We start from the raw sequence: 56,759 nt of genomic DNA on the forward strand, positions 1-56,759 counted from the left end.
TGGTGGTGGTCAGCGGGGACGCCTCCGATGACGGCACCCCCGAGTCCTACCGTCAGCTCCGGGAGCTGGTGGGTGATTTTGCCGCTCACCGGGGGGCCCAGGTGATCTTCGGCATGGGCAACCACGATGAGCGGCCCGGCTTCTGGCAGGTGCTGGGCAACGGTCACCCGGGATCAGCACCGGAGCCCGATGCCGGCCAACTGCCGATCCACGGGGTGAGCACGGTGGGCGGTTTCCGGGTGGTGACGCTGGATAGCTCGGTTCCGGGGCGCACTCACGGATTCCTGGACCGTAGCCAGCTGGACTGGCTGACCGAGGAACTCTCCCAGTCATCCGCCGCCGCCAGCGATGGTGCCGCACCACACGGCACCCTGCTGGTGGTCCACCATCCTCCGGTGGAGCCGGTCACCGTACTGCATGACGGGATCGAACTGCAGAATCCGGAGGACCTCGCCGAGGCCCTCCGGGGCAGCGATGTCCGGCTGATCCTCTCCGGTCACTATCACCATGCCCTTGTCGACTCGCTGCGGGTGGGCGAGACTCTGGTGCCGGTTCTGGTGGCTCCGGGCGTGGTCAACGTCAACGATGTGCTGGCCCCGGATGGTCACGAACGTGCTCTTCAGGCCAGCGGAGCGGCACTGGTGACTCTCTTTGCCTCGGACCGTGGCCCGGCACGGGTGCGCGCCCTGCCGCTCTTCCTCCGGCCGACCCAGCTGCTTTTCGACCTGGACCCGGCCGAGGTATCCCGCATCTCCGCCAGGATCTCGGCACGTCCGGAGGACGGCGAGCAATGAGAGGCGAGGAATGAACTCCGATGCGCTGAAACCCGAAGCACTGGCGCCAGGGATGGTCCTGGCCACCATCCGCTCGCTGTTGCCCTCACTGCTGCCTGCAGAACAGGCCGTCGCGACGGCCCTGCTGGACCGGGCAGACCAGGTGGTGGAGCTGTCCTCGCAGCACATTGCTGAGCTCGCCGGGGCCAGCCGGGCCACCGTGGTGCGTACCTGCCAGAGCCTGGGCTTCAGCGGCTACCAGCAGCTACGGGTATTGTTGGCGCGCGATGCCGCCTACGCCCCGGCGGCACGTCCGGAACCGGTCGGTGCCGGATCGGCTGCGCTGATTGCGGCGTCTTTCAGCCAGGTGGGCCAGGCCATCGCTGCTATGACCGCTCTGCTCACCCCGGAGGATATCGACCGGGCGGTCTCGATTCTCGCTACAGCCCGGCGGCTTCTCGTGGTGGGCAACGGTCTCTCCGCCGCCCTGGCGATGGACGCTGCCGCCCGGCTGAACGCCATCGGCCGCTGGGCTGAATTCGCACCCGACGCCATCAGCCAGCAGATCACTGCCCGGCTCTTCCGCCCGGAGGACGCGGTGCTGGTGGTCAGCGGCAGCGGTGCCCATTCGGCGAGTTTCGCCGTGGCCCGGGCTGCGCTGGAGGCGGGGGCGCAACTGGTGGTGATCACAGCCTTCGCCCGTTCCCCGCTCGCCGCCATGGCTACGGTCTCGTTGGTGGTCGGCATGCCGGAGCTCAGCTTCCGCGATGAGGTGACGGTGACCACCCGAATCCCCCAGACCATTCTGGTGGAGGGGTTGATCTCCGCGGTGACTGCGGAGCTCGGTCCGGCAGCTCAGCAGGCGAAGGCGCTCGCCCTGGAAGTCATCGGCGAGAACCTGGCCGAGTGACGTTGCCCACTGCTGGACGGCGTCTCCGTGAAGAACCAGCTGTGGGAGGGCGTAGCTGGGCACAGGGATATCCTTGGGAACCGAAAATCCATTTGTCCCGCTCCGTGGAAACTGCCAGAGTGGAATCATCATGACCGTCAGCCCCAGCACCCAGGGAACTCCGCACAGCCAGGCAACTCTGGATGCCGAGTACCTCCCAGGGACTTCTCCGAGTGCCACAGGCTCCCCTGCTGCGACCCCTCGGAAGCCCATCGTCCTTCGCCCCGGGCTGCTCCGGCAGATTCTGGGTTTCCTGCTGGTCGGTGGAATCTGCACGGCCGTGTCCCTGGCCATCTTCGCTCTTCTGCGGCCGTCCATGGGAACCCAGTGGGCCAACCTGGTGGCACTGATCCTGACCTCCGTGCTCAACACCGAACTCAACCGCCGGCACAGCTGGGCCATCAGCGGCAAGGAGGGCTGGTGGCGGGATCACCGCCGGGGCCTGTGGGTCATGCTGCTCGCTCTGGCGCTGACCAGTTCAAGCCTGTGGTTCCTGCATCTCTTTGACCCGGATCCGAGTGTTTTCGAGGACATCGCCACCATCACCGTGGCCAATGTTCTGGCTGCCGTGACCAGGTTCCTGCTGCTGCGCTACTGGATCTTCCGCCGTGTCCGGACGGATACGGCCGAGGACTGAACCGCCTCAGCATGCCGCCGGGAGGTCAGCGCTCCAGCCGCCCCAGCGACTCCACGGCATCGGCCACGGCGCCCGCTGCGATGTCCAGTTGCTGGGCGGTCACCGTACTGGGCAGGCTGAAGCGCACCGCGGTCTGAGCGACCTCCGGGCTGACCCCCAGGGCCAGTAGCACCGCTGACGGTTCGGACGATCCCGCCGCACAGGCCGAGCCAGAGGAACAGAGCACCGAACGCTGTTCCAGCTCCAGCAGCACCGATTCCCCGTGCATGCCGGGAAAGCAGAAGGACGCGATGGACGGCAGCCTCCGCTCCGAGTGATCCGTCGCAGGACCGGTCAGGATGGCCCCCGGCAGCCGCTGCAACACCGTGTCGATGAACTGATCCCGCAGCGCCGCGACCCTGCTGTGGGCGGCTGGCCGCTCCCGCTCAGCCAGCCTGGCTGCCGTGGCCAGAGCCACTGCGAAGGCCACGTTCTCGGTGCCGGATCGCCTTCCGCCCTGCTGTCCACCGCCGTGGATCAGGGGCTCTGCGCGCAGTCTGGATCGTAAGGCCAGGGCGCCGATGCCCTTGGGCGCACCGAATTTGTGGCCGGAGAGACTCAGCGCATCCACACCCAGTTCCTCCAGACCCAGCGGAAGCCAGCCAGCCGCCTGGACCGCATCACTGTGTAGCGGCACCCCGTGGCGTGCGAGGAGCTCGCTCAGCTGGTCGAGTTGCTGGACCGTGCCCACCTCGTTATTGGCGTACATCACGCTGACCAGGGCGACGTCGGGCCCAAGCCGCTGGGACAACACGTCCTGACGGAGGAATCCTTCCGCGTCGACGGGGATGATCTCCACCTCAAAGCCGTGCCAGCGGTGCAGGTACTGGGCGGACTCCACCACCGCGGGGTGTTCCAGCGCGCTCACCAACAGGCGGTTGCGTTCCGGTCTGGCCTCCCTGCGGGCCAGCGCCACCCCTTTGATCGCCAGATTGTCTGCCTCGGTGCCACCGGAGGTGAAGATGACTTCGCCCGGCCGGCAGCGCAGAATCTCCGCCATCGCCTCGCGAGCCTCGGTCAGGGCGCGGGCAGCCGCAGTACCCAATGCGTGCTGACTGGAGGGATTCCCATAGGCACCGGTCAGGAAGGGGAACATCGCCTCAATCACTTCCCGGCGTACTGGCGAGGTGGCCGCCGCATCCAGGTTAATCACCGCAGGACGTCCACGTCCAAGCCCAGATCCAGTGCCCGGACGCTATGGGTCAGCGCCCCGGAGGAAATGAGATCCACCCCGGTGCGCGCGATGGCGGCCACGGTGTCCAGGCGCACGTTACCACTGGCCTCCACCAGGGCCCTGCCGTTGACCTGCCGCACACCCCGGGCCAGATCCTCCAGGCTGAAATTGTCCAGCATGATGGTGTCCACTCCGGCGGCGAGCACCGGCTCAATCTGTTCCAGCCGGTCCACTTCCACCTCGCAGTGGGTCGTGTGGGACAGCCGATCGCGTAGACCTGCGAGCGCTGAGGTGATCTTCGCCGGGTCCCCGCCGGTGAGCACCGCCAGGTGGTTGTCCTTGATCATCACGGCATCGGAGAGGCTGAACCGGTGGTTGTGCCCACCCCCGCAGCGCACCGCGTAGCGTTCCAGAGCCCGCAGGCCCGGCGTGGTCTTGCGGGTGTCCACGATCCTGACCCCGGTTCCTGCCACCGCCTCGACAAAGCGACGGGTCAGCGTGGCGATGCCGGAGAGCCGCTGCACCAGGTTCAGCCCCACGCGTTCGCCGGTCAACATAGCTGCCGCCGGGCCGTGCAGCCGGGCGAGCGCTGCCCCGGCGGCGAAGGTTTCGCCATCGTGTACCAGCCATTCGACCATGATCTCCGGCGAACTGAGCCGCATGGCACTGTCAAAGACCACCGCTCCGGCGAGCACTCCCGGCTCCCGTGCGTTCAGCAGTGCGCTCGCCTGCGCGGATTCGCCGATGGCGACCTGGCAGGTGAGATCGCCGTAAGGCGCGTCCTCAAGCAATGCCGCGGAAACCACCGAGTCGATCTGCCACCGGGTCAGGCCCTGGATGGGAGCAGCGGTAGGGGGGACCGCGGTCGTCTCGATGCTCATGCTGCCTCCTGGCGTGCTGCGCGCCAACGACGCGGCACTGTCGGTTGAGGAATGGTGGGTTGAGGAAGGGCGGGTCCCATGGCGTCCGCGCGCCAGTGGGCTCCGAGGGACTCGGTTCGCGCCTGTGCCGCTGTCACCAGTAGCTGACCGGCTCGTAGCAGCGCGTCATCCGGAGTCTGCTGGGGGTCGTTTCCAGTGCTGGCTCGCCACTGAGTCAGCTGTTTGGCGGCGAGGGCCAGGCCTTCCCCGGTCCGGATCACCCCCGCATTCTCGCTCATCAGGGTCTGCAGGTCAGCACGTTGCCAGCTCTGCTCGCCCTGTTCCAGGCGAAGCTCCTGCACGGTGCCGAAAACTTGCGGCTCCGCCATCTCCGGCATCCGCAGGGCTGCCGCCGCCCGGCCGGCGAACACCGCCGCTTCCAGCAACGAGTTGGAAGCCAGCCGGTTCGCACCGTGCACACCTGTACAGGCTACCTCGCCCACGGCGAAGAGCCCCGGGAGCGAGGTCTGCCCGGCCAGATCGGTGGACACGCCCCCCATCCAGTAATGGGCACCGGGCTGAACCGGAATCAGATCCTGGGCCAGCCGGTAGCCGCGTTCGGCGAGCGCCACGGTGATCCCGGGGAATCTGCTGGTCAGCGCCGCCTCACCGCGTTCCGCGGCGATCCCCCGGGCATCCAGGTAGACCCGACGGTCGTGCGCCAGTTCAGCGGCGATGCCGCGCGACACCACGTCGCGCGGGGCCAGTTCGGCGTCCGGGTGTACCGCGAGCATGAACCGCTCGCCACGCTCATTGCGCAGGACGGCTCCCTCTCCGCGGACGGCCTCAGAGACCATGAAGGGCTGGGGGTGATCCACCAGGGTGGGGTGAAACTGGAAGAACTCCAGATCCTGCACGACTGCTCCGGCGTTCCAGGCCGCGGCCAGGCCGTCAGCGGTCGCCCCGGCCGGGTTGGTGGTGCGGGAGTAGAGTTGCCCGCCTCCCCCGGTGGCGAGCACGACGGCATCGAACGTCTCGGTGTGTACCTGAGAATCGGTGTGCGGCTGGGACACAGAATCAGCCCAGCGCAGTCCGCGCACCGCGCCGGAGTCCGTCAGCAGGCCCAGTAGCGTCGCGTTTTCCCGCACTTCCAGCCTGCCGTCGCTCCGCCGGGATTCGAGCACCGTGGTCTCGGTCAGTGCCCGGATCAGCCCCTGACCGGTCAGATCGCCACCGGCGTGAAGGATCCGCCGGTAGCTGTGTGCCGCTTCCAGGCCCAGTGACCAGTGCTCTGAGGACCCGTGCCCTGAGCTGGCGTCCCGGTCAAACCGGACCCCCTGCTCCACCAGCCAGTCCACCATCTCCGCTGCACTGGCACAGACCACGGCGACCGCGGCGCGATCGCTATGCCAGGCTCCCGCGACCAGGGTGTCATGGGCATGGGATTCGACGCTGTCCCCGGGGGCGCGACGCTCCGGGCTCAGCACCGCAGCCAGCCCGCCCTGGGCGTAGCGGGAATTCGATTCACCCAGGGCATCCTTGGTGAACAGCACCACCTGGGACTCCGGGCTGCTGTGGCGCAAGGTAAGTGCCGTGGTCAGCCCGGCCAGCCCGCTGCCCACCACAGCGATGCGGCGGGCGGCCCGCCGCGGCCGCTGGAGCCCTCTGGGGAGTCCGGCGGCCGTCATGGTTTGGCAGCCAGCATGCGCTCCAGCGCCACCCGGGCGGGAGCGGCGACGTCCGCCGGTACGGTGATCTGGTTGACCACGGTGCCGGCCACCAGGGACTCCAGCACCCAGGCCAGGTATCCGGGGTGAATCCGGTACATCGTGGAGCAGGGGCAGATCACCGGATCCAGGCAGAAGATGGTGTGCTGCGGGTACTCCTGGGCCAGCCGGTTGACCAGGTTGATCTCGGTACCGATCGCGAAGGTGGTCCCGGCCGGGGCGGCCTGAATGGCTTTGACGATGTAGTCGGTGGAGCCGGCCTCGTCCGCCGCGTCCACGACCGGCATCGGGCATTCAGGGTGCACGATGACGCGCACTCCGGGATGCTCGGCCCGGGCCTGGTCGATCTGGGCGACGGTGAACCGCTTGTGTACCGAGCAGAAGCCGTGCCACAGCAGCACGCGGGCATCCTGGAGCGTCTGCGGATCGTTACCGCCCCAGGGCTTTCGCGGGGACCACATGGGCATCTGCTCCAGCGGAACGCCCATCGCCTTGGCGGTATTACGCCCCAGGTGCTGGTCGGGGAAGAACAATACGCGGTGGGCCCGCTGGAAGGCCCACTCCAGTACGGTGCGGGCATTGGAGGAGGTGCAGACGATGCCGCCATGCTCGCCACAGAAGCCCTTGAGCGCCGCGGAGGAATTCATGTAGGTGACCGGGATGACCGGAACTTTCCCCTCGGCGTCGGGCGCGTCCAGCGAGCCGTAGACCTCCTCGAGCTGCGCCCAGCAGGCCTCCACCGACTCGATGTCCGCCATATCCGCCATGGAGCAGCCTGCCGCCAAATTGGGCAGCATCACGGACTGCCCGGGTCGGGAGAGGATGTCTGCGGTTTCCGCCATGAAGTGCACGCCACAGAAGATGATCGCCTCCGCTTCGGGCCGGGTCAGCGCGGCGTTGGCCAGCTGGAAGGAATCCCCCACGAAGTCGGCGTACTTGATGACCTCGTCGCGCTGGTAGAAATGCCCCAGGATGACCAGACGCTCACCGAGTTGCGCCTTGGCCGCGAGAATCCGGGCGTCCAGCTCCTCAGTGCTGGCGTCCTTGTACTCCTGCGGAATCTGCCCCTGGCGCGGCGTCTGGACGGGTGCGACGTCGTCCACCGAGGCACCCGGGCCGTACCCTGGGGTGCCACGAAGCGCCTCCGCAAGGTCGAACTCCCAGGGCCCCTCCGCCAGATCGGTGCCACAGGTGGAGTCGGTGCTCAGACCGCGAACCGAAAGTTGAATGGCGGTGTTGACTGAACTCATGAGTGCCTCGCTGGATTCGATGATGTGCCGAGTGTGGAACGTTGTGCTGACGTGTGGGTGGAAGGTGTGGCGGCCGGGTGTGGGCCGGTCAGCGGGCCAGGCCCCCGGACGGCATCGGTGCTGCCCGTGTAGTGGTAGAGCCGGGGCGGGCGATGCTTGCCACCCTGAAGGTATTCTTCGGTCTCCTCGATGTCCGGTGTGGCCTTGAGCTGCCTGCGGAAGTTTGCCGGGTCAAGCTCCTTGCCCAGCACCGCTTCGTAGACCGCGCGGACCTGGGCGAGCGTGAACTTCTCACCCAGCAGGTGGTAGGCGATCGAGGCGTACTCCATCTTGTTGCGCAGCCGCCAGAGTGCGTAGTCGATGATCTCCTGATGATCGAAGGCCAGATCCAGCCCGGAGCAGTCGGCGGGGAACCACCGGACGTTGTCCGATTCCCGGGTGAGCGCGGCTTCGGTGGGCTGGACCAGTGCCCAGTAGACGATCGAGACCACCCGGGTGGAGGGAACCGCAGGGGCACCAGACCTTCCGGCGGCCCGCTGCAGGCCACCGAAGGCATAGAGCTGTTCGAGGTAGCGCGGATTGAGTCCGGTGGTCTCCTCCAGGTTCCGTGCGGCGGCTCCCTGAAGGGATTCGTCGTGGCTCAGTGGGCCACCGGGCAGCGCCCATCGGCCCTTGAAAGGCTCACGGATGCGCCGTACCAGAGGAATCCAGAGACTCGGGCGCCCGGCGTCCTCGGCGGTGCGGAGCGCGAATATGACCGTGGAGATCGCCAGGGACGGCGGGGCGCTCTGGCGCTCGGAGACGTTCGCCATCGAGGGATATTCCACGCTCACCTCCACGAGTTGATGGACAGCAGATCCAGATCAGTTATAGTCAAATTGACTTTAACTGATCTTAGTGCCCACCTCTTCCCCCACCAAATCCACGCCGCCGGGATCACCAAATTCTCCCTATGCGTCCTGCTGGGAATGCGTCATAGTGGGGAGTGGAGGTCTTATGTCGCACATACATTCCGTGGAGGGCCGCCAATCCCGGCTGGGCATCCAGCACTTCGGTCCGATCTCAGGGCGCCCGGTCCTGCTGATCCATGGTTTTGCCTCCTCCACCGAGCTGAACTGGGTGCAGACCGGCTGGACTGCTGCGCTGGCTGAGGGGAGGCGGCGAGTGGTCGCCGTCGACCTTCCCGGACATGGCGCCACCCCAGCCCCGGAAGAGCTGGACGAGTACACACCCAGCCGAATCCGTGCCGAGATCCTGCAGGTGCTGGCCGACGAGCGGGTTGTCCCGCTGACCGGGGCACCGGATAGCGGCGTCGACCTGATCGGCTACTCGCTGGGCGCCCGACTGGCCTGGGAGTTCGGTGCAGCTCAGCCGGAACTGGTCCATCGGATGGTTCTGGGCGGCCCATCCGCGGCCGATCCGCTGGCCGATTTCGACCTGCCGGCCGTCGAGCGGCAGCTCTCCGAAGGGGGCGAGATTGACGATCCGAGCACGGCAGAACTTCTGCGGATGGCCAGACTGGTTCCCGGGAATGACATGTTCGCTCTGCTCTCTCTGGTGCGCGCCATCAAAACCGAGCCGTTCGATGCCGCCGAGGCAGTGCCCAGGATGCCGGTGCTGATGGTGGCCGGTGAGCGGGATGAGCTGGCCACCACCATGCCACGGCTGGCTGAACTGCTGCTGCACCGTTCAGGCCACAGTGCCGATCACCTCGTGCTGCCCGGTAGGACGCACGCCAGCGCCATTACCTCCCGGGCTTTCAAGCAGGCCGCAGTGGAGTTTCTCAGCGGCACCCTTGCCCCGGGAGCCGACTGAACCGCGACGCACCGAGAGTGTCGATTGCCGCTGTGTGCGGGCTGAGTGGGAATACACTTCACTCCATCACCAGATGTGTTCACTTCCCACTCAGCCATGAGGAACGCAATGGACTTTCCTGCGAGCGCTCAGCCTCTTCACCATCGCTATCGACTCGGTGACCGACTCGGCGCGGGTGCCTGCGCTTCGGTCTACCGCGCCGAGGACCTCACCCTGGGCCGCAGCGTCGCGGTCAAGATCTTCGGCACCGGGCAGAACTCCTATCTATCGGAGCTGTCGATTCTTGCCCGCCTCCAGCATCCGTTCCTAGTCACCCTGCTGGACGGCGGACACTGGGATTTTGGGCTCGATGGCGTCCGGGCGTTTCTGGTGATGGAGTACCTTCCTCGGGGAGATCTGCGTGGCCTGATTCACCAGGCACCCACTGGGATGAGCGCCACCCGGGTGGCGCGGCTGGGCTGGGCCCTGAGCCAGGGGCTGGCGGCCGTGCACGCAGCCGAGGTGGTCCACCGCGACGTCAAACCCGCCAATATCCTGATCGGGGCCGACGGCCTCCCTCAACTCTGCGATTTCGGCATCTCCCGGGCACACGATGCCGCCGAGGCCACGGTGCCCGGCCAGACCATCGGGACGGCGAGCTACCTGAGCCCGGAACAGGCTCTGGGTGAAGCGGTGCACGCAAGCGCCGATATCTACTCCCTGGGCCTGGTACTGCTGGAGTGCCTGACCGGTGCCCGGTCCTTTCCGGGCTCCGCTTTGGAGGCCTCACTGGCCCGGCTGTTCCACGATCCTGCCATTCCGGAGAGTGTGGAACCCGCCTGGAAACAGCTGGTGCGGGCGATGACGGCGCGCAACCCTGCGGACCGGCCCGGCGCTACGGAGTGCATCGGGTTACTCAGCGAACTCCAGCTCCGTCAGCCAGCCCACGTCGCCTGAGCCACCACCTGCCCACCGGAAACCTCTCAGAGCTGCGGGAACCAGGTCCTGGCCGGATTGCTCACCTCCGGCACAGCCCGTGCCGCCCGCAGTGACTCTGCCGGAGCAGCCCAGCGCACGGCATTGGCCAGGACCTTCCGGATCTGCGGCTGGTAGTACACGGGGTATTCCTGGTCGCCGGGGCTGAAGTAGAAAATCTTGCCGCGCCCCCGCGTGTAGGTCAGCCCGGAGCGGAAAATCTCGCCACCGGCAAAGGAGGAAATGAAGACCAGATCCTCCGGCACCGGAACGTCAAAGAACTCCCCGTACATCTCCTGGTGTGGCACCACCAGCGGCTGCTCGATCCCTTCAGCAATGGGATGACTGGGTGCCACGGTCCAGACATTCTCCTGTTCGGCAGAATTGCGCCAGGCCAGCGAACAGGTGGTGCCCATGAGTTTTTTGAAAATCTTGGAGAAGTGGCCGGAGTGAAGCACCACCAGGCCCATCCCGCCGAGCACATGCCGGTGCACCCGCTCCACCACCTCGTCAGAGACGGCATCATGCGCCATATGACCCCACCACAGCAGCACATCCGTCTGGGCCAGAACCTCTTCGCTGAGTCCATGGTCGGGATCGGCCAGCGTGGCCGTGTCGATACTGGCCCCCGCCAGCTGATCACCCAGGCCCTGCGCGATGGCGCCATGGATGCCGTCCGGGTAGATCGCCGCGATCTGCGGCTGGGTGGTCTCATGAACGTTTTCATTCCAGACGACGACGCGCACGCTCATCGGGTGACCTCAACTTCCGTCCCTGCCGCAGCACTGGCGTAGCAGGCATCGATAATGACTGCTCGTTTGAGCCCTTCTGATCCGTCGTGCTGTGCCCAGGAGCTTTCGTCCCGGACGTGGGCGACGAAGTCCCGCACCACTTCAGGGTGGTTACCGTTGGCCCGCGGGGTGAGTTCCCGGTCCTGGAAATTCCCGGGTTCCCCCCGGAAGAGCTTCACCGGGACGTCCGCCAGGTAGTCCTTCACCTTCAGTTCCGCACCGCCGTCGGTGCCGTAGATCGTGATGCCGAATTCATCCCCGATGTCACGGTACGCGGCCCAGGAGGTCTCCAGTGCCAGCGAGGAGCCGTTGCTGAAGCGGATCAGCGCGCTGGCCAGGTCTTCCACCTCGTACGTCGAGCCGACGGCCGCGCGTGCACTGTCCGCAGAACCGCCGCGGCCCTGCACACCGATCTCGGAGTAGGTCACTGCGGAGACTGAGGTGACCTCGGGGTCACCGAGCAGATACAGGGCGTAGTCCAGCACGTGGACGCCGATGTCGATCAGCGGCCCGCCACCGGACATCACCTCGTTGGTGAACCAGCTGCCCATATTCGGGATCCCGGCCCGGCGCATCCACCAGGCCCGCGCGTGGTAAGGTCTGCCGAGCTCGCCGGCATCGATCGCGTCCTTGAGCACCGCGACGTCCCCGCGTCGGCGGTGATTGAAGGCGACCTCCAGCACCCGCCCGGCCGTGCGGGCAGCCTCGACCATGGCCTGGCTTTCCGTGGCGGTGCGCGCCATCGGTTTCTCGCTGAGCACATGGATGCCGGCCTCGGAGGCCGCGATGCTCAGCGGCGCGTGCAGAAAGGTCGGAACGGCAATGCTTATCAGGTCCAGGCCGCCGGCCGCAATGAGGTCCAGACCGTCCCGGTAGAGCCGCTCGAGCTGATATTCGGCGCCCAGTTCTGCCAGAGCCGCCTCTTCCATTCCGGCGATGGCGACCAACTCCACACCCTCCATGGCCTGGTATGCCGCCATGTGCTGCTGGCCTGCCCAGCCCAGCCCGATCACACCTGCGGTGAGCGTCCGGGCAGACGGCATTGCGTCCTGTGTCATGATTTCCTTCGCATCGTGGGATCGTCATCGGCCACCAATATGCCGGACCCTCTCCATCTTTTGCCAGATATGCGACATAAGTCAATGGGTGCCCACGTGACAGGCCACCGGTCAGGGTCGGGTGACAGGCCGCCTGACCAGAAGCGCCGTCACCAGGCCCAGCAACAACAAGGTTCCGGCGGCCAGCACCGGGACGAAGAAGGCCTCCCGGTAGCCATGGCTCTGCGCCAGAGAACCCGCCAGTGAAGCACCGAGCGCCGTTCCGGCCACAATGCCGCTGGCCAGCGCCGTCATTACTGTGCCCAGCCACCGCCGCGGTGCCACCAGACCACCGATCGTGAAGATGGTGACCATGGTCGGACCCACTGGAATGCCCAACACCAGCAGCACCGCGATCATGGGCGGCAGGCTCTGCGGGATCAGCAGGAACCAGGCCAGGCCGGCCATCAGTGCCGCGCACGCCACCCAACGCCACCGGGGAGCAAACCGGCTGGGCCAGAACGCCACGGACAACGCCACAAAGGCTGAGCTCAGTCCAACCAGCGAATACAGCAGTCCGGCCAGTCCTGCCCCGCCGGAACCCGCCGCAACCTGCCCGGCAAAGGCGCTCAGAGCGGTCTGCGTGCCACCGAAAAAAGTCCCCATGCAGACCATGCCCAGCACAGGCACCGCCACTTTGAGCCAGAGCAGACGCTCGTGGGGCACCCCGGGGAGCGTGGGCGTCGTCGTGCCGCCTCGTTGCATGGTGATGGCATTCACGCTCGGATGCAGGGCGAAGACGATGACCAGGGCGACCGTCAGGGCACCGGCCAGTGCCAGCGGAAGCCAGGGCGCAATCAACGAGGCCAGGAGGCCCACCAGCGCCGGGCCGAGCACGAAAGTCACCTCATCGGCAGTGCTTTCATAGGACAGTGCGGTGTCCAGCACCCGATCCCGCTGATTCGGAGCCACTTTTCTGGCCATCGCCATCCAGCGCACTCTGGCCAGCGGACCCACCTGTGGGGAGCTCACCCCGCCCAGCCAGGCGACGATCAATACCCCGACCGGCGCCTGGGAGATGGCGCTCTGCCCGCCCGGTACTGCCGCAGTGGAGTAGGCCAGGATCAGCAGCAGTGCCACCATGGCCGCGTTGAGCAGGGCCGCCGTAACCAGCACGGGCTTCTGCCCCATACGGTCAGCCAGAAAGCCCAGAACGGGTGCGCCCATTGCGGAACCGATACCGACGGCTCCGGCAGCAAAACCGCCGATGGCGTAGGAACCCGACACTTCCGTCAGCAGAGTGAGCACTCCCACCGTCAGCATGGCGAGCGGAAGCCGGGCAAAGAGCCCAATGGGGAAGAAAGCTTTGCCGGACAATCCGGCGAGTTGAGAAAAACGACCACCGTGCTGCGGGGTCGGGGAGGCATCGATGCCTGTCATGGTTCTCCGGTGTGGCTGAACTGTGCATCGTCCCCCCACCCGATGCACCCAACCCAGATACTTCTCTTAGTTTAGCGGATCGTCACCGCCGACAGCCACGATGTCGGCGGCACCACGTAGGCTCAAGGAGAACGAACCGCTACTCCCCCAGATCGCCCCAGCGAGAGCCGGAAAGGACCTGCCTCAGCCATGAGATTTCTGCACACCGCTGACTGGCAACTCGGGATGACACGCCACTTCCTGGATGCTGATGCTCAGCCGCGCTACACCGGGGCGCGTATCGATGCGATCGTGCGGATCGGCGAGGTCGCTGCGGAGGAGGACTGCGAGTTCGTTCTGGTCTGTGGCGACGTCTTTGAATCCAACGCCATCTCTCCCCGGACCATCACGCGTTCTCTGGAAGCGATGCGGTCCATCCCGATTCCGGTCTATCTGCTTCCCGGAAACCATGACCCCCTGGATGCCTCCTCGGTTTACCGCTCGGCGGCGTTTCTGAACTCCTGCCCGGACCATGTCACGGTACTGGAATCCCCCGGGGCTCATCCGGTCCGTCCCGGCTTCGAGCTGGTCGCGGCTCCCTGGTTCTCCAAACGCCCACTGCAGGACCTGGTCGCTGCCGCAATTGAGGGGCTGGAACCGGATGGCACGGTGCGCATCGTCGCGGGCCACGGGGTGACGGAGAACCTCAACCCGGATCCGGACAATCCTGCCGTCATCGGACTTGTTCCGGTGGAGGCCGGTTTTGCGGACGGAAGCATTCACTTCCTGGCACTGGGTGACCGGCACTCCCCGACCAGCGTGGACCGCACGGGTCGTATCTGGTATTCGGGCACCCAGGAGGTCACCGACTACGACGAAATCGATCCCGGGCAGGTTCTGGTGGTGGATATCGATGCCGGGCAGCAGCCGGTGGTCACCCGTCATCAGGTGGGCCTCTGGCGCTTCTGCGATCTCTCGGAGCACCTGGATGGCTCGACGGACGTGGAGCGCCTGGCCGCACGGCTGGACGCGCTCCCAGCCAAAGATCGCACCGTCGTCCAGCTTCGCCTTCAGGGAACGCTGTCATTGGCAGAAAAAGCACAGCTTGATGCCGTCCTGGAGAGGTTCAGTGAGCTCTTCGCCTCCCTGCGGCTGTGGAAGCGACATACGAACCTGGTGGTGCGAGTGGAGGGCGAAGAACTCAGCGATCTGGGCGTGAGCGGATTTCTGGCCGATGCCGCAACGGAACTGAGCCTGACGGCGGCCGGGCCCGAGGGCGACACCGCTCAGAACGCGCTCTCTCTGCTGTACCGACTGGCGAAAGGACGATCATGAAAATCCATCGCCTGCTGGTGAGGGATTTCCGCGGAGTCTCTGAGCGGGAGATCCGTTTTCCGGACGCCGGGGTCGTCATCCTTGAAGGTGACAATGAGGTGGGCAAGAGCACCATGATCGAGGCTCTGGACCTGCTTCTGGATGAAAAAGACAGCTCCAAAAAGGCCGCGGTCCGGGATGTCCGGCCGGTGAATGCCGATGTGGGCAGCTACGTCGAGGCGGAGATCTCCTCCGGCCCATACCGCATGGTGTACGCCAAACAGTTCAACAAGGGCACCAGCACCACACTGCAGATCGTCAGCCCCACTCCGGAACACCTGGCCGGAACCGAGGCACATGAGCGGGTTGTGCAGATCCTGGATCAGACCATGGACCGCCAGCTCTGGGCTGCACTACGCATGATGCAGGCCGCCCCTCTGGCCCAGGCACGCCCTGGCGACAGTGGAACGCTCACGGCAGCACTGGATCAGGCTGCGGGAAGCACCGGGCATCATGAGGCCAACGATCCCCTGGTGGAGGCGGTGGAACGGGAGTTTCTGCAGTATTTCACCCCCACCGGCAAGCCGACCGGCGCCTACCGCGAGGCCACCCAGCGGCTCGAATCCGCCAGATCAGGCGCGGAGTTGGCAGCCGGGAACCTTGCGGAAATCACCAGCCACGTGGAGGAGCTCAATGGACTCCAGCGCAAGCTGACCGAGCTCGAATCCCAGCGCCAGGATGCGGCCACGGATCTGGCCGGGATCACCCAGGCGTTGCAGGCACTCGAGAGCCTGCAGGAACAGCATCAGGCGGTGGAACAGTCGAGCCTGGCGGCCCAGCAGGCCGCAGAGCAGGCCATGGCAGCGCTGGCCGCCCGCCAGGAGATGGAAAACCGCTGCACCAAGCGCCGTGACGATCTGCAGAAAGCTCAGGAACAGGTCAGCGCGGCTGAAGGTGAACTGCAGCTCGCGGAGACCGGCTACCAGCAGGAACTCGAGACGACGACGCAGCTGCGCATCGTGCTTCGCGCTACGCAGGACGCCGCCGTTCTGGCCCGTGGCGATCTGGACCACTTGCGTGCCACTGCGGACCGCAGCACGCTCGAGTCCAGGCTCACCGAGCTCACCGCAGCCTCACGCGAACTGGAGCACGTGGAAAAGGCGCTGGGCGCCAATCCGCTCACCGATGAGCTGCTCCGACAGATCGACGACGCAGATCACGCCACGTCCCTCGCTGAAGCCCGACTTCAGGCGGCTTCCACCAGGGTGCAACTGCGTGCCCTCGGTCCAGAGGCGACAGCCCTGAGGCAGGACGACGCGGCCCTGCCGCTGGAGGCCGCGGAGTCTCACACCTTCGCTCTGGTCCGTGCAACGACGCTCACGATTCCCGGGGTGGTCGCCATCGAACTCGCTCCGGCGGAAGATTCCCGGTTCCTGCAGGATCAGGTCAGTGAAAGCACCACCCTGCTGGCCGATCTGCTTCGTCAGGCCGGAGCAGCGGACCCAGCGCAGGCACATACCCTGCACGAAGAGCGGCGACTGCTCGAATCCAGGAAGGAAACCGCCCTCCGCGATAAACAACGACTGCGCGGCGCTCAGGAGGTCGAGGAACTGGAGGCCGAACTCCTGCTGATCACGGCCAGGCTCGAGGACTACCGGAGGCAGCGACCGCAGGCCCCCGGACTGCCCCCGGACCTGCCCAGCGCGCGGGCGCTCAGCTTAGCTGCGGACGACTCCCAGGCTGCGGCCGCCAAGGCCTGCGAGCAATCGCAGCGGGGCCTGGACGCGGCCAAAGACTCCCTCCAGCAGGCCCGGATCAACTGGGCAACTCTGAGCTCCACGGCTGGGAGTCTGCAGGGAGAACTTGAAGCGGAGACGAGCCGCCTGGAGCGGGCGCGGGAGATCACCTCAGATGCCCAGCTCCAGACGGATGCCCAGCACACCCAGCAACTCCAGGCCGAGGCGCTGAACGAGGAAAAGCGACTGGCGGACGAGCTTCTCCGGGCAGACCTTCCGACGCTCAGCAACCGGAAAGACAACACGCTCGCCCTCATCGAGCGTCTGACCCATCAGCGGGATGACCTGGAAGAGCGGGCCCGCGATCTCAAGGCCCGGCTGGCCGTCGCGGGAAGCCAGGGACGGCAGGACGCTTATGATGCCGCACTGATCGAGTGCGAGGCCGCCGAGGAACTCCACTCTTCGCTGGACCGGCGCGCCGGGGCCGTACGTCTGCTGCACGAAACGGTCCAGAAGTACCGCACCGAGGCCAGGAAAAACTACGTCCAGCCCTTCCGGGACAGTCTGAACGGCCTGGGGTGGATGGTTTATGGCCAGGACTTCGATGTCGAAGTGGATGGCAATCTGCACATCGTCACCCGCACTCTCGGCGGTCTGACGGTGGGCTACGAGGCACTGTCCACTGGTGCTAAAGAGCAGTTGGGAATCATCACCCGCCTGGCCTGCGCCCTGATCGTGGATCCGGAGAATGGGGTGCCGCTCATCATCGATGACGCTCTGGGGTACTCCGATTCCGGTCGGCTGAACCGTCTGGGCAGCATGTTCGGCTCGGTCGCGCATCGCGCGCAGATCATCCTGCTCACCTGCACCCCCGACCGTTACCGGATCGGCCATGCCACGCCGATCCTGCTGACCGCGCAGACCCGCAGCTGAGGCTGTCCGGAACCAAGGCCGTCCAGCAACAAAAATCTCCTGGGTGGGACACCATCGATGGTGTCCCACCCAGGAGATTTCAGGGTGTTTCAGCGAATCCGCTGGCACGGACCCCTGGCATCAGGTGCCGTAGGCTCATTTACCGTCGAAGAACTCTTTCGCATCCTCATCCACAACGCCCGCGGCGGGCCGTCCGGCAGCCGCGGGCGCAGCCGCAGCCTCGGATTCCGGGGCGGTCACTGTCGGCGCCTTGGTGCTCGGGGTGGCAGTCTCTTCCGATGCCGACTCGGCGTCGTCGTCCTCTGCCACGGCACTCGCGTTGTCGCCGTCCGGGACAATAAATCCGCGGTAAACCAGACCGGCCAGCGCCCCACCGATCAGCGGAGCGACCCAGAACAGCCAGAGCTGCGCGGGAGCATCAGGACCGGCAAAGAAGACGATGGCGGTGGAGCGTGCCGGGTTGAGGCTGCCGTTGGTCAGCGGAACCAGAACGCTGAGCAGGCCGGCCAGGCTCAGACCGACGGCGATCGGAGCAAGCGCCTTGTTCACCGCGGGGCGGCCCACGGCCAGCACCACAGCAGCGAAGATCGCGGTGCCGATGATTTCGACCAGGCCTGCGGAGATGAGCGGCAGGTTGAACTGCGAGGCCTGCTCATAGCCGTTGGCCAGACCCTTGAACGTCGAGGTGATCGACGCGGAGCTGGTGCCGCCTGATTTGAAAACGGGCAAGGAATTCAGCACCACGAAAAGCACCAGGCCGGCAAACATGGCCCCTGCGGTCTGCACAACGATGTAGAAGATGGCCAGAAGCCACTTGATCCGGCCAGCGATGGCGGAGGCCACACTGATCGCCGGGTTGAAGTGTCCACCGGAGACATGCCCGAAGGCGATGGCGCCCACGGTGACCGCGATGCCGAAGCCGATGCCTACCGGGACAGCCGCGCCTCCCTGCGAAGCAGACCAGAGCGCCATGCCCAGGCCGATAAAGACCAGGATGAAGGTTCCAAAGAATTCGGCGCCCAGTTTGGCGTACAGCGACGCTTCGCCGGGGGCGTCGTCCGTGCCCACAGACGTGGCGTCGGGCAGTTCATCGATGAGGGTGTCGGTGGCCTGAGCCATGGAAATCCTTCGTTTGGAGGGAGGGGTGTCGGTCTCCACTGTACCGGCTGGGCCTGAGCGAGTGGGGACCACCGGTCATCATGGGACATTCCTGAGCACTTCCTCAGGACACCACGGACAGCATGGCGCTCAGGGCCATGGCCAGGACCGCCAGGGTCAGCGCCAGCGGGAGCCAGGCGGGGGCAGCCAGCGCCTCGCGGGCGGACTGGCTGGAGGAACCGGCTGCCGCAGGCGCCCGCAGCTGGGTCTTTCGTTTCCAGGCACACCAGATGATGACAGCGGTTGCGAGGCCTGCGATCAGGGCGGCGATCGCCGTCATCGTCAGTTTCAGAGTGGCGGTGTGCGGGGCGAGTGATAAGAGCCAGGAGCGGAGCAACAGGGCATCGGCCACCGAGACAGCCATCATGGAGCGCCACCAGGCAAGGGAGGTGCGTTCGGGTTGCAGACCAGGATCGCGCATCTGGATCTGCCCGGTCAACGCAGGATGATCAGGGCGGCGAAAACCAGCGCGGCGAGCGCCACCAGGGTGGTCAGGCCCAGCAGCATCCAGGAATGCGGAAGCTCCTGGTGGTTGCGCATGGCGCGTTCCTGGGCCGCCCACCGCCGGTAGGCGACGGTGGCCAGCAGCGCGCCGAGTGCAGCCAGCACCACGCAAAGGATCACTCGCACCGCCGGTTGAGCCACCGCTGGTGCCAACTGGTCGAAGGCGATCGATCCGGCCAGCAGGGCCAGCGCCGTGCGGATCCAGGCGAGGAACGTACGTTCGTTGGCGAGGGAGAACCTATAGTCAGGCCGCTCTCCCTCGCGCCGCCAGGCGGGTTCGCGCATCGGATGCTCGCTTCTGTGATTCCGTGACCGGTCAGGGACGATTGTATGACCACTGTGCCCCTGCGCTTCCCCGTCCATCTTAGGAGACTCCAGCAGATAGATTAGGACTCATGCTGAACCCTGCCGCACAGGCCGACTCCGTGGCTGCCGCCAAATCCGTCGTCGACCCCGGTGTCCCCTCTTTTGCCAGCCGGGTGCGCGGATCCCTGCTGGGCGGTGCGTTGGGCGATGCCTTCGGCTATCTGGTCGAGTTCGATGATCTGGCCTCGATCAGACGGCAGTACGGGCCGATCGGGTTGTTCGACCTGAGTCAGGCATCCGGTACCGCGCATTTTTCCGACGACACCCAGATGACCCTCTACACGGTGGATGGCCTGACCGAGGTGCTGGAATGGGCGCGCCAGGGCGTGGCCGCTGATCCGACCGCCTGCCTCTGGCTGGCCTATCTCCGCTGGCTGGCGACCCAAGGCGAGCAACCCGACGCCGGAGCGCCCTCGCCACTCCCCCGGTGGATCGATTCCCAGGAGGTGCTGCGGCATCGTCGGCATCCCGGTAACGCCTGTCTGAGCGGGCTGCGCAGCGCGGAGATGGGCAGCCCGTCGCGCCCGGTCAATCCGAACTCCAAGGGCTGTGGGACCGTCATGAGATCGGCACCCTTTGGCCTGCTGCCCATGCTGGAACCGGTGGAGACCGTCCAGTGGACCACGATGGCGGCGGCGCTGACTCACGGTCATCCGGCGGCCTGGCAGTCCTCAGCGGCGTTCGCCCTGCTAATCCGCGCCCTCTCGGTGGAAACTCTTCCCCTGTCCGGGGCGCTCGTCACTGCCATCGACTATCTGCACGGTCAGACCATCGATGCCGCGGTGCGTGAGCGCTGGGATGCTGCACTGCAGGCTGCTGACGCTGGACGCCCCGATCAGGGCCAGTCGATGGACCCGGAGCAGCTCTGTAATCTCCTGGGTGAGGGCTGGGTGGCTGAGGAAGCACTGGCCATCGCGGTTTATGCCGTTGTGGTGACCCGCGATGCCGTGGACCCGGTGGGCCATTTCCTGGCAGCGATGCGGATCGCGGCCAATCATCGCGGTGACTCTGACTCCACGGCGTCGATTGCCGGAAACATCCTGGGCGCGCTCTACGGCGAGGAAGCTCTGCCCTGGGGCTGGCTCCAGGCTGCCGAGGCACCGGATCTGATTCGGACCCTGGCCGATCGATTCATCGAGCTGGCCGACGTGAACCCAAGCCAAGAATAAGTCAGCTGAGTCAGCGGCCCATGGGTCACAGGCCCAAGACGGACCGGAAAGTCACCTGATTGCAGGCTTCACACACTGAAGCCGGAATGACGCCGCGCCGCTGCAGGAAGCCGAAGATCACACAGCCCAGGCAGAAACCCAGCAAAGATTCCAGCGCAGCGGCGATGATCAGCAGGATCACCAGCCCCCAGGCCAGCAACGGGGCACCCACAAAGTAGGCAACGACGGCGGCCACCGTCATGACGGCCCCCATCCCCTGGGCGAAGCGCTTGGGCGGCCCGGGCACCAGCTTGGGTGCACCCAGCCGAGGGGCCAGGACCTTAGTGGAGAGCAGGGCGAACGGCGAGTAGCGCGGCCCAAACAGAACGCGAAGCAGGAAGCCGATAGCGAGTAGCACCAGCCCGGGAGCCCAGGCCGTCAGCACGGTGATGACGGCCAGCACGACCACCAGGCCGGCCGTAATCCGGGCAGCGTATTCGTTCACCGGGTTCGGGAAGGCGAAGACCCGGCGCGCCAGTGAGGGGCGTACGCTCACCAGCGGGTTCTCCGCCAGCGAGGCGGCCTGTTGGGGTTCGAAAAGTGGGGCCATTCTCACAGGCTAGGCCTGCTCTGGGGGCAGCCGTAATGTTTGTGTCGAACTAAGTCCGGATCCGCCGTCCCGGCAAAATCGCGGGTTGGGCTGTTTCCACGCATATCAGCTATAGCGTCACCTGACCTTTCGTTCGCAAGACCACCCCGTCTCCCGGCCCGCCCCGGACCGATGATCTGAATCAGGTATCCCGCCTCGGAAGCGTCAAGGTATGAGGCACTTACCGTCCGATGCCGCCAGAAGATCCTTGAATTCTTGGGGTCTTTAGGTGCACGATGCCCAGTAAGTGCTTAAAACTTTGACAGGCCGCTCGCCTCTTGCGGCAACATGAAGCCCCGGATATGAATCGAGGTCTGTTGTTCATGGCAACAAGTTCGCCGATGACGACGGCTGTGGTGACATCCTGGGATGGGCCAACGGGTACTGGAACCTTGAGGGCCGAGGGGTATGACGCTCCTGTATGGGTGCTTTGGGTCGTGATCGAAGCACCCGGATTTCGAGCGCTCACAGTAGGTGCTTCGGTCCAAGCCCAGATTGAGGAGGCACGCGAAGCGAAGGAGTACGGCTTCACGCTGCAAGCACGGCGAGTAGTCGCTGATCCAACAGAATAGGGAGAATTTTCATGAAAGGACTCCTGAGATTAGTTTGTTTTCCGGTTGCATTGCTGATGCTCATCATGCCCTCTAGTATCGCTTCAGCCGATACCATCTTCGGTGAGAAAACATTCAATCCGCATGATGTGACATTTGCGATCGGTGACGCAAACACGTCGTTCGATGCTCAGGTGTATTACCAGCCGCTACGACTCAGGCAAAACCTTCGAACTCCTTGAGGAACTCGGCTGCACACCGGAAGTCGCTTCCAAGGGCAAACCCGCGCTGATCCAAGTCGGTAAACGCTGGGTCGTGGAACGCACCAGCTCCTGGCACAACCGAGGATTCACGAAACTCGCGATCTGCACCGAACGACGCACCACCGTGATCAACGCATTCATCGCACTCGCCAACGCAATCATCATCACCCGACGACTCATCCGTGAAGCCTGGACCACACACCACTGGGACACCCACCCCACACACCGACTCTAACCTAACGACGGAACCCCTAAGATCGCTCAACTGATCTATTGTGTTCCCCTGCTTGCGGTAGTAGCGTTGCCGTCATCTTCATCCATATCTGATTCTTAGTTCAGCTTCCGATAAAAATGAAACTTTTTTGCAAACTCCGATTTCGACCCGAGTTGGGTTTTCTGAAGCAATTGGGTTCGATCAAAAGAATTGACAAGGAATGTTTTCATGGCATGAAAAGTAGCACCGAAAATTCCGCTAGTAGTGAGATCACTTGCGATCGGGTTAGTGATGGTTGTCATTTCCGCACTGGGCATAAGTCCTGCCGGAGCTTATAGCCTGGAGGGGCTCCGCTGGGACAACACGCCAACCAGTGGGTGTTGTGCCGGCATCAATGTGCAGTGCCAGTCGGCTATGGCCTTCATTGATATTGCTGGCTGGGACAACGCACGGTGGACCTGGAATGCCAGCCCGGCAAATGTGACTTTATACAACGGAAGCGGCGCCCTGACAGTGGATGATGTTTCGCACGACACTGTCGGCTGGGATGGAATTACCTACTATGCTGGCGTGTGGTGTTCGACGGGAACATACTTCCAGTATGCAAGTCTGTATCTGAACTATTACTATACCCGCAACTACTCCGCTGCCACCATTCAAGGCGTCGCTGCACATGAATTGGGACACGCGATTGGTCTTGCCCACACCGATGGTTGCGTCTTAATGACCCCCTATACCAACACCCGGGACAGCTGCGGTATATATGGGCCGTATCAGGACGACGTAAACGGCGTCAACGCACTTTACTGACAGATTCGATCAGAGAGGTTGATGGAGCCCCGTGAGAAATCCTACCCTTCCGATGCGGATAGCTTACTTCTTCATTTCGGCAGTAGTTTCACTCACCGTGATTGTTGCAGTCACGGGATGCTCCATCTCCCCAAGCGCATCCCAACCCACGGTGAACATGGATGCCAGCTGGGCAGAGGGCTACAACACGCTGGCAGGCCTCAAGGCACACAGCGCCGTCGCAGTCCAGGGAACCTTCACGAAGGTAGTCGGGCAATCGAACCTGAAGTCATTCCCCATCACAGATTTCGAATTTACTGTGGGCATCGTGATCAATGATCCGGGTCATCTGGCATCCGTGGGGTCCAAGCTGACCATCCGACAGACTGGTGGGACGGTGGGAGGGGCCATCCATCAGATTTCTGATGACCCTCTGTTCAAGCTGTCCGAGAATGCGGTGCTATTCCTCAAACAACCTGAGCCAGGAATATTCTTCGTCCTGGGCGGACCCTCCGGAAGATTCAAGGTTTCCAACGGAACAGTCACCCCGTTTGCCCCGAACGGTGCCAAGTTCAATGGGTCACTGACCGACTTCGGCGTGGCGGTGAAGAATTCCTGACCACCGATGACTCGCCGCTGGCAACGTCCGCTGATCCGGAGCGCTAGCCGATCATCTGCATGAACTCTCCCTCAGAGAGCACCTCGATCCTCTGCCCTTTACGGTGCAGATCCAGCACACGTTTGGCCTTGGCGCTGAGTCGGGAGCTCCGGATGGTGCCGCTGCGCAGATCCGCTGCAATGAACCCGTCCCCCACCACCAGAACCGTGGTGCTCCGGGTGACGTAGCTGGCCGGCTGGGCACCCCGGGCGGCGGCGCGGGCCTTCGCCGTTTCCCGCGGGATCTGCAGCTTGCCGGTGAACACCACAATCTGGCCGTACAGAGGATGATTGCGGTCCGCGTGCAGATTCGGCATCGGATTTACGCCCTCCTCCGGCCAGGGAAGCCAGTCCCCAGCCGCCCGCCCAGTTGCCGGTGCCGCCGCACCGGTCTGACCTGGCGGCATCGGCCGGGCATCTGGGCGCGGTTCCGCTGGTTCCTGCCGGGGCTGGCGCAGTTTCAGCGTGTCGTAGACTTCCGCAACACTGCGAGCGCCATGACGGGCAGCAATGTCGATCATGATCCCAGCGCAGGCCCGCGCATCCTCAATGGCGTCGTGATGGTTGACCAGTTCAACCCCTGCCGCATCCGCCACGAAGGGCAGCGAATAGGACGGCAAATCGTAGCTGCGCCGCGCCAGAATCACGGTGCAGCCGTACTGGTAGGCCGGGACCGCAGCGCCGGAGACTTCCAGGCCCGCCCGGATCACTCCGGTATCAAAGGCCGCGTTATGAGCTACCACCACGTCGTCGCCCCAGAACTGCTGAATCTGCGGGAAGAGCTCGGCAAAGCGTGGCTGCTGAGCCACCTGATCTTCGGTGACGCCGTGGATATCGACGTTGCGAGGGTCAAAATGGTCATAGCCCACCGGTGGCCTCATGAGCCAGAATGCCTCGTCCACAATCCGGCCATCGCGCACTCGGGTGAGCCCCACCGCGCAGGGTGAGCCGCGGAAGCCGTTGGCTGTTTCGAAATCGACGGCGGTGAAATTCAGGGGCACCGGTCCAGCGTAGCGCCGAGGCCCGACACTTCATTTCCGGCCGCAAGGAGCGCCTGCCCCCTGACTCTCCGTCAGGGCGTCGCCCGCCGCAGGGTCAGATATGAGGTAACTGCCAGCACCACGCACAGGCCCAGTGCCAGAGCCGCCACGGAAAGATTCGTCAGAGGCGCAAACCAGCTGTAGAAGGCCAGCCACCAGTTCTGCCAGACCAGTACAGCCACCAGGGCCAGGATGATCACGGCAAATCCGATAAGAAGAATCAGCAGACCGGTCATGTGCCAGCGTTTGTAGATAGTGGCGCACCAGAAACCCAGAAGGAACAGAAACATCGTGGCGGCGAAGAAGAACAGCACCACCGCAAACCAGGGCCCGTCAGAAACCCAGGGGAAGGAGAACATATGGCCTTGCAGACCCCAGCCGTTCGTAGCGGACTCCACCAGGCCCAGCCCCCAATATAACAAGGCCATGATGAGGGACAACGCTGAAAACAGCGCCATGGTACCCAGGAAATAGCTCCGCCGACTCACGCTCATTCCCTGCGAAAACGGAAAGGTCAAGGTGAGCGCCTGAATGCCCAGGCCGAAAAAATACCACAGTGGTGCCTGCCCTGCACCCGAGGGTTTGAAGCCTTCCGAGTTGGGGATCAGTCCAAAGATCGCCAGGCTGAGCGCAAAACACAGGGTCAGCATGACGGCCGGAATGCCCAAAAAGGTCCATTTATTGAGGAGTTGCATTTTTGCGACGCTGACGATGCGGTTCATGAGAGTGTCTCCTGGCTGAGAAGGCTGGTGGAGGATGCCTCCCGTTCCGCGGATGAGTCGGCAGAACGGAGACTCTGGCGCACGATGAGTTGCTGAAGTGAGACCGGAAGCAACTCCAGCCCCAGCTCGGCAGCCTCGCGACGTTCTTCAGGGCTGAGCACTGCCCGAAGGGTCACGGAGGCCAGCGAGCCAAGGGTTTCACGATGAAGGATCTCGCGGTTGCCCACGAAGCTCTCCACACGCACCCCGGACCCCACCACCGTGACGGCGCTGCCACGGATCACCTCGGCGTCGTCGTCCATGATGATTCGACCGCGGTCGATCACCACAATGTGTTCGAGTAGATTGGCCACCTCATCAATCAAGTGCGATGAGAGCACGATGCTGCGCGGATGTTCTGAGAAATCCGCCACCAGGTGATCGTAAAAGAGCTGGCGCGCGACGGCGTCCAGCCCCAGATAGGGCTCGTCAAAGAAGGTCAACTCAGCACGAGAGGCAAGACCTATGATGACGCCCACTGCCGAGAGTTGACCGCGGGAAAGCTTCTTGATCGCCCTGCGCAGTGGTAGCTGAAAGTCCTCCGCCAGCCGCTCCGCGAAATCCTGATCCCAGTGATCGAAGAACAGTCTGGCGGCTGCAAAGGCATGTATCGGCTTGAAGCTGTCCGGATACTTCTGCGACTCGCGGATAAAGCAGATCCGGCTCAGCACCGAATCGTTCTCGTACGGATCTGCGCCGAAAACGGCCACCTCACCCGAGCTGGCAAAGCCTTGACCGGTCAGAATCGACATCAGCGTGGTTTTCCCTGCGCCGTTGCGGCCCAGAAGGCCATAAATCTTGTGCGGGAAGAGATCCAGAGAAATGCGATCCAGGGCAGTCTCCCTCGCGTAGCGCTTGCTGAGATCGCGAATACTGACCACGGGTTCCGGGTCGAGGCTTCCCATTGCGTCAGGAGCTATTGAAAGCGTCATGTCAGGCCTTCCTCTCCGAGTTGGTAAGTCGTTCCAGGCCCGTCAACCCACGGTGTTCAGGCACCTCTCCAGGCAGATCGTCGTCGAGGATGAGCTGGGCGAGTTGTCCCGCGTCGATACCCAACTTCTGGGCCTCGAGCCGCAGCGGGCGCACAAACTGGTCAACAAAACTGGTGCGACGCCGCGAGATCACTGCCTGTCGGGCTCCGCTCGCTACGAACATCCCTATCCCCCGTCGTTTGTACAGAATCCCGCGGTCGACCAACAGGTTGACGCCCTTGGCTGCTGTCGCGGGGTTGATTCGATGGAATGCGGCGAACTCGTTGGTCGAAGGCACCTGACCTTCCTCAACGAGTGTGCCCTCCACGATGTCGTTTTCGATCAGATCCGCGATCTGCTGAAAGATCGGCTTGCTGTCATCGATCATTGACAGCACCTTCCTTACGGCTCATTGGTTGACTGGTTCATTAGTCATATAACTAACCTAGAAGTGCTCCAACCCTGGTGTCAAGAGCGCGATAGATTGTCCGGGTGATTTCTTCCGCCCCACGCACCGTCACGGTGAGTGCTGTCGCCATCGTGGATGACTGTTTGCTCGCGGAGGCGCAGCATTCGGCCCGCCTGCTGACCGTGCGCAAGCGTGGAACGACGCGCTTTCAGTTACCCGGCGGAAAACCCGAAACTGGGGAGGACGCACTGGCAGCAGCGCTGCGCGAAACCGCCGAGGAAATCGGTGTGGACCTGCCCCGGGCGGAGATCCGACCCCTGGGTCACTGGCTCGGTGCCGCTGCGAACGATGACGCCGATCTGGTCTCAGCAGAGGTGTTCATCATCTCCGCAGCCCGGCTGGGCCGCCAGCAACCACGCGCGCTCGCGGAGATCGCCGAGCTGCGTTGGGTCAGCGCGGATACGATGGATACCGAACTGCTGGCGCCTCTTATTCAGGCCTTTGTTCTGCCTGCGGCCTCTGCTCAGCTTTCCTGACCGGGTTCAGCAGAGGTTCGGGCAAAGAATCCGGAACACCGGCTGATCCGGGGCGGACGATGGCGTCCAGCTGGGCCTGAATGCGCTGCTCCAGGTCTGCCACTGCTTCCTCGGGCACCAGGAGCAGACCATCGAGCTCCTTGCGGGCGCGCCGATAGGCCAGCTGGCGCTCGGCTGGTGTGGCGCTCTCATCTTCCGCGGTGGCCAACAACTTGCGGGCGGTCGAGAGTCGTCCGCGTTCCTCGTCCTTGAAATGAGCGTCCTTGACCCTGCGCGCTTCACGTTCGGCCAGGTCGAAGGCCACTTCGAAATCACGCACGGCATCCCGATATTCCGCCACACTGCGTTCGGTGTGCGGAGCCTCAGAGTCCCGCTGACGCAGGCCATCGGCTACCCGCTTGGCCCGCAGGAAGGCAGCCGTCAGGGGCTCGCGGACATCAGACATCATCGGAAAGTCGATCAGCTTGGTCAGATCGAGTTCGTAGACCAGCCAGCGGGCGTTCACCGCATCATGATCGCTTTCCAGCCGGGCCAGTTCGAAGGCCAGCGGGTCAGCCTGGAACGGCTGGCCAGGCTGCTGAGGGGTCTGCTGCCAGCCCGGCGGCTGATACCCGGCGACCGGAGGTCCGTAAGTAGGAGAACCGGCAGCAGGTGGCCCGTAGGCACCGGGACCATACGTTGGCGCGTCGTGTGGCGCCTGCAGATCACGTCCGCGACTCCTGTCACGATCGCGGTGCTGATCACGATCACGATAGCGGCCTGGAAAGAAGGTCCGCCGGAAGATCCCGGCGAAAACAGGCAGCATGAAAACCAGCCACCAATAATGCAGGATGTTATCCACGCGCGGAATCTCCTTTGCGGAAAAGCGACAGACCGCTTCTGTACCTTCCCATCCTGCCATGCGGCACAATGAGCGCATGGAGTTCGCACTCACCCTGGTGGTCGTCATCGTACTGGTCTGTGCCGCCAGTGCCCTCGCCAAGCGGATCCGGGTGCCCACTCCCCTGCTGCTGGTGGTTCTCGGAGCGGGCGCTTCTTTCGTTCTGCCACCAGAGCTCTCGCATATTCTTTCGCTCGACCCGGAGTTCGTCCTGGTCGTCATCCTGCCTCCGCTGCTGTATGCGGCGGCTCTGCAGACCTCCTTCATCGACTTCCGGAGCAATAAGCGCGCCATCGGCCTGTTATCGGTCGGCTACGTCATTTTCGCCACCCTAGGCGTGGGACTGGTGGCCTGGTGGGTGTTCCCCGGTCTCTCCCTCGCAGCAGCGATAGCCCTGGGTGCCGTCGTCGCACCGCCCGACGCGGTGGCAGCGACCGCCGTCGCCCGCCGGGTGGGGTTGCCACGGCGGATCATCTCGATCCTCGAGGGCGAGTCCCTGGTCAACGACGCCACTGCACTGGTCTGCCTGCGCGCGGCCATCGCCACCCTGGCAGGCGCGTACTCGGTCTGGGAAATCGGCCGGGATTTCGTGTTGGCCGCCGGTCTGGGCATCGCCATCGGGCTGGTAGCGGCCTTTCTGCTGGCACAGGTGCGCAAGCGGGTGCGCAATGTCGCCATCAACACCTCGCTCTCCCTCGCGGCACCGTTCATCGCTTTCCTGCCCGCCGAGGCGCTGCAGGAGGCGCATATTGTGCCAGTCTCCGGCGTGCTGGCGGTGGTGGTCTGCGGACTACTGATGGGTGCCAAAGCACCGGCGATGCCGGGTGGGGCCTCGCGCCTGAGCCAGCGGAGCAACTGGAACACCGTGCAGTTCCTGCTGGAGAATTCAGTGTTTCTGCTGATCGGATTGCAGGGCAAGAGCATCATCGACTCGGTGCGGGACGATTCCCTGGGTGCCGCCACCATCTGGTGGGGATGCCTGGCCATTCTGCTCGCCGTGCTCGTGTTGCGCCCGCTGTGGGTTTTCCCGGCCACTTACCTTCCCCGGCTGATCCCGGCCATTCGACGCGCGGATCCCTCACCACCGTGGACCTCCACCGCCATCATTTCCTGGGCTGGCATGCGCGGAGTCGTCACCCTGGCTGCCGTGCTGTCGCTGCCCACCGATTTTCAGCATCGACAGGTGCTGATTCTGGCCGGACTGGTGGTGGTCGCGGGGACCCTGCTGCTTCAGGGCTTCACTCTTCCTCCTCTGGTGCGCGCGCTCAGGCTCAGTGGGCCGGACCGCCGTGAAGACCTACTGACCGAAGCCTCACTTATGCAGCGGGCGACGACGGCGGGGCTGGAGCGACTGCACGAGGTGCGGCGCGAGGAAGACCCACCGGAGGTGCTCTCCATGCTCAAGCGCCGCACCCAGGAGCGCGGTCTGGCCGCCTGGGAACGGCTGGGCCGCTCGGAAGAGGAGACGCAGACTCCCTCCCAGCGCTATGCCCAGCTGCGCTGGAGTATGCTCGAGGCGGAGCGGGAAGAGGTGCTGCGACTCCGTTCGGGAGGCGGATACCCGCATGAGGTGCTCAGCGCCGTCCTGGAACGACTCGATGTGGAGGAATCCATGCTCGACGATGCTTTAGAAGATCAGCCCCTGACTCCGGTGGAAGAGGTGCTGGAACGCGAAGGTGGCTGTGAACACCTGCTCGCTGCGGTGAACCTGCCGGTTCCGGAGGCACCGTTCTGTGCAGATTGTCTGCGCGAGGGAACGGTTCCGGTTCACCTGCGGATGTGTCTCACCTGCGGATCCGTCGGCTGCTGCGACTCCTCCCCAGCACGCCATGCAGACCGCCACTACCGGGAGACCGGGCATCCGGTGATGCGCAGTGCCGAGCCCGGCGAAAACTGGCGCTGGTGTTATCCGGATGAGCTGCTGGGCTGATGAGTTGCGGTGCCTGGTTGCCGTGCCTGCGGCTGGTCCCCGGAAGCCTGTGCCGTAGCCTTAGGGGGTGACTTCTCTTGCCACGAGCCTGGCCTCGATACCCTCTGCCGTTGCCCCCGTTTTCACCGGCGGAGCCGCCCGCGCCTCCTTACTCCCCGATTGGCTGAACCCCAGCAAAATCCTGGACAACCCTGCCCTGGGGTTCTGGGTTGTCGTGATCGCCTGCGCCATCATCTTTGCCGAAACCGGTCTGCTGCTGGGATTCTTCCTGCCCGGCGATTCGCTGCTCTTCACCGCGGGGCTACTCTCCGCCTCGGGCAAGCTGCCGGTGAACATCTGGGTGCTCGCCCTGCTGCTGGTGATCTGCGCCATCGTGGGTAATCAGGTGGGGTATCTGATTGGCCAGAAGGCGGGCCCGGCACTCTTCAAGCGGCCGGATTCGCGGTTCTTCAAGCAGGAGAACCTCGCCAAGGCTCACGCCTTCTTCGAGAAGCATGGCGGAAAGGCCCTGATTCTGGCTCGTTTTGTGCCCATTGTGCGCACCTTCGTCCCGGTGATCGTGGGCGTGGCTCAGTACGATCGCAAGAACTTCCTGCTGTTCAACGTTGCGGGCGGCGTGCTCTGGGCGGGCGGCGTGACCCTGCTCGGCGGGCTGTTGGGCGAGTCCGTGCCGTGGGTCAAGGACAACCTGGACCTGATCTTCATCGTGATCGTCGTGCTGTCGCTGATTCCGATCGTGGTGGAAGTCCTGCGCAGCCGCAAAAAGACGTCCTGAGCACTCAGCTGCTGAGAAGCTCGATGACGGCCGGCAGGATCTTCCGGAAGGCCTCTCCCCGGTGTGAAATGGCGTTCTTGACGGCAGGGGCAAGTTCGGCACAGCTGAGCTTGTAGCCTTCCGGCTGCAAGATGGGATCGTAGCCAAAGCCATGGGCGCCACGCGGAGCGGTGAGCAGCGTGCCGCGGAGGGTTCCTTCTTCCACATGCTCGATGACGCCGACTCCACTTTCGCGATCCGCCGCCTGCAGTGGGCTTGAGGCCACGAGGGCGACGGCACAGCGGAATTCCGCGCCACGATGTGCGGCGTCGATATCGCCCAGCTGGGCCAGGAGTAGCTCCAGGTTGGCCTGATCATCGCCATGCCGACCAGCCCAGCGAGCCGAGAAAATGCCAGGAGCACCGTGGAGGACGTCGACCGCCAAACCGGAGTCATCGGCCAGTGCAGGCAGACCGGTGGCCTCATGCACGGCCCGCGCTTTGAGCAGCGCATTCTCCGCGAAGGTCACCCCGGTTTCCCGGACATCCGGCGCCCCGACGCTCGCCGCATCCACTACCGCTGTGTCGACATCGAGCCCGGGGACCTGTCCGCGCAACAGTTCGCGAAGCTCACGGAGCTTCCCGGCGTTGTGCGTGGCCAGGACCAGCTGGGCGCCCGTCACTGGATGTCCACTCACTGAATGTCCCGGCTGAGCGTTGCGCGCTGAATCTGGGCCAGCTGGGCGGTGCCGAGCAGCGCCAGATCGAGGAGCTGGTTGAGCTCGTCCCGGTCAAAAGGCGCGCCTTCGGCCGTTCCCTGAACCTCGACGAATTTGCCGCTGCCGGTCACCACCACGTTCATATCGGTCTCCGCCCGGACGTCCTCCACATAGGGCAGGTCCAACATCGGCACACCGTCGATGATGCCTACCGAGATGGCGGAGACGGTGTCCACGAGCGGTTCGGCGTTGCGGGCGATCAGCTTGTGTTCTTTGGCATAGCGGATCGCATCGGCGAGTGCCACATAGGCACCGGTGATCGCGGCAGTACGGGTGCCGCCATCGGCCTGAAGGACGTCGCAGTCCAGCACAATGGTGTTCTCACCGAGAGCTTTGGTGTCGATGATGGAACGCAGCGAGCGCCCGATCAATCGGGAGATCTCATGCGTACGGCCGCCGATCTTGCCCTTGACAGACTCGCGGTCCGAGCGGGTGTTGGTGGCCCGCGGCAGCATGGCGTATTCGGCGGTGACCCAGCCCCGACCCTCCCCCTTGAGCCAGCGTGGCACGCCTTCGGTCAGCGAGGCCGTGCACAGCACCCTGGTGTTGCCGAACTCGATCAGCGCGGAGCCTTCCGCCTGACGGGACCAGCCGCGAGTGATCGAGATATCACGGAGCTGATCCGGGGTGCGCCCGTCGGCGCGCAGGGCAGTTTCGGCAGAGGGTGTGGGGGTTGAGACCATAGTCCAAGCCTACCGAGTCTGGGGGTGGTTGCGAGATTTCTCGATTTTGCGAACGAAAACGGAATAAGCACCCGCGATTGCAGGTGCTTATTCCGTTTTCGTTCGCAAAATCGATGCTACGGCTGATCCCGATGGCCAAGGTTCCCGCAAAATTCCCATTGTTTTCCTTTGAGTTGAAGCTTGAAAAGTGCGACGGAAGGCGAACACCTCTGCCAAAAGTCCTGAGCACCTGGTGCGCGGCCCGATGGTGTCAATGATACGAAAACGTCATGACCAGAATCGTGACCGAGCCGAGAACGGAGAGAATGGGCAGGATGCTCCCATGGCGCCCAGGACCTTCCCCGCCGATGCCGGAACACCCAGAGCCTCAACTTTTCTCGCCTGTGAGAGGCCAGCGGCCCGAAGACGACGCCGAGAAGAAGCAGACTGAGGACCCCGCAGAGGGTTGCGTTGGAGCTGTGGCGGTACCGGGCAGCAGCTGACGCTCCGGGGGATGGGAATGGCCAGCATCGGGTCTCCAGTGATTCGCTGCTCTTCTTAGCATGCCCGGTCCGCACGGACGCTTCGGCGAATCATGATCGTCGCAATGATCGCAAGAATGATCAGGAGGTGCTTATTCCGTTGTCGTTAGCGAAATCGAAGCCAAGGGGATCAATGCCGGATGCACGCTAGGCGGCCCTTGCGCGCACCTAACACACCGCAGGCGCCCCGGCTACATCCTGTAATCCCGCCTCACACCATGTAATGAACGCCTGCCGCAGCCACGGAGACATTGCCGTCGAAGACCTCACGGGCCTCGGCCAACACCACATTGGGTTCATTCCAGACGGGCAGATGGGTCAGCAGCAGCCGCTTCACTCCGGCATCCCGCGCGGCGATACCAGCCCGCCGTCCGGTCAGGTGCACCCCGTCAATGCCGTCATCGCGCCCCTCTTCGAAGGCGGCCTCGCAGAGGAAGAAATCCGCGCCGAGCGCCGACGCGATCAGACCGTCGCAGGTATCGGTGTCCCCCGAATAGCTAAGCACCACGCGTCGATCGAGGCCGGTACCGTCGAACTCCTCCACCTCCACCCGGAGCGCATACGCCTCTTCCATCGGATGAGCCACGGCATGAGGAGTCACGGTAAAAGGCCCGATCCGCACGGACTCTCCCTCAGCCCAGGAGGAGAAATCAAACTCTTCGCGCATCCCCGGCTCCGGATCCAGGCCATAGGCCGTCGCCAGCCGGTCCGCGGTGGCCTTGGGTCCCCAGACCGGAATACGCCCACGGTGCCAGCCCCGGGGGTTCCACCGGATGGCCACGTGAAGTCCACACAGATCCATACAGTGATCGGGGTGCAGATGGCTGAGCATGATGGCGTCGATGTCTTCCAGGTCCAGGTACTTCTGCACCGAGCCCAGGGCTCCGCTGCCCAGATCCAGTAGAATCCGCCAGGTGCGCTGGCCGTCATGAGCACTGAGCAGATAGCACGATGCCGGCGACTGCGGCCCGGGGAACGAGCCGCTACAGCCCACGATGGTCAGCTTCACCGAGCCAGCCCCTGCCCGGACGTAGCGGGAACGGCTGGTTCATACCCCACCTGGGCGTGCGCTGCGCGGAGCATCTCCGGGGTGATCCTGGCGAGCGATCCAGTGGGATAGTGGGCTGACACATGCGCCACATGCTCCACGGACAATACCTCCGGACCCAGGAACCGCCGGGCCAGAGTCTCAAAGCTCTGGGCGTTGCCGGTGGAGACGAAGCGGTGTTGCGGCGGCCAGTCGTCGGTGCGTTCCAGATCGTGTTCCAGCAGCGCCTTGTAGACGTCCTTTGCCGTTTCCTCCGCGCTGGAGACCAGCGTCACGCCATCGCCCATCACGTAGGAAATCACGCCGGTGAGCAGCGGATAGTGCGTACAGCCCAGCACCAGCGTGTCCACCTGGGCGGCCTTGAGCGGGGCCAGATACTCCTGAGCCGTCCGCAACACCTCCGGACCTGAGGTCACCCCGGATTCGACGAAGCGGACGAACTCAGGGCAGGCGACGGCGGTCACCTCCACCTGAGGTGCTGCCGCGAAAGCGCCCTCGTAGGCGCGCGAACCCACGGTGGCCTGAGTGCCGATCACGCCGATCCGACCATTGCGCGTGGCGGCAGCTGCCCGCCGCACCGCCGGCTGAATCACCTCGACCACCGGGATGCCGTGCTTGAGGGTGTAGCGTTCCCGCGCATCGGGCAGGACTGCGGCGGTCGCAGAATTGCAGGCGATCACCAGAAGCTTGACGCCGGAATCCACCAGCTCATCCATCACGCCCAGGGCATTGGCCCGCACCTCGGCAATGGGCAGCGGGCCGTAGGGCGCATTCGCCGTATCCCCCACATAGAAAATCGATTCCTGAGGCAGCTGATCGATCACGGCGCGCGCTACCGTCAGGCCGCCCACCCCCGAGTCGAAAATGCCCACCGGCGCCTGCGGGTCCAGAAGAACCTCACTCATCGGGCGCCCTCCCCGGGATCCGGCTCCAGGTCAAGAAGCTCCAGCATGGCCATCACCAGGGAATCGTGGATGGCCGCCACCAGGCGGAAAAGAGCCAGCAAGGACTCATTCTCCGCATCGTGATCCGAAGCGTCCCTCGCGGCCGGGTCTTCAGCCGCACCCTCCGCCTGGCCGAAGACGGTATCCATGGCCTCCGGGCTGTCCAGGCCGATCCGGGCGGCCAGGGTCAACCGGATGCTGTTGAGCGCTTTCGCCAGAATCTCTGCCTGATTCGCCTCCAGATTCAGCTCCACCGGCTCGAGGAGCAGCGCTGCCGCACGTAGTGTGGCCACTTTTCCCTGGCGGACCGTGCTTTCGCTCAACCGCCGCCATTCGGCTGCAGCATCTGCGGCGGCATCGGCCTTTTCCTGACTGTCTTCAGCATCGTGAGGCTGCGTGATGCCGCTGGGGAGCAGCCATTTCAGCGCCAGATCGTGCGGCTCACCGGGGTCTTCCTGCCAGCCGACCAGTACCGCCAGAGGATCCGGCTCTGTGCCGTCCTGTCCAGGATCACGGGTCTGCAGCAGTTCAATCACCGCGCTGCAGAGTCCCTGCAGCAGATGGCGTTCATCCTCGCCGATCCGTCCGTGAATCCTCCCGCCACGGATCACAAAACCTCTAGTCATCGCCGTCCTTGCGCACGGTGGCCTGGAGCCCATAGGAATGCATGGCCTGCACATCGGTCTCGGCCTTTTCCCGACTTCCGGTGGCCACCACGGCGCTGCCCGCATGATGCACCCGGAGCATCAGCTCCTCGGCGTCCTCAGCGGAATACTTGAAGTACGTCTGGAAAACATAGCTGACGTAGCCCATGGTGTTGACCGGATCGTCCCAGACCACCACCGACCAGGGCCGCTGCGCATTCTGCTGGGCCGCGGCATCGTGCTCAGCCGCCGTAAGGCTGCCTGCATCTGGCAGCGTACTGATGGTCATAACCTCTTATTCTAGGCGTCCCCGCTTAGAGTGATGGTGTGATGTCGATCAACCCCACCCGGGATCTCCAACCCGGCACCCGAGCCCTAGCCCCTGTCAGCCTGATGACGGATCACTACGAGCTGACCATGCTGCAGGCTGCCCTGCGATCGGGCACGGCACTACGCCCCAGCGTTTTCGAGGTGTTCGCCCGCAGGCTGCCGGAGGGCCGCGGCTACGGCGTGGTCGCCGGGACCGGACGGATTCTGGAGAACCTCTCCGCCTTCCGCTTCGGCGAAACTGAGCTGGAATTCCTTCAATCACGCCAGGTTGTCGATGCGCGGACCCTGGATTTCCTGGCGAACTTCCGTTTCACCGGCTCAATGTACGGCTACGGGGAGGGTGAGGTGTACTTCCCCAACTCGCCGCTGCTGGTGGTGGAGTCCAGCTTCGCCGAGGCCTGCCTGCTGGAAACGTATCTGCTCTCCGTCCTCAATCACGACAGCGCCATCGCCTCCGCCGCCTCCCGGATGAGCGGGGCCGCAGGCAGCCGCCCCTGCATCGAGATGGGGTCCCGGCGCACCCACGAGGAGGCCGCTGTGGCCGCTGCGCGCGCCGCCGTCATCGCCGGCTTCGCCAGCACCTCCAACCTCGAAGCCGGCCTGCGCTACGGCCTGACCACGCAGGGCACTGCCGCTCACTCCTTCACCCTGCTGCACGATTCCGAGCGGGAGGCCTTCGCCGCCCAGCTGGCGAGCCTGGGCAAGGACACCACGCTGCTGGTCGATACCTACGATGTCGTTGCCGCCGTGCGCACCGCCGTGGAGCTGGCGGGGCAGGAACTGGGCGCTGTCCGGCTCGACTCCGGGGATCTGGTGGCCCTGGCCCGCCAGGTCCGGGCCCAGCTGGACGAACTGGGCAATACCTCCACCCGGATCGTGGTGACCTCCGATCTGGACGAATATGCCATCGCTGCCCTGGCCGCCGCCCCGGTGGATGCCTACGGCGTCGGCACCTCGCTGGTCACCGGCTCCGGCGCCCCCACGGCCGGGATGGTCTACAAGCTGGTCAGCCGAGCGGGCGATGACGGCACCTTCGTGCCGGTGGCCAAGGCCGCGAAGAACAAGGCCAGCGTGGGCGGCCGGAAACGCGCTCTGCGCCGACTCAACGCACGCGGGGTTGCCGAGGCGGAAGTGATCGGCATTGACCATGAACCGGCCGATGACGGCAACGACCGGGCGCTTATGCAGGACTTGGTGATCGACGGAGTGGTGCAGCCGGGCTGGACCGGACCGGAGGCCGTTCACCGCGCAGCCGAACGGCATCGTGCCTCCACCGCCGAGCTGCCGGGATCCTGGAAGCGGCTACAGCGTGGGGAACCGCTGATCCCCACGCTGTACGAAACTGACCCGGTATGATCAGTGCGGATTCGGAGCAGGCTGGCCACACCGGGCACCAGGAACGCACCGCGACGGCGCTGATTGCGGTGGATATCCAGAACGACTTCTGCGAGGGTGGCTCGCTGGCCGTCAACGGTGGGGCAGCCGTGGCCCGCGGGGTCAAGGAGCTTCTGAGCAGCGCCACCAGGGACTACGAGGCCGTGCTGGCAACCGAGGACTGGCACATCGATCCGGGCAGCCACTTTGCCCAGGCACCTCAGGCTCCGAATTTCATCGACTCCTGGCCCGTGCATTGTGTGGCGGGCAGCCCCGGGGCACAGCTTCACGCACCGTTGAGCGAGGCGGATTTCCAGGCGGTCTTCCGTAAGGGCCAGTTCAGCGCAGCCTATTCCGGCTTTGAAGCCCGTTCCATACAAGGCTCCGCACAGGGTTCCAGCCAGGAGCGGGGCCTGGACGAGTGGCTGCGGGCACGCGGAATCCAGGCCGTGGACATCGTGGGCCTGGCCACCGACCATTGCGTCCGTGCCACCGCACTGGATGCCTTGCAACACGGCTACCGGGTGCGCATCCTTACTGGGCTCTGCGCCGGCGTCGACGCCGAGGCTTCCCGAAGTGCGCTGCTGGAACTGGAAGCCACCGGAGCGATCCTCAGCTGATGAGGCCTATTTGCGCCCGATGAACCAACCCTGCAGCTTGGCGATCCGCTCCTGAAGCTGACTCTCGTTAGCCTGTGCTACTGCGGGCCCGCCGCACTGCTGGCGCAACTCGGTGTGTACCACGCCATGCGGAGTCCCGGTCCGTGCCGACCAGGCCGAGACATTCCTGGCCAGCTCGGTCCGCAGGTCCATCAGCTGCCGGTGATCCGGCAGCGCCTGTGGCGCAGAGTCAGAAACCGAAGCAGTCCCCCGGGCCGCAGAGCCCTTCCGACGCCTGCTGAGCTGCTCCGCCTGCCGCTGCCGCAACAGCACCGATACCTGATCCGCGTCCAGCAGACCGGGAATCCCCAGGAAGTCCAGTTCTTCTTCACTGCCGATTTCTCCACCGGTACCGAACTCGCCACCATCGAACAGGACGCGATCAAAGGAGGCCTGGGATTCCAGCGCCTCAAACCTGGTTTTTTCCAGTTCTCCGGAGGCCTTCTCCTCACGATTGGCCTCCAGCATCTCAGCGTCTTCGGTGGCGAAGCCATCCGGTTCTGCTTCCGGCCGGTCCAGGGCGTGGTCACGCTCAAGTTCGAGCTCATTGGCCAAGGCCATCAGCTGCGGCACCGAGGGAAGGAACACGGAGGCCGTCTCGCCCCGCTTGCGGGCGCGCACAAAACGACCCACGGCCTGGGCGAAAAATAGCGGGGTGGAGGTCGAGGTCGCGTACACCCCGACGGCCAGGCGCGGCACGTCGACCCCTTCGGAGACCATCCGGACCGCCACCATCCACCGCTTGTCCCCGTGAGAGAACTCATCGATCTTCTTCGAGGCACCACCATCATCGGAGAGAATCACTGCCGGAGATTCACCGGTCAGTTTTTTCAGCTGACCGGCGTAGGCCCGGGCATCCTCGTGATCGGTCGCGATCACCAGGCCGCCGGCATCGGGCACGGAGCGCCGCACTTCGGAGAGTCGCTTGTCCGCCGCTGCCAGAACGGCCGGGATCCATTCGCCCAACGGGTTGAGCGCGGTTCGCCAGGCCTGGGCGGTGATGTCTTTGGTCACGGCGGAGCCAAGGGTCGCCGCCATCTCCTCACCGGCACTGGTCCGCCAGCGCATCTGGCCGGAATAGGCCATGAACATGACGGGACGAACCACGTGGTCCTTCAGCGCTTCACCGTAGCCATAGGTGTAATCGGCTTTGGAGCGACGGATGCCGTCCTGATCCTCCTGATAGTCCACAAAGGGAATCGGCGAGGTATCGGAGCGGAAGGGCGTACCGGTCAGAGCCAGCCTGCGACTGGCTGGCTCAAAGGCCTCCCGAATACCGTCACCCCAGGACAGGGCGTCCCCAGCGTGATGGACCTCATCCAGGATCACCAGCGTCTTACCGGCCTCGGTTTTCGCCCGGTGCAAAGCTGGTTTGGACGCCACCTGAGCGTAGGTCACCGCCACGCCGAGGAAGTCCCGGCCGTGGCGGCCGTCGGCATTCTTGAAGTTGGGGTCGATCGCAATGCCCACCCGTGCGGCGGCATCGGCCCACTGACGCTTGAGGTGATCGGTAGGCGTGACGATGGTAATCCGGTTGACCTGGCCGGAGTCGATCATCGCACGCGCCGCAGTCAGCGCGAAGGTGGTCTTTCCGGCACCGGGCGTAGCCACCGCCAGGAAGTCCTGTCGGTTTCCGTCAAAGTAGCGATGCAGCGCCTCGGACTGCCAGGCGCGGAGTTTCTGTGCGGTTCCCCAGGCGGCCCGTTCCGGATATGCCGGAGAGAGGTTGCGTGCGGTGGTGTTCAGAGCAGGGTCTTGTGGGCCTGATCCGAAAAGCGTTTCTGTCACGTGTGGTGCTCCCGAGCAGGCATGAAAGAGCAGCCCGCCATGGTGTGGTGATGAAGAAGGTCCGGCTCAGCTCGTTGAGGCTGAGGAACCAGCTCATTGATCCTTGTTACCGTCATCCTTCCCGGGACGCAGGCCATCGTAAATGGCCTTGCATTCAGGGCAAACAGGAAACTTATTGGGGTCGCGGCCAGGTACCCAGACCTTGCCGCAGAGCGCAATCACCGGCTCCCCGCTCAGCGCGGATTCCAGAATTTTCTCTTTGCGCACATAGTGCGCAAAGCGTTCAGCATCGCCAGGTTCAAGCTGTTCGCGCTGTTCGGTGCGCTCCAGGGTCGCCGTGGATCCACCCGGGCCTTGCGGCATTCCGGGATCGTTGTCGAAGGGATCGGGAGGCATACTCATACCGTTCATCCTACCCAACTGTTATTGGTCAGGTGCCGGACGCCCGGTTCCGCTGAAGCGACGACCAGGCAGCGATTCAGAGTTTCTGCCAGCTCGGCTTGTTGTTCCAGGTATGCCGGTAGTAGCCACCCAGGCTCAGCCCGGAGGCCGCTGCCTCGTCCACCAGGAAGGTCACGTGCGGGTGGAACTGCAACACCGAGGCGGGGCAGATCGCAGCGACAGGACCTTCGACGGCGGCCTTCACCGCGCTGGCCTTCCCGGCACCCGTCGCGATCATCACCAGATGGCGAGCGTCCATGATAGTGCCCAGGCCCTGAGTCACCACGTGATGTGGTACCTCGCCCAGGGAACCGAAGAACCGGGCATTGTCCTGACGGGTCTGTTCCGTCAGCGTCTTGATCCGAGTCCGTGAAGCGAGCGAGGAGACCGGCTCGTTGAATCCGATGTGGCCGTCTGTGCCGATCCCCAGAATCTGCAGGTCGATACCGCCAGCGGCCACTATCTGGGCTTCATACTCGGCGCAGGCCGTGGCGATATCCTCCGCCGAGCCGTTGGGTGCACTGACCCGGGAGGGGTCAATGCCGACGCGCGAGGTGAATTCGCGCTGCAGTACCTCCCAGTACGACTCGGGATGGCCGGCAGGAAGCCCCACGTATTCGTCCAGCGCGAAGCCGCGGGTCCGGCTGAAGTCCAGCCCTTCCTCGGCGTGCCGCCGGGCCAGTTCGTCGTAGATCGGCAGCGGCGACGACCCTGTGGCCAGACCCAGGACGGCCTCCGGCTTGGCGACCACCAGAGCCTCGATCGCGTCAGCAGCAAACCTGCCGGCCTCTTCCTTGTCCGAAAGGATAATAACTTCCACGCAGTCCTGCCTTTCCGAGAAAAACCTGGGCCAACCGGCCAGAGTCCATTCTCCGGCACGTCGCACCAAATACTCCAGCCAGCGTGCGAGTCGGGAGTTTTTTCGGGGCGCTATTTTTGTGCGCTCAATGAGGCGAAAAGTTCCGGAGCCCGACGATCGTAGATTCTTCCGCCCACGACCAGTCCGGTCACCATCAAAGCACCACCCAGCACGATGCCGACCGCCAGCGAGATCCAGCCCAGAATGATCTGATGCCCCAGTACCGCCATGAGAGTCAGAATGAGCTCAGGGAGCGCCAGCAGGGCAAGACCCAGCAGACCGACCATTTGCAGGAGCGCTACCGCGAAATTGTTCCCTGGCCGGGATTTGAAGGGATTGTCACCGGGCGCCGGCACATTGAAGATCCACAGGGCGGAGGCCACCGAGCCGAGCCCCACACCACTGAAAATAATGCCGAAGACCAGTCCGAGCTGCGCCGGGAACGTAGACCAGGCGCCGGTCAGTGCAGCACCCAGCGCCGCGTAGAGCAGCCCCAGGATCACGGAGGGCACCATATAGGACACCGCACGGCCCAGACGATCCGCGAGTCCGGAGACTCCGGTGGCCAGATGCAGGGCGAAGGCGGTGTTGTCATAGGAGGTGTCTGAGGCCAGACCCCAGATCAACAGGTAGACAGCGATGGCGCCGGCAAAAGCCAGCAGACCTATCGACCCGCTGCGCAGCCCCGGTATCACCGTCACCAGGGGCAGGATCGGTGCCACGACCAGGCTGCCCACATACCGTGGGTCGCGGACAAAATAGCTCAGGCTGCGCGCAGCCACCGCACCCCAGGGAGTGGCCGGGAACTGAGCAAAGAATCCGAGCTTCCCAGCCGCCCGCGCCTTGCTGGCCACATGCACCGGATTCACCAGAGCCCGGGCAAGACTCAGCTTCCAGAGCCAGGCAAGCAATGCGGCGGTCACCACAGCGATCAGGAATTTAAGTCCGGCGGCGCCCCAGGCCCCTCGGGCAATATCCGCGGGAACGGACCAGGGTGCACCCAGAGGGGTGTAGGAGAGCGCCTGCGCAAAGCCTGGCAGGAACTGCCCCAGGTCACGGATCCCCTGCATGGTTCCGGTGATGATCGGGCCCAGAAACATCAAAGGAATGAGCAACACCAAAAAGCTGAGGTCGCGGAACTTCCGGGAGCCACCCAGATTGCTGCTCAGCGAGGTGAAGGCCCGCGAGCCCAGCACGCAGATCGCCACACCGATCAGGCCGCAGAGCAGGGCAGCCACGGCCGATAGGGGATTCCGGATCCAGGTCAGCGCCGTCGCCAGGGCTGCGATCAGCGTGATCGCCCCAGGGACACCTACCAGCGCAGCGAGGCCCAGCCCGGTCAGCAGGCTCGGCATCGGTACCGCAAACGTGACAAAACGCCCCGGGTCAAGAGTCATGTCCAAGCCTGCGGTAAAGATTGGGACGACCAGCCAGCCCAGGATCAGCGCGGATCCGGCCAGCACCACGGCGGTGCCTGCAAGATCGAGCGGAGCAAAGGCCAGTCCCGCCAGGCCGGCCACCGCCAGAACCAGAACGCCAAGGCCGTACACCGCGGCAATGATGAGCCCCACCAGCTGCCCAGTACTCCGCTTCAACGAATTACGCAGAATGGCGAACTTCAGTCTGACGAGGTCCGCAACCATGCCAGCCCCTCCCCCTGATGCCGCCCACCGACCAGCTCCACAAACCGATCCTCCAGGCTCTGGCCTGCCCGCACCTGATCCACGGTTCCTGCAGCAAGAACGACTCCGCCAGCAATCACAGCCACGTGATCACACATTCGCTGAACCAGGTCCATCACATGACTGGACACAATGACCGTGCCACCGGAACGGACGTAATCGCTGAGGATATCCCTAATATTGGCAGCCGAGATCGGATCCACCGATTCGAAGGGCTCGTCCAGCACCAGCACCTTCGGAGCATGAATCAACGCCGAGGCCAGGGCTATTTTCTTCGTCATACCGGCCGAGTAGTCCACCACCAGATTTCCGGCATCCTGGGTCAGGTCCAGGGCACCGAGCAGATCTCCCACCCGGCTGGCCACCGTTTGCCGGTCCATTCCCCGGAGCAGGCCGGAGTAGGTGACCAGCTGCTCGCCGCTCAGCCGGTCAAAGAGCCGCACACCGTCCGGCAGGATGCCCATCAGTTTCTTGGCCTCCAGGGGCTGCTGCCAGACATTGACGCCGTGGACCCAGGCCTCGCCGGCATCGGGGCGCAACAGGCCGGTGGCCATCGACAGCGTGGTGGTCTTGCCCGCGCCATTGGGTCCGACCAGCCCGTAGAAAGAACCGGACGGAACCTCAAGGCTGACCTGATTGACCGCGATTTTGCTCTCGAACCGTTTGACCAGGCCCCTGATGCTCAAGGCAGCAGTGTTCTCAATCATGGTTCCACGCTATGTCCCGAAATCCGGGAAAGGGTCCACCTTAAGGACTAAATGGAATCCATCTTAAGGACTAAATAGCGACTCAGAACAGCGCTCGAGCCAGGGCCTGCCGGGCCGAGCGCACCCGCGGGTCCTGCCCACCAACGACCTCGAAGAGCTCCAACAGACGCAACCGGGCGATCTCCCGCGCCGACTCATGGTCCGCGCCGGGGTGAGTGGCGATGAACCGGACAATCCGGGACAGGGCATCCTCAACGTGGCCGCCCAGCAGGTCCAGGTCCGCCACCTCCAACTGAGTCTGGACGTCATCGGGATTCTCAGCGGCGCGCGTCCGCAGTCCCTCGGCGTTCTCAGCATTCATCGCCTCGGTGCGCTGCAACAGACCGACCTGAGCCAGCCCGGCTTTGGCATCATTGTCCGCCGGCCGTTCCGTCAGTGCCGCCCGGTAGGCGGCTTCAGCCGCAGCCAGGTCGCCGCGGTCGATGGCGTCCAACGCCTCCTGGTGCAGCGGCGGCAACGGTGGAGCCTCGGGCTGTGCATCGGCATCGCCCAGGGTCCCCTGTACGCCGTGAGCAGCAGCGAGCTTCAACAGCTCCTCGAGATAACGGCGGGTATCCGACTCTCCCAGATCTCCATTGAAGAGCGGCACAGGCTGTCCTTTGACCAGCGCCACCACCTCGGGAACCCCCTGAGCGCCGAAAGCCTGGGCAATCTGTGGGAACTTTTCCACGTCCGCAGTGGCCAGTAACATCCGGCCCACATAGGCGGCGACCAGGCGGTCCAGCGTATCTACGACGGCGCGGGACTGCGGCGAATAGCCTGCATACATGGCCACAACGACCGGAACCTCGGCGGAAATCTGCACAAGGTCCGGGAAGCTCTGCTCCGTCACCTCCACGGTGAACTGATGCCCCCCTGAGGACTGTCCCAACGCACCCGGCGCGCCCCCTCCGAGGGCACTCTGGCCGATGGCGCCGAGGTCAACCGCCCCACGCATGGAGGCGGGCATCGACGGTTCCGAGCCACCAGCCCCCGTAGAACGCGAAGAGCCAGCGGTGCGAGCAGGGGTGGAGAACGGTTCACTCATAGTCTTCAGCTTATCGATCTTCCTGGATGCTGTGGCAGCATCCCCAAGGTGGGGCGACGGCACCGCGAGGGCGCGCCTCCTGAGGCTGTGGTTTATTGCTTGAACGTCGCGCTGGTGAGCCCACGCTCGGCCGCCACCACATCGATCTTGCCACCGGGCGCCGGCGGGATGTGCACCATGACGTATTCATGGAAGGTCAGCACATAGCCCTTTTTGGTGGAGTCGCCTCCGGCCAGTGCCTTCGATCCTGGGTCGGTCAGTGACAGGGTCGCACCGTCTGCCTTGGGCGTCGCATCCACCGTGAAGGTCAACGAGCCGACCACCATCAGTCCGCCATCGCTGGTGACAAAGGACTTCACCGAGGCCGGGTCCACCTCATGTTTGAAGCCGAAGTTTGCATCCTTGGCATCCGCCACCAGTTTGTTCTGGAAGGCAGCCAGATCCGAGACATAGGTGGAGTCCGCAAAAGAGGCCTTCGCATCTCCGTCGGGTGCACTCAGAAGACCGGCAAAGGCGGACATGGCCGCGTTCGGCGTCCTGCTCGCGGTACCGGCAGCATCATTGGCCGCCAGCGCTGATCCCCCAGCGGACACATTCGGCAGGGTCTGACCGGGGAGCATTCGCGCGGTAGCCACCAGTTTGTAGTTTTCGCGCGGGTTTGCCTGGACCAGCGTCAGAATCTGAGGGACCAGATTCTTGGAGTTCTGCGTAATCGCCAGGGTGACGCGCGGCCACCGGCGGTCGGTGGAGACGACCTGGCTCAGTCTGGTTTCCGCAGCCACAGGTTCGCGGGCCGCGTAATCCGGCGCACTGGCACGAATCGTGTAATTCGCGGTGCGCTCCAGCAGTGCTTCAGCACCAACGCGCGGGGCCAGCAGTTTGGCGTCCTTGGCTGCGTCGGCGTTACTGACCGTCTGCGCCACGGAATCCAGCACTCGATTGAGTTGCGAATCGCTCAGCACGGGAGCCGCGTCGCCCTGCTGTGCGGCCGCATTCGGTGTTCCCGAGGCAGTAGCGGTGCTGGAAGGGCTTGCTGAGCTACCTGGGCTGGTGGACGGGCTCGACGAGCTGGTCCCCGACGGGCTGGGGCTCTCATCTGCCCGGGCTGTGGTGGGCTGCAGCAAGCCAGCCGCCAGCAACCCGGCCAAAATCAGGCCCACCGAGGCAAGACCTGCACCCCCTGCACCAGGCCCCTTCTTCGGTTTGGTTGCCTTGACCGGCAGAATCGGCTGGTCAGTGTTGGTGGCCTTGGCCACGCCGTCCGGCTCGTCAGAGTCCTTGACCTCGGTTTTTTTGACCTCGGTTTTTTTGATCTCGGCTTTTTTGATCTCGGCCGAGCCTCCTGCAGGGGATTCTTCAGAGGTGTCTGTTTCCGCAGACTCGGCGTGGTGAGACTCAGATGCGTCGTGGGACTCGGAGGCAGGGAGCTGAGCACCAGTCTTTTCAGCCGTCTTTTCAGGCACCTCAGCCTTTACCGGCTCATCGGCGGCTGCCGCAGTGGTGGTACTCACCACGCCCTCTGCCGAGGTTTCCTGCACCGTGTCTTTCCCGGCAGTTTCCTTCGTCAGGTCGTCTCCGGCAAGCTGGGGCAGCATGCCCGTCGGCGGGGTCCCCGCGCTCCGGCGCCCGGCACTTGGGCGTGCCGACTTGCTCTTATTACTGCGCAGCACCCGGCTGACCAGTACATACAGCAAGGCCAGCAGAATCAGAATGCCACCAGCCACGATCAGCGGGACGGCCCACGGGGTCGAGTTGTCCTGAGGCACCGTGACCGAGACCGAGTCCGCCGCAGCCGCCTTGCCATCACTGGCCAGCAGCACGGACCATTTGCCGTCATCGATAGGCTTCCAGTCCACGCTGACGGTGCCGTTCCCGGTCTGCTCACGCTGCCAGAGGTCAGAACCAGCCGGGTCAGCAGTGGGTCCGTTCCCGGCTTGGTAACTGGCCTGCAAGGACTGATGATCATCGGAGATCCCGGTTACCTGAACGTGTGGGGTGGTACCCACCCAGGCATCCACGTCGTCGCTGCGGCCCTGGATCAATCGCAAAGTTCCCGGGCCTTCTGCCGTGATCGTCATCGCGCCCGTCTTCTGCTTCAGAATCGACGAGTCCAGAACGATCAACGGAGCACTACCTGCCCCCTCCAGGGAGGAGAGCGAAAGCTTGACGGTCACTGACGATGGCGGCAACCACACAGTGCGCTGAGCGACCCCCCAGGAGATGAGCAACAGGCCAACGATGACCACGGCGAGCGGACCGAGCCACTTCAGTTTTTCGCGCACGATGTCTTCCTCACAACCATTCACTTCGGCTCCCACCGCGAGCAGGCCACGGCTTATTCATTCCCTTAAGGGTAACCGTTTCGTTACCAGCCGCGCCGCCCCGGGCGCTGTGCACAGCCTGGCATCCGGCTCCCGAGGCACCTGGACCGGCCAGGAACAGCTCACTGCTGACTCTGGCGAGCACCCCGGATTCAGACTGCTCCATGGGTATAGTTTCCATATCGACAGGATGAACATGGGCACGAGGAATGTACGCAAAGCCCATAGTGAGCAGGGAGCCAGAGTGAGCACGGAAAGTTCAGAAAACACCCGGTCGAACCCGGCTGGCACCACGAGCGCGAACCCCGTGCATCCGCCCGTTCCCTCGAGCGTTCAGGCACAGCAACCCCTACCCAGTAACAAGCCTGCCCACTGGTGGACCTCGATCACCAAGCAACTGCGCAAGCCGCTCCCCGGGGCCCAGCCACGCATGCGCTTCGAGCCGCCGGCAGAGGAGGAACCCACCACGGAGGATTCGGGGCAGCCGATCCAGAGTCCGGCCCGTACGCGTTCCGAGGGCCGGCATCAGCAGTTCGTCTTTGCCCACCCCATCTACTTCGGGTTCATGGCCACGCTGGGTGTCGGCATCGCGCTGGGCCTCTATTTCGTCGCCGTGAGTACCAATCAGCTTCTGCTCTGGATTCTGACCGCGCTGTTTATTGCCCTGGGTCTGGACCCTGTGGTCCGCTGGCTGGAAGCCCGGAAGATCCCGCGGGCCGCCGGCATTCTGATCACGCTGGCCGTTCTGGTCAGCGCCGTCGTCGGCTTCTTTGCCACCCTGATCCCCACCATCGTCTCGCAAACCACTCAGCTGGTGACCAAGGCGCCGGGCTGGGTCAATGACTTCCTGAACTCAGATTTCTTCAAGAACGTGGACTCCCAGTTCCATGTCCGGGACCGCATCTCTGAAGAGGTTGCCAAATTCTTCGGCAACTCTCAGGCCGTCGGTGGGGTGGCCGGCGGCGTGCTGGGGCTGGGTTCCTCGATCGTCAACGGTCTCTTCGGTGCGCTGATCGTCCTGGTGCTGAGCCTGTACTTCCTCGCCTCACTGCCCAATATCAAGCGCTGGGGCTATCTGCTGGCGCCACGCTCCAATCGCAAGAAAGTGGAGGCGCTGAGCGAGGAAATCACCACCTCCGTGGGCAACTACGTGATTGGTCAGGTCTGTGTCGCTCTGATCAACGCTGTCTATGCCTTCATCGTGATGTCGATTGTCGGCGTCCCGTTCAGCATTCTGCTGGCCTTCGTGGTGGCTTTGCTGGCGTTCATTCCCCTGGTGGGCGGCATGATCGCGGGAATCCTGGTCAGCCTCGTAGCTCTCAGTGCGGGGTGGCAGACCGCGCTGGTCTATGCGGTGCTGTATTTCGCCTATCTGCAGTTCGAGGCGTATTTCGTCTCACCGCGCATCATGCAGAAGGCCGTTGCTGTTCCCGGTGCCGTGGCAGTGATTTCAGTGATTGCCGGCGGAAGCCTCCTGGGTGTGCTGGGCGCCCTGGTGGCCATCCCGACGGCGGCGGCCGTGATGCTGTTGATCCGGGAGTTGTTCCTCACCCGGCAGAATCGCCTGTAGGGCCACCTCAGAAGGAGCTCATCGGGCCGTTCCAGCTGGTGGGGAGCGGTTCGGAGACGCCCAGCACGGTGTCAGCGATCTCCTGCAGCGCCCGGGCCGCGAAGCGTTCGCCCACCCAGAGATGCTTGGCACCCTCAACCCCCACGACCCGCGCCTGGGGAACCCGGGCAAACCGCTGTGCAGCCTCCTCCGGGCGAAGGTAATCATCGAATTCAGGAACCAGCACGGTCAGCGGCTTGCCCGAAGCGGCCCAACGGTCCAGATCGGCATCGTCGGCGCGTTTGAGCGGCGGCGAGAGCAGAATCGCTCCCTGCGTCTGCTCCGCCACCGGGGTAACAGCACCGTATTTGAGCGCCAGTTCAGTCCCGAAGGACCACCCCACCAACCAGCGGTTCGGCAGTCCCCGGTCGAGCGCGAACTGGCTTGCCGCACGGACGTCTGCCTCCTCACCGATGCCCTCTTCAAAGGCGCCCTCGCTGCAGCCACGAGGCGAGGAGGTACCACGGGTATTGAAGCGCAGGACGGCGATCCCAGCCAGTGCGGGCAACCGGGCGGCAGCTTTGCGATACACGTGGGAGTCCATGAAGCCACCGTGGGTGGGCAAGGGGTGCAGAGTGACCAGGGTTGCGCGTACCGGGCCGTCCGCGGGGAGCGCCAGTTCACCCACCAGGATGAGCCCGTCCTCCGTGTGCAGCTCGATCTCCTCGCGATGTGCGGGAAGAACTGAAGAGGCTTTGATCTCCTGAATTGCTTCGGGGTCCGCGGCTGGCTGCTGACTGGCACTGATCGTCATAGCATCCATCCTAAATCGGAGCTTTCCACTACTCACGTCCCCACCGAGATTCAGCCTCGCAACTTAGCGTCTGCGGAAGCTCCGGCCCCGCCAGCAGGCGCTGTGCCAGTGGCGGCGCGCGGCAATCGCCTCTGCATCGCCGAGAATCCAGTCCTGCTGCCAGACCACCAGATGCGCCATGCCCGGCGGGATGCTTCCGCCGCATCCGGGGCAGCTGTACGTTTTGCGCGCTGCGGCCGGGCTGACCAGGCGCACCATCCACTCGCCATCCCCCGCTCGCTCCACGCGGTGCAGACCACCCAGGATCCTGCCGGCGTCGAGCGGTCCGGGTTCCTGCTCCTGCCGAGCCGAAGATGCCCGTACAGCACGGCGGGGACGGTTGGTTCGCGGCATGCTTCTATTCTGGGGCATGCTCCGCCTCAGGAGCCGCACCGTCGGCCGCCGGAGCACGGTAGGGTGAAACGCGTGCGTTTGGTGATTGCTCAGTGTTCTGTGGACTACGAAGGTCGGCTGCGTGCCCACCTCCCCCTGGCCACCCGTCTGCTCCTGGTGAAAGCCGATGGATCCGTACTGGTTCACTCCGATGGCGGCTCCTATAAACCACTGAACTGGATGAGCCCCCCGGCCACGCTGCGCGTGGTGACCGAAGGTCTCGATGACGGCGTGGCCGAGCAGTGGATTGTCCAGTCAGCAAAAACGGACGACCGGCTGCTGGTCACCGTCCACGAAAAACTCCACGATTCCGCCCATGAACTAGGCATCGACCCGGGCTTGATCAAGGATGGCGTGGAAGCAGATCTGCAGCGGCTGCTCGCCGACCAGATCGAGACGCTGGGCGCTGGGTTCAGCCTGATCCGCAGGGAATACTCCACGGCAATCGGACCGGTCGACATTCTGGCCCGCGATGCGGCCGGCGCCACGGTGGCCATTGAACTCAAGCGGCGCGGCGATATCGATGGTGTTGAGCAACTCACCCGGTACCTCGAGTTGCTCAACCGGGACCCATTGCTGGCACCCGTCCGCGGAATTTTCGCGGCACAGCAGATCAAACCTCAGGCCCGCACGTTGGCGGCCGATCGTGGCATCGACTGCGTGACCCTGGACTACGATGCCATGCGCGGTGTGGACGACAGCGACTCACGCCTGTTCTGATCCTTGACGCCCACTGTGGATCCCACTACGCCCCCCCTTTAGATGCCAGATGAGGCTCACTAGAATGGCTCTATGAGCCTGCCTTCTGCCTCCCCCCAGCGCGCCCTTTTCGGAACCCTCATCACCGACGGGAGGCGGATCGAGGAGGGCGTACTGGCCTTCAGCGGCGACCGCATCGACTATGCAGGGCCGGCTGCGGACTTCGTCCTGGAACCCGGTGCCGAGCTGGAGCATCTCGCGCAGGGTGCCCGGATCCTGCCGGGACTGATCGACGTTCACAACCACGGAGCCGATGGCGGAGATTTCCCTGCAGGTGAGGAGGAGGGAGCCCGGCAGGCCGTCGACTACTTGCACCGCCACGGCACCACCACCCTTCTCGCGTCCATGGTGACGGCCAGCCGGGAAGATCTGCTGCGCGGCATCGAGGTTCACAAGGCCCTGGTCAAAGAAGGTCTGATCGCGGGCATTCACCTCGAGGGCCCCTTCCTTTCCGAGGCCCGCTGCGGCGCCCAGGACCCGGCCTACCTGCTGGAACCCGATCTTGAGCTGGCCCGGGAGCTGCTGGAGGCCGGCGAAGGCAAGATCATCACGATGACCTACGCGCCGGAGCTGCAGGGCGCCCAGGCCCTGGTGGACCTGCTCACGGAGCACGGGGTGACCCCCTCCCTGGGGCATACCGACTCGGATGCCCCCACGGCTGCCAACTCGCTGCTGCGGTCCCTGGAGGGCCTCAGCGGCTCCGGCTTCGATGGCAATGCGGGCCGACCCACGGTGACGCACCTCTTCAACGGCATGCCACCCATGCACCACCGCTCCCCCGGGCCCGTCGCGTCCTGCCTGCGTCTGGCCAGCAGCGGCAAGGTCGCCGTGGAGCTGGTGGCAGACAACACTCATCTGGACCCGCAGACGGTCCTGACGGTCTTCGAGCTGGTAGGAGCAGCAAATATTCTGCTGGTCACCGATTCGATGGCCGCCACCGGGCTGGCGGATGGCAGTTACCGCCTGGGACCGGCGCAGGTGACGGTCCGTGACGCCGTGGCGACGCTCGACTCCACCGGGTCCATTGCGGGCGGCACAGCCACGCTACTTCAGGTGGTCCAGCGCACTGCCGACGCCGGAGTTCCGTTGGAAGATGCAGTGCTCAGCGCCACCGCGGTCCCGGCCCGGATGCTGGGCCTCTCCGACGAACTGGGCAGTCTGCGACGCGGGTTGCGGGCAGATGCCGTCGTGCTCGATGGCGAGGGTGCGCTGAGCGCCGTTTTCCGTGCCGGGGCGCGCCTGTGACAGCATCCCTGGTCCACGCTGAGCTCCGCTGAGGCTCCCTGAGCTCTCTCTGGGAGAGCTGCACAGACACTTCTGAGCCCCGTCTGGGCCTGCTCAGGGGTAGTTTCTGGAAATTTCTGGTGAACTTTACACCGAAACCTGCCCTCTCGCATTGACCTACACCCTTTACCGTGGAATGCTAGAGGCAGTCTTTGTGTACGTGTTTTTCATGCTCGCAAGACAAGTTGCGAGCGTGAAGCGCCCGGAATTGACCACTTAGTGTTGTTTGTTCAGGATTCTTCTCGCGCAGTGACTGGGGATCTGCATACAACGGTGCAGATTCACACCGTTTCACCACGAGGAGATATTCAATGGCTCAGGGAACCGTCAAATGGTTCAACGCGGAGAAGGGCTTCGGGTTCATCACTCCCGATGGCTCTGAGAACGATGTTTTCGTTCACTACTCCGAGATCCAAACCAAGGGCTTCCGCACTCTGGACGAGAACCAGCGTGTTGAGTTCGAAATCGGCGAGGGCTCGAAGGGTCCGCAGGCCACAGGCGTGAACGTTATCTAGTTCTCATCTGCAGATAAAAGTAGGGCTCCGGCTTAGCCGGGGCCCTACTTTTATGTCTTCAGTGTTTACCGCCAGGTACCTACACCGACCACCGGCCCAGCCTCCAGCCACGAGCTGAGGCCAATATAGGCCTCAAACTTCATGGCCAGCATGAGCTCCTGCCCTTCATAGCGCATCAGTACGATGACGCAGTCGGGCTGAATATGGGCTCTTTCACCCTCTGTGGGGTCTCTGCGCCCCAGCAGCTCCAGGGAGCTGCGCTTGTAGCTGTATCGCGGCAGCGGGCTCAGGGAGAGCAGTCTGAACCATTCGAGATCTGTGTCCTGATAACGACAAACCCCCATCCGCCAGCGATGGCCTGCTGGACGGATGGAGGCGTCGACTGTCCCCAGCGCCCCCCGCAGGAGGGCTCTCCGGACAATAAATATTGCAATCAGAAGCAGAATGGCAAGAAAAACAGCCCCCAGAACAACTAAGGCGATTTCCGACTCATCGCTCAATTCGGTCGCTTAGTGCGCGGCACTTGCCGGGTCGGCAAGGTGGGCATTGTCTGCAACGATGACCACCCGGTTGCTGTCCACCGAGAAGAAGCCGCCGTCGACCTCCACCTGAAAGCGCGAACCTTCAGTGGGAACGATCTCCAGCTGACCACCAGCGAGCAACGCCAGGATCGGCGCGTGCCCCGGCAGGATGCCGATGTCGCCATCGGACGTGGTCGCCTTCACCAGGCTCGCCTCGCCAGCCCACACGAAGTGGTCCGCCGCGACGATCTCAACCTCGAGCACAGCCATGTTTACTTGGTCGATTCTTGAATCTTGGCCCACTGACGCTCGACGTCCTCAAGGCCGCCGACGTTGAAGAAGGCCTGCTCAGCGATGTGGTCGACATCGCCATTGCAGATGGCGTTGAAGCCCTCGATGGTGTCCCGGATGGACACCGTGGAGCCCTCGACACCGGTGAACTGCTTGGCGGTGTAAGTGTTCTGCGAGAGGAACTGCTGAATGCGGCGTGCACGCGAGACGATGATCTTGTCTTCTTCAGAGAGCTCGTCAACACCGAGGATCGCGATGATGTCCTGCAGTTCCTTGTTCTTCTGCAGGATCTGCTTCACCCGCACCGCGGTGTTGTAGTGATCCTTACCCACGTACTGCGGGTCGAGGATACGCGAGGTAGAGGTGAGCGGATCCACAGCCGGGTACAGACCACGCGAAGCGATTTCACGGGAAAGCTCCGTGGTCGCATCCAGGTGGGCGAAGGTGGCCGCAGGTGCCGGGTCGGTGTAGTCGTCAGCAGGAACATACACGGCCTGCATCGACGTGATGGAGTGTCCACGCGTCGAGGTGATGCGCTCCTGGAGCAGACCCATCTCATCAGCCAGGTTCGGCTGGTAACCCACGGCCGAGGGCATACGGCCCAGCAGCGTGGAGACCTCGGAACCGGCCTGGGTGAAGCGGAAGATGTTGTCGATGAAGAGCAGCACGTCCTGGTTCTTCACATCGCGGAAGTACTCCGCCATGGTCAGAGCAGACAGTGCCACACGCAGACGCGTTCCCGGCGGCTCATCCATCTGACCGAACACCAAGGCGGTGTCCTTCAGAACCCCAGCCTCATCCATTTCAACCCAGAGGTCGTTTCCTTCACGGGTACGCTCGCCCACACCTGCGAAGACCGAGGTACCACCGAAGTTACGAGCCACACGAGTGATCATTTCCTGGATCAGCACCGTCTTACCCACACCGGCACCACCAAACAGGCCGATCTTGCCACCCTGGATGTACGGGGTAAGAAGGTCGATGACCTTGATGCCGGTCTCCAGCATTTTGGTGGAGCCTTCGAGCTGATCGAAGGTCGGGGGCTTGCGGTGGATCGGCCAGCGCTCGGTGATCTCCAGCTCGGACTCTGCAACGTCCAGGGGCTGACCCAGGACGTTGAAGATGTGTCCCTTGACAATCTCGCCGACGGGCACCGAAATCGGGGCACCGGTGTCGGTCACCGCAGCACCGCGCACCAGACCATCGGTGGCCTGAAGCGAGATGGCGCGAACCAGGTTGTCTCCCAAGTGCTGAGACACCTCAAAGGTGACTGTGTGGGTCGCACCGTTCAGGGTGATCTCGGCAGTCAGGGCATTGTAGATACCGGGGATGGCGTCAGCCGGAAACTCGACGTCGACAACCGGACCGATCACGCGGGCGATACGGCCCGTAGCGCCAGCGGTGGTCACTCCCTGTTCGGTTGCTGTGGCAGTCATCTCTCTCACTTCACTTGGTGTAGATGGCGTGGTGCTCATGGTGTACTGATCTACCGGCTTAGGACGCGCTGAGCGAGTCGGCGCCGGCCACAATCTCGGATAGCTCTTGGGTGATTTCAGCCTGTCGAGCGGTGTTGGCCAGTCGGGTGAACTTCTTGACCAGGTCGCGGGCATTATCGCTCGCGGACTTCATGGCGCGCTGGCGGGCAGCGAGCTCGCTGGCAGCAGCCTGCAGCAGCGCATTGAAAATCCGCGACTCGATGTAGCGCGGCAACAACGCGTCCAGAACGGCTTCGGGTTCCGGCTCGTACTCGTAGAGCGGCAGCAGTTCCGAGGCATCCGTGACCTGCTCTTCCGCAACCTCGAGCGGCAACAACCGGACGACGGTCGGCTCCTGGACCACCATGGACTTGAAGCGTGTGTAGACCACGTGGATCTCGTCGACGCCACCCTGCTCATACTCGAGGCCGAACTCTTCCAGCAGGACCTTGCTGATCTCCTGGGCGGTGCTGAACTCCGGTGCATCCGTTGCTTCCGTCCAGGCCCGCACAAAGTCACGGTGACGGAACTGGAAGTAGCCCTGAGCCTTGTTTCCGACCAGATAGGTCTTGACCTCTTTGCCCTCACTGTGCAGAAGTTCGACCAGCTGTTCGGTCTGCTTGAGCACGCTGGCCGAATAGGATCCGGCCAGACCACGGTTGGAGGTCATGACCAGAACGGCAGCGCGACGGATCTGCTCAGGCTCAGTGGTCAGCGGATGGTCGATCTCTGACTGAGAAGCGACTGCCGACACCGCACGAGTAATCGCGTTGGCGTAAGGCAGTGAAGCCTGAACGCGCGCGCGGGCTTTACCGATGCGCGAGGTGGCAATCAGCTCCATCGCCTTGAAGAGCTTCCCCATCGACTGAGTCGACTTGATCCTCTGGCGGTAGACCCGAAGCTGGGCTCCCATTCTTGTCCTTTCCTCAACAAACTCTCAGGTCTCGCTGGTCTCCTGGCCCTGGGTTCATACCCGGGGCCAGGAGGGAGAACCTCAGCGCTTCTGCTTGACGATCTTCTCTTGGTCGACCTCGGAACCGGTCAGGGCATCGAATTCCTCATGCCCGGCGCCCACCAGCTGGCTGTCGCCTTCGCCGAAGAAGCCCTGCTTGAAGTCGACAATCGCGGTCTCGAGTGCGGCCAGCGTGTCGTCATCGAGCTTATTGGTCTGAGCCAGTGTGGTCAGGATGCCCGTGGTGTGACGGAGGTGCTCAAGGAACTCCCCCTCGAAGCGGCTGATGTCCTCGACCGGCACGTCATCCAGGTACCCGTTGGTACCTGCCCAGATCGAGACGACCTGATCCTCGACCGGGAACGGCGTGTACTGCGGCTGCTTGAGCAGTTCCATCAGGCGTGCACCGCGGGTCAGCTGCTGGCGGGACGCGGCGTCCAGATCGGAAGCGAACATCGCGAAGGCCTGCATGTCGCGGTACTGCGCCAGAGTCAGCTTCAAAGTACCGGAGACGGACTTCATCGACTTGACCTGAGCGGCGCCACCGACACGGGAGACCGAGATACCCACATCGACCGCAGGACGCTGGTTGGCGTTGAAGAGGTCCGACTGCAGGAAGATCTGACCATCGGTGATCGAGATGACGTTGGTCGGAATGAACGCGCCAACGTCGTTGGCCTTGGTCTCGATGATCGGAAGACCGGTCATCGAGCCGCCGCCGAGTTCCTTGGAAAGCTTGGCGCAACGTTCGAGCAGACGGGAGTGCAGGTAGAACACGTCACCGGGGTAGGCTTCACGTCCCGGCGGGCGACGCAGCAGCAACGACACTGCGCGGTACGCCTCGGCCTGCTTTGAGAGGTCATCGAAGACGATGAGAACGTGCTTGCCGCCGTACATCCAGTGCTGGCCAATAGCCGAACCGGCATACGGGGCGAGGTACTTGAAGCCCGCCGGATCAGAAGCCGGGGAGGCGACGATCGTGGTGTACTCAAGGGCACCATTGTCTTCGAGGGTCTGACGAACCTCGGCAATGGTGGACGCCTTCTGACCGATGGCGACGTAGATGCAGCGAACCTGCTTCTCCACATCACCTGAGGCCCAGTTGGCGCGCTGGTTCAGGATGGTGTCGACGGCAATCGCAGTCTTACCGGTCTTGCGGTCACCGATGATCAGCTGACGCTGGCCACGGCCGATCGGGATCATAGCGTCGATAGCCTTGAGACCGGTCTGCAGCGGTTGGTGCACCGACTGGCGCTGTGTGACGCCGGGTGCCTGCAGTTCGAGGGCACGAGTACCCTCTGCCACGATCTCAC

56 protein-coding genes and 1 pseudogene (2 of these 57 only partly in view) are annotated in these 56,759 nt (G+C 64.0%); 20 read left to right on the forward strand and 37 right to left on the reverse strand.

Features of this window, described 5'->3' with window-relative positions; translation table 11 throughout:
- The 3 genes from QQM37_RS04035 to QQM37_RS04045 all read left to right on the forward strand — a co-directional run.
- Window positions 1–794, forward strand: partial view of a metallophosphoesterase gene (locus tag QQM37_RS04035; RefSeq protein WP_285725225.1) — the 3' portion only. The gene continues 142 nt to the left of window position 1, outside the view; only the last 794 of its 936 coding nucleotides appear in the window; its start codon lies off the left edge, out of view; it ends in the stop codon at window positions 792–794.
- Between the two features lie 10 nt (window positions 795–804).
- A complete protein-coding gene (locus QQM37_RS04040; protein ID WP_285725227.1) occupies window positions 805–1,683 on the forward strand; it encodes a MurR/RpiR family transcriptional regulator in 879 nt (292 codons plus the stop codon).
- 130 nt (window positions 1,684–1,813) lie between these two features.
- Window positions 1,814–2,359: a GtrA family protein gene (locus tag QQM37_RS04045; RefSeq protein WP_285725230.1), complete on the forward strand. Its 546-nt coding sequence runs from the start codon at window positions 1,814–1,816 to the stop codon at window positions 2,357–2,359.
- 25 nt (window positions 2,360–2,384) lie between these two features.
- Here QQM37_RS04045 and QQM37_RS04050 read toward each other — a convergent pair whose 3' ends face one another.
- From QQM37_RS04050 to QQM37_RS04070, 5 genes are read right to left on the reverse strand one after another with little or no spacing between them, the layout of a single operon-like run.
- Window positions 2,385–3,551, reverse strand: coding sequence for a cysteine desulfurase family protein (locus QQM37_RS04050; RefSeq protein WP_285725232.1), 1,167 nt, complete (start codon window positions 3,549–3,551; stop codon window positions 2,385–2,387).
- Complete coding sequence (nadC, locus tag QQM37_RS04055; protein WP_285725234.1) at window positions 3,548–4,453, reverse strand: carboxylating nicotinate-nucleotide diphosphorylase; 906 nt, start codon at window positions 4,451–4,453, stop codon at window positions 3,548–3,550. The genes QQM37_RS04050 and nadC overlap by 4 nt, the downstream gene beginning before the upstream one ends.
- The gene (gene nadB / locus QQM37_RS04060; protein WP_285725236.1) at window positions 4,450–6,120 is read right to left on the reverse strand and encodes an L-aspartate oxidase; all 1,671 of its coding nucleotides are present in this window, start codon (window positions 6,118–6,120) and stop codon (window positions 4,450–4,452) included. Before nadB ends, nadC begins: the two co-directional genes overlap by 4 nt.
- On the reverse strand, window positions 6,117–7,409 hold the full coding sequence (nadA, locus tag QQM37_RS04065) for a quinolinate synthase NadA (RefSeq protein WP_285725238.1): 1,293 nt from the start codon (window positions 7,407–7,409) through the stop codon (window positions 6,117–6,119). Before nadA ends, nadB begins: the two co-directional genes overlap by 4 nt.
- The gene (locus QQM37_RS04070; RefSeq protein WP_420030116.1) at window positions 7,406–8,242 is read right to left on the reverse strand and encodes an NUDIX hydrolase; all 837 of its coding nucleotides are present in this window, start codon (window positions 8,240–8,242) and stop codon (window positions 7,406–7,408) included. Before QQM37_RS04070 ends, nadA begins: the two co-directional genes overlap by 4 nt.
- Window positions 8,243–8,405: 163 nt before the next feature.
- Between QQM37_RS04070 and QQM37_RS04075 the strand changes: the two genes are divergently transcribed.
- Window positions 8,406–9,224: an alpha/beta fold hydrolase gene (locus tag QQM37_RS04075; RefSeq protein WP_285725240.1), complete on the forward strand. Its 819-nt coding sequence runs from the start codon at window positions 8,406–8,408 to the stop codon at window positions 9,222–9,224.
- 108 nt (window positions 9,225–9,332) lie between these two features.
- Window positions 9,333–10,160, forward strand: a complete 828-nt coding sequence (locus QQM37_RS04080; protein ID WP_285725241.1) for a serine/threonine-protein kinase — start codon at window positions 9,333–9,335, stop codon at window positions 10,158–10,160.
- Between the two features lie 26 nt (window positions 10,161–10,186).
- On the opposite strand, the gene QQM37_RS04085 is transcribed toward QQM37_RS04080, so the two are convergent.
- The 3 genes from QQM37_RS04085 to QQM37_RS04095 form a co-directional block, all read right to left on the reverse strand.
- Entirely contained in the window at window positions 10,187–10,930 is a 744-nt protein-coding gene (locus QQM37_RS04085) for a ThuA domain-containing protein (protein ID WP_285725243.1), read from the reverse strand.
- Window positions 10,927–12,027, reverse strand: a complete 1,101-nt coding sequence (locus QQM37_RS04090; protein ID WP_285725245.1) for a Gfo/Idh/MocA family protein — start codon at window positions 12,025–12,027, stop codon at window positions 10,927–10,929. Before QQM37_RS04090 ends, QQM37_RS04085 begins: the two co-directional genes overlap by 4 nt.
- A 111-nt stretch (window positions 12,028–12,138) precedes the next feature.
- On the reverse strand, window positions 12,139–13,446 hold the full coding sequence (locus QQM37_RS04095) for an MFS transporter (protein WP_285725247.1): 1,308 nt from the start codon (window positions 13,444–13,446) through the stop codon (window positions 12,139–12,141).
- 189 nt (window positions 13,447–13,635) lie between these two features.
- Between QQM37_RS04095 and QQM37_RS04100 the strand changes: the two genes are divergently transcribed.
- Both QQM37_RS04100 and QQM37_RS04105 read left to right on the forward strand, forming a co-directional pair.
- Complete coding sequence (locus tag QQM37_RS04100) at window positions 13,636–14,760, forward strand: metallophosphoesterase family protein (protein ID WP_285725248.1); 1,125 nt, start codon at window positions 13,636–13,638, stop codon at window positions 14,758–14,760.
- A complete protein-coding gene (locus QQM37_RS04105) occupies window positions 14,757–17,408 on the forward strand; it encodes an AAA family ATPase (protein ID WP_285725250.1) in 2,652 nt (883 codons plus the stop codon). The genes QQM37_RS04100 and QQM37_RS04105 overlap by 4 nt, the downstream gene beginning before the upstream one ends.
- A 135-nt stretch (window positions 17,409–17,543) precedes the next feature.
- Here QQM37_RS04105 and QQM37_RS04110 read toward each other — a convergent pair whose 3' ends face one another.
- The 3 genes from QQM37_RS04110 to QQM37_RS04120 form a co-directional block, all read right to left on the reverse strand.
- Complete coding sequence (locus tag QQM37_RS04110; RefSeq protein WP_285725252.1) at window positions 17,544–18,527, reverse strand: MIP/aquaporin family protein; 984 nt, start codon at window positions 18,525–18,527, stop codon at window positions 17,544–17,546.
- Window positions 18,528–18,630: 103 nt separating this feature from the next.
- Window positions 18,631–19,005 (reverse strand): DUF202 domain-containing protein, encoded by a 375-nt coding sequence (locus QQM37_RS04115; RefSeq protein WP_285725254.1) that lies wholly within the window; start codon window positions 19,003–19,005, stop codon window positions 18,631–18,633.
- Window positions 19,002–19,355 carry a YidH family protein gene (locus tag QQM37_RS04120; protein WP_285725256.1) on the reverse strand — a complete coding sequence of 118 codons (354 nt, stop codon included), beginning with the start codon at window positions 19,353–19,355 and terminating at the stop codon, window positions 19,002–19,004. Before QQM37_RS04120 ends, QQM37_RS04115 begins: the two co-directional genes overlap by 4 nt.
- Before the next feature lie 110 nt (window positions 19,356–19,465).
- Here QQM37_RS04120 and QQM37_RS04125 point away from each other — a divergent pair, with 110 nt between their 5' ends.
- The gene (locus QQM37_RS04125) at window positions 19,466–20,605 is read left to right on the forward strand and encodes an ADP-ribosylglycohydrolase family protein (RefSeq protein WP_285725258.1); all 1,140 of its coding nucleotides are present in this window, start codon (window positions 19,466–19,468) and stop codon (window positions 20,603–20,605) included.
- A 25-nt stretch (window positions 20,606–20,630) separates the two neighbouring features.
- Here QQM37_RS04125 and QQM37_RS04130 read toward each other — a convergent pair whose 3' ends face one another.
- A complete protein-coding gene (locus tag QQM37_RS04130; RefSeq protein ID WP_285725260.1) occupies window positions 20,631–21,200 on the reverse strand; it encodes a DUF4395 domain-containing protein in 570 nt (189 codons plus the stop codon).
- Window positions 21,201–21,994: 794 nt separating this feature from the next.
- Between QQM37_RS04130 and QQM37_RS04135 the strand changes: the two are divergent.
- The 3 genes and pseudogenes from QQM37_RS04135 to QQM37_RS04145 all read left to right on the forward strand — a co-directional run.
- Window positions 21,995–22,282: pseudogene (locus QQM37_RS04135) on the forward strand (IS5/IS1182 family transposase); the annotation flags it as partial.
- Between the two features lie 243 nt (window positions 22,283–22,525).
- Window positions 22,526–23,071, forward strand: coding sequence for a M57 family metalloprotease (locus QQM37_RS04140; protein WP_285725262.1), 546 nt, complete (start codon window positions 22,526–22,528; stop codon window positions 23,069–23,071).
- A gap of 151 nt (window positions 23,072–23,222) precedes the next feature.
- Window positions 23,223–23,669 (forward strand): hypothetical protein, encoded by a 447-nt coding sequence (locus QQM37_RS04145; protein ID WP_285725264.1) that lies wholly within the window; start codon window positions 23,223–23,225, stop codon window positions 23,667–23,669.
- 43 nt (window positions 23,670–23,712) lie between these two features.
- Here the strand turns inward: QQM37_RS04145 and QQM37_RS04150 are convergent, their stop codons facing one another.
- The 4 genes from QQM37_RS04150 to QQM37_RS04165 form a co-directional block, all read right to left on the reverse strand.
- Window positions 23,713–24,708, reverse strand: a complete 996-nt coding sequence (locus QQM37_RS04150) for a 3'-5' exonuclease (protein WP_285725266.1) — start codon at window positions 24,706–24,708, stop codon at window positions 23,713–23,715.
- Between the two features lie 71 nt (window positions 24,709–24,779).
- On the reverse strand, window positions 24,780–25,469 hold the full coding sequence (locus QQM37_RS04155) for a hypothetical protein (protein WP_285725267.1): 690 nt from the start codon (window positions 25,467–25,469) through the stop codon (window positions 24,780–24,782).
- Window positions 25,466–26,440 carry an ATP-binding cassette domain-containing protein gene (locus QQM37_RS04160; RefSeq protein ID WP_285725269.1) on the reverse strand — a complete coding sequence of 325 codons (975 nt, stop codon included), beginning with the start codon at window positions 26,438–26,440 and terminating at the stop codon, window positions 25,466–25,468. Before QQM37_RS04160 ends, QQM37_RS04155 begins: the two co-directional genes overlap by 4 nt.
- 1 nt (window position 26,441) lies before the next feature.
- Window positions 26,442–26,867: a GntR family transcriptional regulator gene (locus tag QQM37_RS04165; RefSeq protein ID WP_285725270.1), complete on the reverse strand. Its 426-nt coding sequence runs from the start codon at window positions 26,865–26,867 to the stop codon at window positions 26,442–26,444.
- Between the two features lie 104 nt (window positions 26,868–26,971).
- Here QQM37_RS04165 and QQM37_RS04170 point away from each other — a divergent pair, with 104 nt between their 5' ends.
- Complete coding sequence (locus tag QQM37_RS04170; RefSeq protein WP_285725272.1) at window positions 26,972–27,424, forward strand: NUDIX hydrolase; 453 nt, start codon at window positions 26,972–26,974, stop codon at window positions 27,422–27,424.
- On the opposite strand, the gene QQM37_RS04175 is transcribed toward QQM37_RS04170, so the two are convergent.
- Window positions 27,378–28,265, reverse strand: coding sequence for a hypothetical protein (locus tag QQM37_RS04175; RefSeq protein ID WP_285725274.1), 888 nt, complete (start codon window positions 28,263–28,265; stop codon window positions 27,378–27,380). The two genes, QQM37_RS04170 and QQM37_RS04175, sit on opposite strands and share 47 nt — an antisense overlap.
- A 76-nt stretch (window positions 28,266–28,341) precedes the next feature.
- On the opposite strand from QQM37_RS04175, the gene QQM37_RS04180 reads away from it, so the two are divergent.
- Both QQM37_RS04180 and QQM37_RS04185 read left to right on the forward strand, forming a co-directional pair.
- Window positions 28,342–30,234, forward strand: a complete 1,893-nt coding sequence (locus tag QQM37_RS04180; RefSeq protein WP_285725276.1) for a cation:proton antiporter domain-containing protein — start codon at window positions 28,342–28,344, stop codon at window positions 30,232–30,234.
- Between the two features lie 67 nt (window positions 30,235–30,301).
- Entirely contained in the window at window positions 30,302–31,009 is a 708-nt protein-coding gene (locus QQM37_RS04185; protein WP_285725278.1) for a VTT domain-containing protein, read from the forward strand.
- 4 nt (window positions 31,010–31,013) lie between these two features.
- Here the strand turns inward: QQM37_RS04185 and rdgB are convergent, their stop codons facing one another.
- The 6 genes from rdgB to clpS form a co-directional block, all read right to left on the reverse strand.
- The gene (gene rdgB, locus QQM37_RS04190) at window positions 31,014–31,670 is read right to left on the reverse strand and encodes an RdgB/HAM1 family non-canonical purine NTP pyrophosphatase (protein ID WP_285725280.1); all 657 of its coding nucleotides are present in this window, start codon (window positions 31,668–31,670) and stop codon (window positions 31,014–31,016) included.
- An 11-nt stretch (window positions 31,671–31,681) separates the two neighbouring features.
- Entirely contained in the window at window positions 31,682–32,449 is a 768-nt protein-coding gene (gene rph, locus QQM37_RS04195; protein ID WP_285725282.1) for a ribonuclease PH, read from the reverse strand.
- 732 nt (window positions 32,450–33,181) lie between these two features.
- Complete coding sequence (locus QQM37_RS04200) at window positions 33,182–33,979, reverse strand: MBL fold metallo-hydrolase (RefSeq protein WP_285725284.1); 798 nt, start codon at window positions 33,977–33,979, stop codon at window positions 33,182–33,184.
- Window positions 33,976–34,923: a glutamate racemase gene (murI, locus tag QQM37_RS04205; protein WP_285725286.1), complete on the reverse strand. Its 948-nt coding sequence runs from the start codon at window positions 34,921–34,923 to the stop codon at window positions 33,976–33,978. Before murI ends, QQM37_RS04200 begins: the two co-directional genes overlap by 4 nt.
- On the reverse strand, window positions 34,920–35,588 hold the full coding sequence (locus QQM37_RS04210; protein WP_285725287.1) for a DUF2017 family protein: 669 nt from the start codon (window positions 35,586–35,588) through the stop codon (window positions 34,920–34,922). The genes murI and QQM37_RS04210 overlap by 4 nt, the downstream gene beginning before the upstream one ends.
- Window positions 35,581–35,895, reverse strand: coding sequence for an ATP-dependent Clp protease adapter ClpS (clpS, locus tag QQM37_RS04215; protein WP_285725289.1), 315 nt, complete (start codon window positions 35,893–35,895; stop codon window positions 35,581–35,583). The genes QQM37_RS04210 and clpS overlap by 8 nt, the downstream gene beginning before the upstream one ends.
- A 41-nt stretch (window positions 35,896–35,936) precedes the next feature.
- Here clpS and QQM37_RS04220 point away from each other — a divergent pair, with 41 nt between their 5' ends.
- Together QQM37_RS04220 and QQM37_RS04225 are read left to right on the forward strand one after the other, a co-directional pair.
- Window positions 35,937–37,292, forward strand: coding sequence for a nicotinate phosphoribosyltransferase (locus QQM37_RS04220; protein ID WP_285725419.1), 1,356 nt, complete (start codon window positions 35,937–35,939; stop codon window positions 37,290–37,292).
- Window positions 37,289–37,930 (forward strand): isochorismatase family protein, encoded by a 642-nt coding sequence (locus QQM37_RS04225; RefSeq protein ID WP_285725290.1) that lies wholly within the window; start codon window positions 37,289–37,291, stop codon window positions 37,928–37,930. Before QQM37_RS04220 ends, QQM37_RS04225 begins: the two co-directional genes overlap by 4 nt.
- 6 nt (window positions 37,931–37,936) lie before the next feature.
- Here the strand turns inward: QQM37_RS04225 and QQM37_RS04230 are convergent, their stop codons facing one another.
- From QQM37_RS04230 to QQM37_RS04260, 7 genes are all read right to left on the reverse strand, one after another.
- The gene (locus tag QQM37_RS04230; protein ID WP_420030117.1) at window positions 37,937–39,757 is read right to left on the reverse strand and encodes a DEAD/DEAH box helicase; all 1,821 of its coding nucleotides are present in this window, start codon (window positions 39,755–39,757) and stop codon (window positions 37,937–37,939) included.
- Between the two features lie 93 nt (window positions 39,758–39,850).
- Window positions 39,851–40,168: a DUF3039 domain-containing protein gene (locus QQM37_RS04235; RefSeq protein ID WP_285725291.1), complete on the reverse strand. Its 318-nt coding sequence runs from the start codon at window positions 40,166–40,168 to the stop codon at window positions 39,851–39,853.
- Window positions 40,169–40,235: 67 nt separating this feature from the next.
- The gene (nagB, locus tag QQM37_RS04240; RefSeq protein WP_285725292.1) at window positions 40,236–41,018 is read right to left on the reverse strand and encodes a glucosamine-6-phosphate deaminase; all 783 of its coding nucleotides are present in this window, start codon (window positions 41,016–41,018) and stop codon (window positions 40,236–40,238) included.
- Window positions 41,019–41,128: 110 nt separating this feature from the next.
- Entirely contained in the window at window positions 41,129–42,700 is a 1,572-nt protein-coding gene (locus QQM37_RS04245; RefSeq protein ID WP_285725293.1) for a transporter, read from the reverse strand.
- On the reverse strand, window positions 42,676–43,446 hold the full coding sequence (locus tag QQM37_RS04250; RefSeq protein WP_285725294.1) for an ABC transporter ATP-binding protein: 771 nt from the start codon (window positions 43,444–43,446) through the stop codon (window positions 42,676–42,678). Before QQM37_RS04250 ends, QQM37_RS04245 begins: the two co-directional genes overlap by 25 nt.
- 82 nt (window positions 43,447–43,528) lie before the next feature.
- A complete protein-coding gene (locus QQM37_RS04255; protein WP_285725295.1) occupies window positions 43,529–44,533 on the reverse strand; it encodes a tetratricopeptide repeat protein in 1,005 nt (334 codons plus the stop codon).
- 92 nt (window positions 44,534–44,625) lie between these two features.
- On the reverse strand, window positions 44,626–46,815 hold the full coding sequence (locus QQM37_RS04260) for a prolipoprotein diacylglyceryl transferase (RefSeq protein WP_285725297.1): 2,190 nt from the start codon (window positions 46,813–46,815) through the stop codon (window positions 44,626–44,628).
- Between the two features lie 283 nt (window positions 46,816–47,098).
- Between QQM37_RS04260 and QQM37_RS04265 the strand changes: the two genes are divergently transcribed.
- Entirely contained in the window at window positions 47,099–48,424 is a 1,326-nt protein-coding gene (locus tag QQM37_RS04265; protein WP_285725298.1) for an AI-2E family transporter, read from the forward strand.
- A 7-nt stretch (window positions 48,425–48,431) separates the two neighbouring features.
- Here the strand turns inward: QQM37_RS04265 and QQM37_RS04270 are convergent, their stop codons facing one another.
- Together QQM37_RS04270 and QQM37_RS04275 are read right to left on the reverse strand one after the other, a co-directional pair.
- Window positions 48,432–49,217 (reverse strand): alpha/beta hydrolase, encoded by a 786-nt coding sequence (locus QQM37_RS04270; RefSeq protein ID WP_285725299.1) that lies wholly within the window; start codon window positions 49,215–49,217, stop codon window positions 48,432–48,434.
- A 63-nt stretch (window positions 49,218–49,280) separates the two neighbouring features.
- Window positions 49,281–49,610: a hypothetical protein gene (locus tag QQM37_RS04275; protein WP_285725300.1), complete on the reverse strand. Its 330-nt coding sequence runs from the start codon at window positions 49,608–49,610 to the stop codon at window positions 49,281–49,283.
- Window positions 49,611–49,682: 72 nt separating this feature from the next.
- Between QQM37_RS04275 and nucS the strand changes: the two genes are divergently transcribed.
- The 3 genes from nucS (at window position 49,683) to QQM37_RS04290 (ending at window position 52,207) form a co-directional block, all read left to right on the forward strand.
- A complete protein-coding gene (nucS, locus tag QQM37_RS04280; RefSeq protein WP_285725301.1) occupies window positions 49,683–50,369 on the forward strand; it encodes an endonuclease NucS in 687 nt (228 codons plus the stop codon).
- 72 nt (window positions 50,370–50,441) lie between these two features.
- Window positions 50,442–51,653, forward strand: coding sequence for an N-acetylglucosamine-6-phosphate deacetylase (locus QQM37_RS04285; RefSeq protein WP_285725302.1), 1,212 nt, complete (start codon window positions 50,442–50,444; stop codon window positions 51,651–51,653).
- Window positions 51,654–52,003: 350 nt separating this feature from the next.
- Complete coding sequence (locus QQM37_RS04290) at window positions 52,004–52,207, forward strand: cold-shock protein (protein WP_285725304.1); 204 nt, start codon at window positions 52,004–52,006, stop codon at window positions 52,205–52,207.
- Window positions 52,208–52,272: 65 nt separating this feature from the next.
- Here QQM37_RS04290 and QQM37_RS04295 read toward each other — a convergent pair whose 3' ends face one another.
- The 5 genes from QQM37_RS04295 to atpA form a co-directional block, all read right to left on the reverse strand.
- Window positions 52,273–52,689, reverse strand: a complete 417-nt coding sequence (locus QQM37_RS04295; RefSeq protein WP_420030122.1) for a DUF2550 domain-containing protein — start codon at window positions 52,687–52,689, stop codon at window positions 52,273–52,275.
- 27 nt (window positions 52,690–52,716) lie between these two features.
- On the reverse strand, window positions 52,717–52,998 hold the full coding sequence (locus QQM37_RS04300) for a F0F1 ATP synthase subunit epsilon (protein WP_285725305.1): 282 nt from the start codon (window positions 52,996–52,998) through the stop codon (window positions 52,717–52,719).
- A 2-nt stretch (window positions 52,999–53,000) separates the two neighbouring features.
- The gene (atpD, locus tag QQM37_RS04305) at window positions 53,001–54,455 is read right to left on the reverse strand and encodes a F0F1 ATP synthase subunit beta (protein WP_285725306.1); all 1,455 of its coding nucleotides are present in this window, start codon (window positions 54,453–54,455) and stop codon (window positions 53,001–53,003) included.
- Window positions 54,456–54,513: 58 nt separating this feature from the next.
- The gene (locus tag QQM37_RS04310) at window positions 54,514–55,407 is read right to left on the reverse strand and encodes a F0F1 ATP synthase subunit gamma (protein ID WP_285725307.1); all 894 of its coding nucleotides are present in this window, start codon (window positions 55,405–55,407) and stop codon (window positions 54,514–54,516) included.
- Between the two features lie 81 nt (window positions 55,408–55,488).
- Window positions 55,489–56,759, reverse strand: the 3' portion of a protein-coding gene (atpA, locus tag QQM37_RS04315) for a F0F1 ATP synthase subunit alpha (RefSeq protein ID WP_285725308.1). Its footprint extends 367 nt past the window's final position; only the last 1,271 of its 1,638 coding nucleotides appear in the window; its start codon lies beyond the right edge, outside the window — the gene reads right to left on this strand; it ends in the stop codon at window positions 55,489–55,491.

Source organism: Psychromicrobium xiongbiense (genome assembly GCF_030271165.1).
GTDB classification, from domain to species: Bacteria; Actinomycetota; Actinomycetes; order Actinomycetales; family Micrococcaceae; genus Renibacterium; species Renibacterium xiongbiense.

Bases quoted from the DNA above. Each gene is read 5' to 3' on its own strand.
- QQM37_RS04085 (WP_285725243.1), bottom strand. From the start codon at position 10,930: ATGAGCGTGCGCGTCGTCGTCTGGAATGAAAACGTTCATGAGACCACC.
- QQM37_RS04310 (WP_285725307.1), bottom strand. From the start codon at position 55,407: ATGGGAGCCCAGCTTCGGGTCTACCGCCAGAGGATCAAGTCGACTCAG.
- QQM37_RS04255 (WP_285725295.1), bottom strand. From the start codon at position 44,533: ATGAGTGAACCGTTCTCCACCCCTGCTCGCACCGCTGGCTCTTCGCGT.
- rph (WP_285725282.1), bottom strand. From the start codon at position 32,449: ATGGTCTCAACCCCCACACCCTCTGCCGAAACTGCCCTGCGCGCCGAC.
- QQM37_RS04110 (WP_285725252.1), bottom strand. From the start codon at position 18,527: ATGGCTCAGGCCACCGACACCCTCATCGATGAACTGCCCGACGCCACG.
- QQM37_RS04040 (WP_285725227.1), top strand. From the start codon at position 805: ATGAACTCCGATGCGCTGAAACCCGAAGCACTGGCGCCAGGGATGGTC.
- QQM37_RS04210 (WP_285725287.1), bottom strand. From the start codon at position 35,588: ATGACTAGAGGTTTTGTGATCCGTGGCGGGAGGATTCACGGACGGATC.
- nadB (WP_285725236.1), bottom strand. From the start codon at position 6,120: ATGACGGCCGCCGGACTCCCCAGAGGGCTCCAGCGGCCGCGGCGGGCC.
- QQM37_RS04090 (WP_285725245.1), bottom strand. From the start codon at position 12,027: ATGACACAGGACGCAATGCCGTCTGCCCGGACGCTCACCGCAGGTGTG.
- QQM37_RS04250 (WP_285725294.1), bottom strand. From the start codon at position 43,446: ATGATTGAGAACACTGCTGCCTTGAGCATCAGGGGCCTGGTCAAACGG.
- QQM37_RS04270 (WP_285725299.1), bottom strand. From the start codon at position 49,217: ATGACGATCAGTGCCAGTCAGCAGCCAGCCGCGGACCCCGAAGCAATT.
- QQM37_RS04100 (WP_285725248.1), top strand. From the start codon at position 13,636: ATGAGATTTCTGCACACCGCTGACTGGCAACTCGGGATGACACGCCAC.
- QQM37_RS04165 (WP_285725270.1), bottom strand. From the start codon at position 26,867: ATGATCGATGACAGCAAGCCGATCTTTCAGCAGATCGCGGATCTGATC.
- nadA (WP_285725238.1), bottom strand. From the start codon at position 7,409: ATGAGTTCAGTCAACACCGCCATTCAACTTTCGGTTCGCGGTCTGAGC.
- QQM37_RS04075 (WP_285725240.1), top strand. From the start codon at position 8,406: ATGTCGCACATACATTCCGTGGAGGGCCGCCAATCCCGGCTGGGCATC.
- QQM37_RS04225 (WP_285725290.1), top strand. From the start codon at position 37,289: ATGATCAGTGCGGATTCGGAGCAGGCTGGCCACACCGGGCACCAGGAA.
- clpS (WP_285725289.1), bottom strand. From the start codon at position 35,895: ATGACCATCAGTACGCTGCCAGATGCAGGCAGCCTTACGGCGGCTGAG.
- QQM37_RS04105 (WP_285725250.1), top strand. From the start codon at position 14,757: ATGAAAATCCATCGCCTGCTGGTGAGGGATTTCCGCGGAGTCTCTGAG.
- QQM37_RS04045 (WP_285725230.1), top strand. From the start codon at position 1,814: ATGACCGTCAGCCCCAGCACCCAGGGAACTCCGCACAGCCAGGCAACT.
- QQM37_RS04235 (WP_285725291.1), bottom strand. From the start codon at position 40,168: ATGAACGGTATGAGTATGCCTCCCGATCCCTTCGACAACGATCCCGGA.
- QQM37_RS04155 (WP_285725267.1), bottom strand. From the start codon at position 25,469: ATGAACCGCATCGTCAGCGTCGCAAAAATGCAACTCCTCAATAAATGG.
- QQM37_RS04095 (WP_285725247.1), bottom strand. From the start codon at position 13,446: ATGACAGGCATCGATGCCTCCCCGACCCCGCAGCACGGTGGTCGTTTT.
- QQM37_RS04285 (WP_285725302.1), top strand. From the start codon at position 50,442: ATGAGCCTGCCTTCTGCCTCCCCCCAGCGCGCCCTTTTCGGAACCCTC.
- nadC (WP_285725234.1), bottom strand. From the start codon at position 4,453: ATGAGCATCGAGACGACCGCGGTCCCCCCTACCGCTGCTCCCATCCAG.
- QQM37_RS04180 (WP_285725276.1), top strand. From the start codon at position 28,342: ATGGAGTTCGCACTCACCCTGGTGGTCGTCATCGTACTGGTCTGTGCC.
- QQM37_RS04120 (WP_285725256.1), bottom strand. From the start codon at position 19,355: ATGCGCGAACCCGCCTGGCGGCGCGAGGGAGAGCGGCCTGACTATAGG.
- atpD (WP_285725306.1), bottom strand. From the start codon at position 54,455: ATGACTGCCACAGCAACCGAACAGGGAGTGACCACCGCTGGCGCTACG.
- QQM37_RS04125 (WP_285725258.1), top strand. From the start codon at position 19,466: ATGCTGAACCCTGCCGCACAGGCCGACTCCGTGGCTGCCGCCAAATCC.
- QQM37_RS04160 (WP_285725269.1), bottom strand. From the start codon at position 26,440: ATGACGCTTTCAATAGCTCCTGACGCAATGGGAAGCCTCGACCCGGAA.
- murI (WP_285725286.1), bottom strand. From the start codon at position 34,923: ATGAGTGAGGTTCTTCTGGACCCGCAGGCGCCGGTGGGCATTTTCGAC.
- QQM37_RS04290 (WP_285725304.1), top strand. From the start codon at position 52,004: ATGGCTCAGGGAACCGTCAAATGGTTCAACGCGGAGAAGGGCTTCGGG.
- QQM37_RS04080 (WP_285725241.1), top strand. From the start codon at position 9,333: ATGGACTTTCCTGCGAGCGCTCAGCCTCTTCACCATCGCTATCGACTC.
- QQM37_RS04275 (WP_285725300.1), bottom strand. From the start codon at position 49,610: ATGCCGCGAACCAACCGTCCCCGCCGTGCTGTACGGGCATCTTCGGCT.
- QQM37_RS04300 (WP_285725305.1), bottom strand. From the start codon at position 52,998: ATGGCTGTGCTCGAGGTTGAGATCGTCGCGGCGGACCACTTCGTGTGG.
- QQM37_RS04245 (WP_285725293.1), bottom strand. From the start codon at position 42,700: ATGGTTGCGGACCTCGTCAGACTGAAGTTCGCCATTCTGCGTAATTCG.
- QQM37_RS04220 (WP_285725419.1), top strand. From the start codon at position 35,937: ATGTCGATCAACCCCACCCGGGATCTCCAACCCGGCACCCGAGCCCTA.